Origin of the sequence: Chelatococcus sambhunathii (genome assembly GCF_001418005.1) — a bacterium.
GTDB classification, from domain to species: domain Bacteria; phylum Pseudomonadota; class Alphaproteobacteria; order Rhizobiales; family Beijerinckiaceae; genus Chelatococcus_A; species Chelatococcus_A sambhunathii.
Genome location: NZ_LIOL01000005.1, coordinates 226,958 through 282,544, shown reverse-complemented (window position 1 = coordinate 282,544; position 55,587 = coordinate 226,958). Strand labels below are relative to the sequence as shown.

At 68.0% G+C, this 55,587-nt stretch carries 54 protein-coding genes, 1 tRNA gene and 1 pseudogene (2 of these 56 only partly in view); 27 read left to right on the top strand and 29 right to left on the bottom strand.

What is annotated here, in order from left to right:
* Positions 1–392 carry the end of an MFS transporter gene (locus ASC46_RS12390; RefSeq protein ID WP_245280539.1) on the top strand. Its footprint begins 823 nt before the window's first position, so only the last 392 of its 1,215 coding nucleotides appear in the window; its start codon lies beyond the left edge, outside the window; it ends in the stop codon at positions 390–392.
* Here ASC46_RS12390 and ASC46_RS12385 read toward each other — a convergent pair whose 3' ends face one another.
* From ASC46_RS12385 to rpmH, 8 genes are all read right to left on the bottom strand, one after another.
* Positions 393–1,139, bottom strand: coding sequence for a pyrimidine 5'-nucleotidase (locus tag ASC46_RS12385; protein WP_186438013.1), 747 nt, complete (start codon positions 1,137–1,139; stop codon positions 393–395).
* Between the two features lie 79 nt (positions 1,140–1,218).
* Complete coding sequence (locus tag ASC46_RS12380) at positions 1,219–1,554, bottom strand: DMT family transporter (RefSeq protein WP_055459601.1); 336 nt, start codon at positions 1,552–1,554, stop codon at positions 1,219–1,221.
* A gap of 45 nt (positions 1,555–1,599) precedes the next feature.
* Complete coding sequence (argB, locus tag ASC46_RS12375) at positions 1,600–2,499, bottom strand: acetylglutamate kinase (protein WP_055459600.1); 900 nt, start codon at positions 2,497–2,499, stop codon at positions 1,600–1,602.
* A gap of 114 nt (positions 2,500–2,613) precedes the next feature.
* Positions 2,614–2,979, bottom strand: coding sequence for a DUF423 domain-containing protein (locus ASC46_RS12370; RefSeq protein ID WP_055459599.1), 366 nt, complete (start codon positions 2,977–2,979; stop codon positions 2,614–2,616).
* A 39-nt stretch (positions 2,980–3,018) separates the two neighbouring features.
* A complete protein-coding gene (yihA, locus tag ASC46_RS12365; RefSeq protein WP_055459598.1) occupies positions 3,019–3,693 on the bottom strand; it encodes a ribosome biogenesis GTP-binding protein YihA/YsxC in 675 nt (224 codons plus the stop codon).
* 201 nt (positions 3,694–3,894) lie between these two features.
* Positions 3,895–5,724, bottom strand: a complete 1,830-nt coding sequence (gene yidC, locus ASC46_RS12360; RefSeq protein WP_055459597.1) for a membrane protein insertase YidC — start codon at positions 5,722–5,724, stop codon at positions 3,895–3,897.
* Entirely contained in the window at positions 5,721–6,197 is a 477-nt protein-coding gene (gene rnpA / locus ASC46_RS12355; protein ID WP_055459596.1) for a ribonuclease P protein component, read from the bottom strand. Before rnpA ends, yidC begins: the two co-directional genes overlap by 4 nt.
* A 20-nt stretch (positions 6,198–6,217) precedes the next feature.
* On the bottom strand, positions 6,218–6,352 hold the full coding sequence (gene rpmH / locus ASC46_RS12350; protein ID WP_055459595.1) for a 50S ribosomal protein L34: 135 nt from the start codon (positions 6,350–6,352) through the stop codon (positions 6,218–6,220).
* A 381-nt stretch (positions 6,353–6,733) separates the two neighbouring features.
* Here rpmH and ASC46_RS12345 point away from each other — a divergent pair, with 381 nt between their 5' ends.
* From ASC46_RS12345 to ASC46_RS20870, 6 genes are all read left to right on the top strand, one after another.
* Positions 6,734–7,579 (top strand): TVP38/TMEM64 family protein, encoded by an 846-nt coding sequence (locus tag ASC46_RS12345; RefSeq protein WP_055459594.1) that lies wholly within the window; start codon positions 6,734–6,736, stop codon positions 7,577–7,579.
* A 31-nt stretch (positions 7,580–7,610) separates the two neighbouring features.
* Complete coding sequence (locus ASC46_RS12340; RefSeq protein WP_055459593.1) at positions 7,611–9,047, top strand: dihydrolipoyl dehydrogenase family protein; 1,437 nt, start codon at positions 7,611–7,613, stop codon at positions 9,045–9,047.
* Between the two features lie 44 nt (positions 9,048–9,091).
* Entirely contained in the window at positions 9,092–10,552 is a 1,461-nt protein-coding gene (locus tag ASC46_RS12335) for a sensor histidine kinase (RefSeq protein WP_082464819.1), read from the top strand.
* A gap of 203 nt (positions 10,553–10,755) precedes the next feature.
* Positions 10,756–10,832 (top strand) — tRNA-Arg (locus ASC46_RS12330).
* Between the two features lie 181 nt (positions 10,833–11,013).
* Positions 11,014–11,520, top strand: a complete 507-nt coding sequence (locus ASC46_RS20875; RefSeq protein ID WP_072249496.1) for a Panacea domain-containing protein — start codon at positions 11,014–11,016, stop codon at positions 11,518–11,520.
* Positions 11,521–11,531: 11 nt separating this feature from the next.
* Positions 11,532–12,254: a hypothetical protein gene (locus ASC46_RS20870; protein ID WP_072249495.1), complete on the top strand. Its 723-nt coding sequence runs from the start codon at positions 11,532–11,534 to the stop codon at positions 12,252–12,254.
* Positions 12,255–12,300: 46 nt separating this feature from the next.
* Here ASC46_RS20870 and ASC46_RS12325 read toward each other — a convergent pair whose 3' ends face one another.
* The 4 genes from ASC46_RS12325 to ASC46_RS12310 all read right to left on the bottom strand — a co-directional run bounded on the left by ASC46_RS12325 (position 12,301) and on the right by ASC46_RS12310 (position 15,235).
* Positions 12,301–12,990, bottom strand: a complete 690-nt coding sequence (locus ASC46_RS12325) for a GNAT family N-acetyltransferase (RefSeq protein ID WP_055459592.1) — start codon at positions 12,988–12,990, stop codon at positions 12,301–12,303.
* Positions 12,977–13,489 (bottom strand): MarR family winged helix-turn-helix transcriptional regulator, encoded by a 513-nt coding sequence (locus tag ASC46_RS12320; protein ID WP_055459591.1) that lies wholly within the window; start codon positions 13,487–13,489, stop codon positions 12,977–12,979. Before ASC46_RS12320 ends, ASC46_RS12325 begins: the two co-directional genes overlap by 14 nt.
* Before the next feature lie 131 nt (positions 13,490–13,620).
* A complete protein-coding gene (locus ASC46_RS12315) occupies positions 13,621–14,094 on the bottom strand; it encodes a low molecular weight protein-tyrosine-phosphatase (RefSeq protein WP_055459590.1) in 474 nt (157 codons plus the stop codon).
* Between the two features lie 106 nt (positions 14,095–14,200).
* Positions 14,201–15,235: an aldo/keto reductase gene (locus tag ASC46_RS12310; protein WP_055459589.1), complete on the bottom strand. Its 1,035-nt coding sequence runs from the start codon at positions 15,233–15,235 to the stop codon at positions 14,201–14,203.
* Between the two features lie 133 nt (positions 15,236–15,368).
* Between ASC46_RS12310 and ASC46_RS12305 the strand changes: the two genes are divergently transcribed.
* From ASC46_RS12305 to glpK, 3 genes are all read left to right on the top strand, one after another.
* Complete coding sequence (locus ASC46_RS12305; RefSeq protein ID WP_055459588.1) at positions 15,369–16,277, top strand: LysR family transcriptional regulator; 909 nt, start codon at positions 15,369–15,371, stop codon at positions 16,275–16,277.
* A gap of 88 nt (positions 16,278–16,365) precedes the next feature.
* A complete protein-coding gene (gene glpD / locus ASC46_RS12300; RefSeq protein ID WP_055459587.1) occupies positions 16,366–17,937 on the top strand; it encodes a glycerol-3-phosphate dehydrogenase in 1,572 nt (523 codons plus the stop codon).
* 119 nt (positions 17,938–18,056) lie between these two features.
* The gene (gene glpK / locus ASC46_RS12295) at positions 18,057–19,556 is read left to right on the top strand and encodes a glycerol kinase GlpK (RefSeq protein WP_055459586.1); all 1,500 of its coding nucleotides are present in this window, start codon (positions 18,057–18,059) and stop codon (positions 19,554–19,556) included.
* Positions 19,557–19,559: 3 nt separating this feature from the next.
* Here glpK and ASC46_RS12290 read toward each other — a convergent pair whose 3' ends face one another.
* Entirely contained in the window at positions 19,560–20,765 is a 1,206-nt protein-coding gene (locus tag ASC46_RS12290; protein WP_055459585.1) for an alpha/beta hydrolase family protein, read from the bottom strand.
* A 105-nt stretch (positions 20,766–20,870) separates the two neighbouring features.
* Between ASC46_RS12290 and ASC46_RS12285 the strand changes: the two genes are divergently transcribed.
* From ASC46_RS12285 to ASC46_RS12270, 4 genes are all read left to right on the top strand, one after another.
* Positions 20,871–21,911 carry an NAD(P)/FAD-dependent oxidoreductase gene (locus ASC46_RS12285; RefSeq protein ID WP_055459584.1) on the top strand — a complete coding sequence of 347 codons (1,041 nt, stop codon included), beginning with the start codon at positions 20,871–20,873 and terminating at the stop codon, positions 21,909–21,911.
* Between the two features lie 129 nt (positions 21,912–22,040).
* A complete protein-coding gene (locus ASC46_RS12280; protein WP_055459583.1) occupies positions 22,041–22,808 on the top strand; it encodes a glucose 1-dehydrogenase in 768 nt (255 codons plus the stop codon).
* Between the two features lie 36 nt (positions 22,809–22,844).
* Positions 22,845–23,594, top strand: a complete 750-nt coding sequence (locus ASC46_RS12275; RefSeq protein ID WP_055459582.1) for an SDR family NAD(P)-dependent oxidoreductase — start codon at positions 22,845–22,847, stop codon at positions 23,592–23,594.
* A 50-nt stretch (positions 23,595–23,644) separates the two neighbouring features.
* Positions 23,645–24,901 (top strand): allantoate amidohydrolase, encoded by a 1,257-nt coding sequence (locus ASC46_RS12270; RefSeq protein WP_055459581.1) that lies wholly within the window; start codon positions 23,645–23,647, stop codon positions 24,899–24,901.
* Positions 24,902–25,204: 303 nt separating this feature from the next.
* On the opposite strand, the gene ugpE is transcribed toward ASC46_RS12270, so the two are convergent.
* From ugpE to ugpB, 3 genes are all read right to left on the bottom strand, one after another.
* A complete protein-coding gene (gene ugpE, locus ASC46_RS12265; RefSeq protein ID WP_055459580.1) occupies positions 25,205–26,056 on the bottom strand; it encodes a sn-glycerol-3-phosphate ABC transporter permease UgpE in 852 nt (283 codons plus the stop codon).
* A gap of 12 nt (positions 26,057–26,068) precedes the next feature.
* On the bottom strand, positions 26,069–26,953 hold the full coding sequence (gene ugpA, locus ASC46_RS12260; RefSeq protein ID WP_055459579.1) for a sn-glycerol-3-phosphate ABC transporter permease UgpA: 885 nt from the start codon (positions 26,951–26,953) through the stop codon (positions 26,069–26,071).
* Positions 26,954–27,020: 67 nt separating this feature from the next.
* Positions 27,021–28,334 carry a sn-glycerol-3-phosphate ABC transporter substrate-binding protein UgpB gene (gene ugpB, locus ASC46_RS12255; RefSeq protein WP_245280538.1) on the bottom strand — a complete coding sequence of 438 codons (1,314 nt, stop codon included), beginning with the start codon at positions 28,332–28,334 and terminating at the stop codon, positions 27,021–27,023.
* 149 nt (positions 28,335–28,483) lie between these two features.
* On the opposite strand from ugpB, the gene ASC46_RS12250 reads away from it, so the two are divergent.
* From ASC46_RS12250 to ASC46_RS12240, 3 genes are all read left to right on the top strand, one after another.
* A complete protein-coding gene (locus ASC46_RS12250; protein WP_055459577.1) occupies positions 28,484–29,662 on the top strand; it encodes a fumarylacetoacetate hydrolase family protein in 1,179 nt (392 codons plus the stop codon).
* Positions 29,663–29,687: 25 nt separating this feature from the next.
* The gene (locus ASC46_RS12245; RefSeq protein WP_072249494.1) at positions 29,688–30,611 is read left to right on the top strand and encodes a sigma factor; all 924 of its coding nucleotides are present in this window, start codon (positions 29,688–29,690) and stop codon (positions 30,609–30,611) included.
* Positions 30,612–30,705: 94 nt separating this feature from the next.
* Positions 30,706–31,152, top strand: coding sequence for a carboxymuconolactone decarboxylase family protein (locus ASC46_RS12240; RefSeq protein WP_072249501.1), 447 nt, complete (start codon positions 30,706–30,708; stop codon positions 31,150–31,152).
* A gap of 6 nt (positions 31,153–31,158) precedes the next feature.
* Here ASC46_RS12240 and ASC46_RS12235 read toward each other — a convergent pair whose 3' ends face one another.
* The gene (locus ASC46_RS12235) at positions 31,159–32,388 is read right to left on the bottom strand and encodes an NAD(P)/FAD-dependent oxidoreductase (RefSeq protein ID WP_055459576.1); all 1,230 of its coding nucleotides are present in this window, start codon (positions 32,386–32,388) and stop codon (positions 31,159–31,161) included.
* Positions 32,389–32,523: 135 nt separating this feature from the next.
* Entirely contained in the window at positions 32,524–33,447 is a 924-nt protein-coding gene (locus tag ASC46_RS12230; protein WP_055459655.1) for a LysR family transcriptional regulator, read from the bottom strand.
* Positions 33,448–33,609: 162 nt separating this feature from the next.
* On the opposite strand from ASC46_RS12230, the gene amaB reads away from it, so the two are divergent.
* The 4 genes from amaB to ASC46_RS12210 all read left to right on the top strand — a co-directional run bounded on the left by amaB (position 33,610) and on the right by ASC46_RS12210 (position 39,523).
* A complete protein-coding gene (gene amaB / locus ASC46_RS12225) occupies positions 33,610–35,148 on the top strand; it encodes an L-piperidine-6-carboxylate dehydrogenase (protein WP_055459575.1) in 1,539 nt (512 codons plus the stop codon).
* 90 nt (positions 35,149–35,238) lie between these two features.
* Positions 35,239–36,432: an acyl-CoA dehydrogenase gene (locus ASC46_RS12220; RefSeq protein ID WP_055459574.1), complete on the top strand. Its 1,194-nt coding sequence runs from the start codon at positions 35,239–35,241 to the stop codon at positions 36,430–36,432.
* A 210-nt stretch (positions 36,433–36,642) separates the two neighbouring features.
* Positions 36,643–37,845, top strand: a complete 1,203-nt coding sequence (locus ASC46_RS12215; protein WP_055459573.1) for a CaiB/BaiF CoA transferase family protein — start codon at positions 36,643–36,645, stop codon at positions 37,843–37,845.
* Positions 37,846–37,849: 4 nt separating this feature from the next.
* A complete protein-coding gene (locus ASC46_RS12210; RefSeq protein ID WP_055459572.1) occupies positions 37,850–39,523 on the top strand; it encodes a thiamine pyrophosphate-binding protein in 1,674 nt (557 codons plus the stop codon).
* Here ASC46_RS12210 and ASC46_RS12205 read toward each other — a convergent pair whose 3' ends face one another.
* The 6 genes from ASC46_RS12205 to ASC46_RS12180 form a co-directional block, all read right to left on the bottom strand.
* Positions 39,524–39,814 (bottom strand): GIY-YIG nuclease family protein, encoded by a 291-nt coding sequence (locus ASC46_RS12205; protein ID WP_055459571.1) that lies wholly within the window; start codon positions 39,812–39,814, stop codon positions 39,524–39,526. It lies immediately after the preceding gene.
* Positions 39,815–40,032: 218 nt separating this feature from the next.
* Entirely contained in the window at positions 40,033–41,004 is a 972-nt protein-coding gene (gene tal / locus ASC46_RS12200) for a transaldolase (RefSeq protein ID WP_055459570.1), read from the bottom strand.
* A gap of 35 nt (positions 41,005–41,039) precedes the next feature.
* Positions 41,040–42,374 carry a TRAP transporter large permease gene (locus tag ASC46_RS12195; protein WP_425349137.1) on the bottom strand — a complete coding sequence of 445 codons (1,335 nt, stop codon included), beginning with the start codon at positions 42,372–42,374 and terminating at the stop codon, positions 41,040–41,042.
* A gap of 67 nt (positions 42,375–42,441) precedes the next feature.
* Complete coding sequence (locus tag ASC46_RS12190; protein ID WP_055459568.1) at positions 42,442–43,011, bottom strand: TRAP transporter small permease; 570 nt, start codon at positions 43,009–43,011, stop codon at positions 42,442–42,444.
* 92 nt (positions 43,012–43,103) lie between these two features.
* Entirely contained in the window at positions 43,104–44,093 is a 990-nt protein-coding gene (locus tag ASC46_RS12185; RefSeq protein WP_055459654.1) for a sialic acid TRAP transporter substrate-binding protein SiaP, read from the bottom strand.
* 140 nt (positions 44,094–44,233) lie between these two features.
* Positions 44,234–45,157, bottom strand: coding sequence for a LysR family transcriptional regulator (locus ASC46_RS12180; protein WP_055459567.1), 924 nt, complete (start codon positions 45,155–45,157; stop codon positions 44,234–44,236).
* A gap of 262 nt (positions 45,158–45,419) precedes the next feature.
* On the opposite strand from ASC46_RS12180, the gene ASC46_RS12175 reads away from it, so the two are divergent.
* The 6 genes and pseudogenes from ASC46_RS12175 to ASC46_RS12150 all read left to right on the top strand — a co-directional run bounded on the left by ASC46_RS12175 (position 45,420) and on the right by ASC46_RS12150 (position 51,093).
* Complete coding sequence (locus ASC46_RS12175) at positions 45,420–46,916, top strand: CoA-acylating methylmalonate-semialdehyde dehydrogenase (protein WP_055459566.1); 1,497 nt, start codon at positions 45,420–45,422, stop codon at positions 46,914–46,916.
* A gap of 68 nt (positions 46,917–46,984) precedes the next feature.
* The gene (locus tag ASC46_RS12170) at positions 46,985–47,221 is read left to right on the top strand and encodes a FitA-like ribbon-helix-helix domain-containing protein (protein ID WP_055459565.1); all 237 of its coding nucleotides are present in this window, start codon (positions 46,985–46,987) and stop codon (positions 47,219–47,221) included.
* Positions 47,218–47,649, top strand: coding sequence for a type II toxin-antitoxin system VapC family toxin (locus ASC46_RS12165; protein ID WP_055459564.1), 432 nt, complete (start codon positions 47,218–47,220; stop codon positions 47,647–47,649). Before ASC46_RS12170 ends, ASC46_RS12165 begins: the two co-directional genes overlap by 4 nt.
* On the top strand, positions 47,646–48,800 hold the full coding sequence (locus ASC46_RS12160) for an isobutyryl-CoA dehydrogenase (RefSeq protein ID WP_055459563.1): 1,155 nt from the start codon (positions 47,646–47,648) through the stop codon (positions 48,798–48,800). The genes ASC46_RS12165 and ASC46_RS12160 overlap by 4 nt, the downstream gene beginning before the upstream one ends.
* A 4-nt stretch (positions 48,801–48,804) precedes the next feature.
* A pseudogene (gene mmsB / locus ASC46_RS12155) lies at positions 48,805–49,740 on the top strand (3-hydroxyisobutyrate dehydrogenase); the annotation flags it as partial.
* 135 nt (positions 49,741–49,875) lie between these two features.
* Positions 49,876–51,093, top strand: coding sequence for a hypothetical protein (locus tag ASC46_RS12150; protein ID WP_055459561.1), 1,218 nt, complete (start codon positions 49,876–49,878; stop codon positions 51,091–51,093).
* Positions 51,094–51,108: 15 nt separating this feature from the next.
* On the opposite strand, the gene ASC46_RS12145 is transcribed toward ASC46_RS12150, so the two are convergent.
* The 5 genes from ASC46_RS12145 to ASC46_RS12125 all read right to left on the bottom strand — a co-directional run.
* Positions 51,109–52,104 (bottom strand): ABC transporter ATP-binding protein, encoded by a 996-nt coding sequence (locus ASC46_RS12145; RefSeq protein WP_055459560.1) that lies wholly within the window; start codon positions 52,102–52,104, stop codon positions 51,109–51,111.
* Positions 52,101–53,087 carry an ABC transporter ATP-binding protein gene (locus tag ASC46_RS12140; RefSeq protein ID WP_055459559.1) on the bottom strand — a complete coding sequence of 329 codons (987 nt, stop codon included), beginning with the start codon at positions 53,085–53,087 and terminating at the stop codon, positions 52,101–52,103. The genes ASC46_RS12145 and ASC46_RS12140 overlap by 4 nt, the downstream gene beginning before the upstream one ends.
* Complete coding sequence (locus tag ASC46_RS12135) at positions 53,084–54,055, bottom strand: ABC transporter permease (RefSeq protein WP_063186856.1); 972 nt, start codon at positions 54,053–54,055, stop codon at positions 53,084–53,086. The genes ASC46_RS12140 and ASC46_RS12135 overlap by 4 nt, the downstream gene beginning before the upstream one ends.
* An 8-nt stretch (positions 54,056–54,063) precedes the next feature.
* Positions 54,064–55,044, bottom strand: coding sequence for an ABC transporter permease (locus tag ASC46_RS12130; protein WP_055459557.1), 981 nt, complete (start codon positions 55,042–55,044; stop codon positions 54,064–54,066).
* A 193-nt stretch (positions 55,045–55,237) separates the two neighbouring features.
* A protein-coding gene (locus ASC46_RS12125) for an ABC transporter substrate-binding protein (RefSeq protein WP_055459556.1) crosses the window boundary here: on the bottom strand, positions 55,238–55,587 show its 3' end. It continues 1,246 nt past the right edge of the window; only the last 350 of its 1,596 coding nucleotides appear in the window; its start codon lies off the right edge, out of view — the gene reads right to left on this strand; the stop codon is at positions 55,238–55,240.

Here is a 55,587-nt window from a genome sequence, read left to right as displayed (position 1 = left end):
TCGCCTTCGGCTTCGGCCGACTGCGCCGCAGTTGGTCGGGCACGACAATGTTCGGGATGGGCTTCGGTCTCATGGCGGCTGGCTACGGCCTCGTGGCGATGGCCGAAAGTTACGTCGCCGTGGTCGCCGCAATCATTGTCACCGGTTTCGGCATGGGGCTGGTGATTCCCAACCTCAGCGCCACCGCGCTAACCGTGGCGCCGCCGGCCTTGCGCGGGCGGGTGGCCGGGGGGCTCACGGCCAGCATCTTCCTTGGGCAGTTCCTCTCGCCGCTCGTCAGCCAGCCCTGGATCGGCGCTGCGGGCTATGCCGGCACCTTCCGCGACATGGCCGTCGTCCTCGCCGCCATGGCCATGATCGGCCTCGTCCTCGCCCGGCGCGGGCGCTCCTGATCAGGGGCCGGCGTCGGTCCGGCCGATGCCGGTGTTGCGCACCAGGAAGCCGGAGAGGTCGCGCGTCGTATATTCGATGTGGGAGGCAATCACCTCCTCCTGCTCGTGCAGCTCGCGGAAGGGGTCGGGCGTCTTCGGCAGCACGAGCACAGTCGTCATGCCGAGCCGATGCGGCTCGGCGAGGTTCTTGGCGAGGTCCTCGAACATCGCCGCGCGCGAGGCCTCGATGCCATGGCGGTCGAGGAAGCTCGCATAGGTCGCCGGCTCCGGCTTCGGCACGAAGCCGGCATCGGCAATGTCGAAGATATCCTCGAAATGCGCGCCGATGCCGAGCCGCTCCGCCACCGCCTCGGCATGACCGCGCGAGCCGTTGGTCAGGATGAGCTTGCGCCCCGGCAGGGCACCGATGGCGGTCGCGAGCGCAGGATCGGGCGCGAGCCGCGAATAATCGATGCTGTGGGCGAAGGCGAGGAAGTCGCGGGGGTCGATGCCCTGCTCCTCCATGAGGCCGCGCAGGGTCGTGCCGTAGCGGTTGTAATAGTACTTCTGCAGGGCGCGGGCCGAGAGGCCGTCCATGCCGAAGAAGTCGCAGACGAAGAGCGTGATGCGCTCGTCGACCTGCGGCCACAGCTGCGCCTCGTGCGGATAGAGCGTGTTGTCGAGATCGAAGATCCAGGTATCGACATGCGAGAAGCCGCGGCGGGCCGTGTCCGCCCCTGCGACCGGCCCCGTGTCGATCATCTTCATCCGCGCCCTCTCGCACGTGAAAGGAGGAAGGAGATGGGGTGCCGGAGCAGCAATTGCAAGCGCTCACGGGCCGGGGGCCTCAATGCGGCACGGAGGAGGAGAAGACGTTGATGACGACGACACCGGCCAGGATGAGGCCGATGCCGAGGAGCGCCGGCACATCGAGCGTCTGCTGGAAGGCTACGAGGCCAACGAGCGAGATGAGCACGATGCCGATGCCGCTCCAGATGGCATAGGCAATGCCGACCGGGATCGTGCGCAGCGTCAGCGACAGGCAGTAGAAGGCGATGCCGTAGCCGACGACGGTGACGAGGGACGGCAACGGCCTGCTGAAGCCCTCGGACGCCTTCAGCGCCGACGTGGCGATGACCTCACCGACGATGGCGATGAGGAGATAGAGATAGCCCGTCGCCATGGTCCGCCGTGCCTTGCCCGTTTCGCCGGCCGTCGCCGCCGCCTGTCAACGGCGGATGAGCGTGCCGGCGCCGTGGTCCGTGTAGAGCTCGAGCAGCACGGAATGCGGCACCTTGCCATCAAGGATGACGACCCCCTCGACGCCCTGCTCCAGCGCATAGATGCAGGTCTCGACCTTGGGGATCATGCCGCCGGTGATGGTGCCGTCGGCGATGAGGCGGCGGCAGTCCTCCACCGTGAGCTCGGGCAGGAGGTTCTTGTCCTTGTCGAGCACGCCCGGCACGTCGGTGAGCAGGAGGAGGCGCTTGGCGCGCATGGCCCCGGCGATAGCCCCGGCGAAGGTATCAGCATTGACGTTGTAGGTCGCCCCGTCGTGGCCGACGGCGACGGGCGCGAGCACCGGGATGAGCTCGGCCTTGAGCACCGCGTCGAGCACGGTGCGGTCGACCTTCTCGGGCTCGCCGACGAAGCCAAGGTCGACGATCTTCTCGATGTTCGAATCAGGATCGACCACCGTGCGCGTCACCTTGCGGGCAACGACCATGTTGCCGTCCTTGCCGCACAGGCCGATGGCCTTGCCGCCCTCAGCCGAGATCGTGCCGACGATCTGCTTGTTGATGGCGCCGGCGAGCACCATTTCGACGATATCGACGGTGGCCTTGTCCGTGATCCTGAGGCCGGCCGCGAATTCGGACTTGATGCCGAGCTTCTCCAGCATGCGTCCGATCTGCGGGCCGCCGCCGTGCACGACGATCGGCTTGACACCGGACTGCTCGAGCAACACGACATCCTCGGCGAAATCCTCCGCTGCCGCGGCGTCGCCCATGGCATGGCCGCCGTACTTGATGACCACGATCTCCTGGTCATAGCGCTGCATATGCGGCAGCGCCTGCACCAGCGTCTCGGCCTGGGTGTGCACGTCGGGTAGATCGGGAAGGTCGGTCATGTCGTGTCGCGGCGCAGGTTGAGGAAGAGGGTGCTTCGCGAGGCCGTCTTTTAGCAGGGCGGGAGGCGGCTGTCGCCCCCGCTCCGACGCCTCATGGCAAACGGGAGCACGCCTTCACAGGCGGCTCGAGACGAGGCCCGACGTGCCGATCGCCGCCCAGCCGAGCATCACGAGGATGCCGCCGGCCGGGGCGGCCATCGGGAAAAGGCCGCTATCGACGAGAGCGCGCAGCGTCAGGTCACCGGTAAAAAGTAGGACGCCTGCGGCGAGCAGCCAGCCGCCGACGCGCATCAGCCCCCGGTGGGCCACCCAGGCGTTGAGCGCGGCCGGCAGGGCGACGAGCAGCACGGCATGGACGAGGAGGATGCTCGCCGCCGTCGCCAGCATGCCGGTGCCGGCGATATGCGCCGCGGCGGCCGCCGCGGCGACACCCCAGAAGCCGAAGAGCCCGCCGACGAAGACAAAGAACCGGTCGCTCATGCCGCCCCCTTTTTGATCCCTCGCCGCCTTTACGGCACCCTAAAGCGCGCCGCGTTCGTCCATCAGCCGCGCCACCGCCTCGCGCAATTCGGTCATGCCCTCGCCGGTGCGGCTCGACGTTGGCAGGACGACCGGGAAAGCCGCCGCGCGCTTGGCGAGCGCGGCCGCCGTCGCCGCAAGCCGTTTATCGAGCTCGGCACGCGACAGGGCGTCGGCCTTGGTGAGCACGATCTGGTAGGAGACGGCCGCCTTGTCGAGCAGATCGAGGACGCCAGCGTCGATCGGTTTGATGCCGTGGCGCGCGTCGATGAGCACATAGACGCGGGCGAGATTGGCGCGCCCGCGCAGATAGGCGTGAATGAGGTCGGTCCAGGCGGCGACCTTCTCCTTGCCGACGGCCGCATAGCCGTAGCCCGGCATGTCGACGAGCGTCAGCCGGCGCGGGGCCCCGTCCTCCGGGCCGATGCGGAAGAAGTTGAGCTCCTGCGTGCGGCCGGGCGTGTTCGAGGTGCGCGCCAGCGCCTTGCGGCCGGTCAGCGCGTTGACGAGACTCGACTTGCCGACGTTGGAGCGGCCGGCGAAGGCGATCTCGAGCCCCTCCATGGGCGGCAGGCCGCCGAGGGAGGCGGTCGCCCAGATGAAACCGGCCTCGCCCGCAAACAGCTTGCGGCCGATCTCGGCATGGTCGGTGGCGTCGTCGGTTGCCTCGTTCATCGTCCGAGGCTTAGGCCGTCAGCGCGCCCGCCGCAAGGCATCGACGTCGTTGCCGCGGATGAGAGCGAGGTTGCGTGTGATTTTTGCCGCGTCCCCGTCCCGTCAGCTGACGGTGGTCCCCCGCTCCGTCGCCGCTGCAACAAAGGACTGCGCCCGGCCAAAGCCGGGCGCGTTTCCGCAAATGAAGCCGACTCGTCCCGGTCAGGCCTTGGCGCGTCGCGAGAAGGTGTTGCGCAGGTTGCCCCACAGCTCGATCTTGACGCCGTTCTTGCGCATGATGAAGCCCTGCTGCAGCACCGAGAGCAGATTGTTCCACGACCAGTAGATGACGAGCCCGGCCGGGAACGACGCCAGCATGAAGGTGAAGATCACCGGCATCCAGGCGAACATCGTCTTCTGGATGGGGTCCGTCGGCTCCGGGTTCATCTTCATCTGCACGAACATCGTCAGGCCCATGATGATCGGCCAGATGCCCAGCATCAGGAAGTGGCCGATGACCGGCACCTGCGAGGGGTCCCACGGGATGAGGCCAAAGAGGTTGAAGACCGTCGTCGGATCCGGCGCGGCAAGGTCCCGGATCCAGCCGAAGAACGGTGCGTGGCGCATCTCGATGGTGACGAAGAGCACCTTGTAGAGCGCGAAGAAGACCGGGATCTGGATGAGGATGGGCCAGCAGCCGGCGAGCGGATTGATCTTCTCCTTCTTGTAGAGCTCCATCAGCGCCTGCTGCTGCTTCATCTTGTCGTCGGCATAGCGGTCGCGGATCGCCATCATCTCCGGCTGCACGGCCTTCATCTTCGCCATCGACACGTAGGAGCGGTTGGCGAGCGGGAAGAAGATGGCCTTGATGATGACGGTGACGAGGAGGATCGCCACGCCGAAATTGCCGAACAGCTTGAAGAAGAAGTCGATCACCCTGAACAGGGGCTTGGTGATGAAGTAGAACCAGCCCCAGTCGATGAGCAGGTCGAAGCGCTTGATGCCGAGCGCCTGCTCATAATGGTCGATGGCCGCGACTTCCTTGGCGCCGGCGAAGAGGCGGGTCGTCACCTCGGTCGTGGCACCCGGCGCGACCGTCTGCGGGCCGCCCAGCATGTCCGACTGGAAGCGTGGCCCACGCGCCCCCGGCGAGACCGAGAAGCGCCCGTCATAGGGCTGGTCCTGGTTGGGGACGACGGCCGCCGCCCAATACTTGTCCGTGATGCCGATGAAGCCGCCCGTCACGCCCTTGTAGACCTGGCCGCGCGTGTCGCCGGCAAGGACGGGATCCTTCTCCAGGCCGGAGTAGGAAACCTCCTTCAGGCCCTCGTCGCCGAGGACGCCGATGAGCCCCTCGTGCAGGATGTAGAAGCCTTGTGTCGTCGGCACGCCGTGGCGCGACACGAGACCGAAGGGATGGAGCGTGACGGGCTGCCCGCTTGTATTCTCGACACTATCCGTGACCGTGAACATCGCATTGTCGTCGACGGCGATCTGGCGCCGGAAGATCAGGCCCTCGCCGTTGTCGAAGGTGAGCGTGACAGGCTCGGACGGCGTCAGACGCTCCCGGTCCGCGCTCCAGATGGTGTTGGCGTCGGGCACCTTCACGGCCGTGCCCGCACCGGTCACCCAGCCAAACTCGGCGTAATAGGGATGGGGGCTGCCGGCCGGCGACAGCAGAACGATGTTGGGGCTGCGCGGATCTACCGTCTCGCGATAGGCCTTGAGCGAGATGTCGTCGATGCGGGCGCCGCGCAGAGACAGCGAGCCGGCGATCTTCGGCGTGTCGATAGCGACGCGGGGTGCCTGGGCCAGCGCCGCCTCGCGCGTCATGACCGCCGCAGGCGCCGCCCCCGCCGTCGGCGCGGCGGTGCCCCCGGCCCCGGAGGGTGCGGGCGCCGCAGAGCCGGCCTCGCCCTGCTGCAGGCTCTGCTGCTGCGTCTCGCGGCGCTGCTGCTCCATCTGCGGCACGCCGTAGAAATAATTCCAGCCGATCAGGACGATGACGGACAGGACGATGGCGAAGAGCAGGTTCTTGTTATCGCCGGTCATGGACGATCCGTTTCAGTTCCGGGAAAAGGTGCCGCGGCCAACGCCGACTGCGCCCGGGCACGCTTCGCGCCGAACGTTGTGGATGTGGTCTTTTCTGTCAGGGTCGCAAGGGCCCGGTCGAGATCCTCGACAAGGGCCGGAAAGGGAGCCGTCAAGGCGTCGCGCCGGGCCACCACCACGAAATCGATGTCGGCCTGCGGCCAGCGCGGAGCGAGTGCGCCGAGCGCGGCCCGCAGGCGCCGCCGGATGCGATTGCGCTCGACGGCACCTCCGGTCTTCTTCGTGACGGTGAGACCGAAACGCGGACCCGCGGGAATGATGCCTCCGCGGGGCTGCGCGCCGCGCAGCAAGGCCTGGACGCTCATGCGGCTCGTGTGAAACCGTCGGCCGCCCGCCGCCGCCTTGAACTCGGCGCGCTTGCGCAGGCGGGGCAGGCGCCCGCGCCGCCGTCCGGCTGCCGGAGCGCCCTGCATGGCATCGCCGCGGGGCGGCCTCAGGCCGACAGACGCTTGCGGCCGCGCGCGCGACGCGCCGCGATCACCTTGCGCCCGCCCTTCGTCGCCATCCGCGCGCGGAAGCCGTGGCGACGCTTGCGCACGAGCTTGCTCGGTTGGTAGGTCCTCTTCACGGCCTCATCTCCGATCGTGGACGCCGTCGATCCGGTGGGACCGCCCGGCGCCGCGTGCCGTCACGCGGCACATCTGCTGCTTGTTCTTTTGCGTTGGCTGCCGCAAGGCGACGGGAGTTGTCGCAGAACGACAAGCGGCGCCCCGACGAGCGCCGCCCAACCTGCGCGGCTTATGGCGGATGGAGGCGGGAAAGTCAATGCACGGGCACGTCGCATTGGCCGGCCCGACGGAGGTCGTCGGCGAGACATCACGAGGCGGTGACGCGTCCCATGCCGGGCTGGCCGGCCCTGCCATCTTCCGGCAAGTTGCTCCGGGGGCTGACCCGTGGTTCGCCGCGGGCCCGGCAAGGACAAGAGAAGCAGGCAGGCAAGGAACCGGCAATGAGGGCTGACGGGGATCGGGGCACGAAGCGCGGCCCCCGGCCGCGGCATCCCGCGCGGCGGTTCCTGCCGCTCGCGATCATCCTCGCCGGCACAGCGCTCGCGCTCGCGTTCGGCCTGCACCGGTACCTGTCCTTCGACCAGTTGCTCGCCCGGCGCGTCGAGCTCAAGCACTATGTCGACGGAAACCTGGCCGCCGCGCTCGTGGCCTACGTCCTCGGCTATGCACTCGTCGTGGCCCTTTCGCTGCCCGGCGGGCTTGTGCTCACCATCTTCGGCGGCTTCCTGTTCGGCTGGCTGATCGGCGGGCTCGCCGCCCTCGTCGCGGCGACGAGCGGCGCGCTCGTCATCTTCCTCGTGGCGCGCACCTCGCTCGGCGACGTACTGGCGGCAAAGGCCGGGCCCTTCTTGCAGCGGCTTGCCGCCGGCTTCCGCCGCGACGCCGTGGCCTACATGCTCTTCCTGCGGCTCGTGCCGGTCTTTCCGTTCTGGCTGGTCAATATCGCCCCCGCCCTTTTCGGCGTGCCCTTCGCCACCTATGCGCTGACGACCATCGTCGGCATCGTACCCGGCACCTTCGCCTTCGCCTTCGCCGGCGCGGGGCTCGATGGCGCGGTCGCGGCCCAGCAGGAGGCCTACGAGGCCTGCCTCGCGGCGGCGCGCGAGGCGTGCACGCTGACGCTGAACAAGAAGACGCTGATCAACAAGCACATCTTCATCGCCTTCGGCGCGCTCGGCTTCATCGCCCTCCTGCCGCCGCTGATGCGCCGGCTGTTCGCGCGCCGCCTCCAAGGGCTCGACAAAGGACTCGACAAGGGGCTCGACGACAACGGCCCGGTCCCGTAACCCTCGTTCCGAAGCAACCTGGGAGTGTGCCGTGGCGGAAACCTTGCGTCCGGACCTGTGCATCGTCGGCGCCGGCTCGGCCGGCCTGTCGGTCGCGGCGGCGGCCGCCGCCTTCGGCGTGCCGGTGGTGCTCATCGAGCGCGGGGAGATGGGCGGCGACTGCCTCAACGTCGGCTGCGTGCCGTCGAAGGCCCTGATCGCCGCGGCAAGGCGCGCCCACGACATCCGGCAGGCGGGCGCGTTCGGCCTTGGCACGCTCGACCCGCAGGTCAATTACGCCCGCGTGCGCGAGCATGTGCACTCGGTCATCGGCGCCATCGCGCCGAACGATTCGGCGGCGCGTTTCACCGCCCTCGGCGTGCGCGTGGTGCGCGCCAGCGCCCGGTTCGTGGCCCGCGACACGCTGGAAGCGGGCAACGTCATCGTGAAGCCGCGCCGCTTCGTCCTCGCCACCGGCTCGCGTCCGGCCGTGCCGGCCATCGCCGGCCTCGACAGCGTGCCCTTCCTCACCAACGAGACGGCCTTCGACCTGACGCGGCGGCCCGAGCATCTCGTCATCGTCGGCGGCGGCACCATCGGCCTCGAGCTGGCGCAGGCGCACCGGCGCCTCGGCGCGCCGGTCACCGTGATCGAGGCCGGACGCGCCCTCGGCCGGGAGGATCCCGAGCTTGCCGCCCATGTCCTCGCCGCCTTGCGCCGCGACGGCGTCGCCATCCGCGAGAACGCCACCGTCAGCGAGGTCGCGGGCGAGGATGGCGATATCCGCCTCGTCGTCGAGAACCGGGGCACCCGCACGGAGCTGAAAGCGAGCCACCTCCTCGTCGCCACCGGCCGGCGCCCCGCGACCGATGGGCTCGAGCTCGAGGCGGCCGGCATCGCCCATGACGAACGCGGCATCGCCGTGGACCAGCACCTTCGCACCAGCAACCGGCGCGTCTACGCCATCGGGGATTGCGCCGGGCCGGACGGCGGCGGCCGGCAGTTCACCCATGTCGCCAATTACCACGCGGGGCTCGTGATCCGCAGCGCCCTCTTCCGCCTCAGGCCGCGCGTCGACATGCGGGCGATGCCGCGCGTCACCTTCACCGATCCGGAACTCGCCGTGGTCGGCATGACGGAGGAGGAGGCGCGGGCGGACGGCGGACGCATCACCGTGCTGCGCTGGCCGGTGGCCGAGAACGACCGGGCCCAGGCGGAGCGGCGGACAGAGGGCGAGATCAAGGTGATCCTCGGCCGCGGCGGGCGCATCCTCGGCTGCGGCATCGCCGCGCCTGGTGCGGGCGAGCTCATCACCCCCTGGACGCTCGCCATGACCCGCAATCTCCGGATCAGGGACCTCGCCGGGCTCACCGTGCCCTACCCCACCCTCTCCGAAATCTCGCGGCGCGTCGCCATGTCATATTATACGCCGAGTGCCGCCAAGCCGATGGTGAGGCGGCTCATCGGCTTCCTGCGGCGCTTAGACTGAACGGCGCGCGAGCGGACGAGGCAGAGCGACGAAGACGGAGCGTCATGGACGCAAGGCCCGACGAGAGCATCGACAGCGAGCGCACACCGACGGGTGACCCGCGCGGGTCCGTCCGTTTCGGCCTGTCGGCGCGCCTGCTCGTGCTCACCGGCCTCTTCGTCATGCTGGCGGAAGTGCTGATCTATGTGCCCTCGGTCGCCAACTTCCGCCGCAACTGGCTGAACGACCGGCTCGCCGCCGCGCAGGTCGCGGGTGTGGTGCTGGAAGCCGTGCCACCCGGCGGCGTTCCCTCCGGCTTCGAGGAGAAGCTGCTCGCCGGCGTCGGCGCCCGGGCCGTGGCGGTGCGCGTCGGCGGTGCGCGGCGCCTGCTCGCCACCGCCGAGATGCCGCCCGAGGTCGCCCGCGTCATCGACCTGCGCGACACCCACTGGGCGACGCTGATCGCCGATGCCTTCGAGACGCTCGTCTTTCCGGCCCAGGGACCGGTGCGCGTCATCGGGGCCGGCAAGGGCGGGGCGGATTTCGTCGAGATCGTGATGGACGAGCGGCCGCTCAGGGTGGCAATGCTCACCTTCTCGCGCAACATCCTCATCCTGTCGCTCGCCATCTCCGGCATCACGGCCTTCCTCGTCTATCTCGCGCTCCACCTCATCATCGTGCGCCCGGTGCGCCGGCTCGCGGCCAATGTCACCGCCTTCGAGCACAACCCGGAGGATGCGGAGCGGGTCATCCGCCCCTCGGAGCGGCGCGACGAGATCGGCGAGGTCGAGCGCGCGCTCGCCCTGATGCAGGAGACGCTGTCGCGCGAGCTCCTGCAGAAGAAGCACCTCGCCAACCTCGGCCTCGCCGTGAGCAAGGTGAACCACGACCTGCGCAACCTGCTCGCCTCGGCCCAGCTCCTCTCCGACCGGCTGAGCCAGTTGTCGGACCCGACGGTGCGGCGCGTCGCGCCCAAGCTCATCGCGACGCTGGGGCGCGCCATCGCCTTCTGCGAGGCGACGCTCGCCTACGGCCGCGCGGCCGAGCCGCAGCCGCGCCGGCGCGTCGTCAGGCTGGCGCCGCTGGTGCGCGACCTCGCCGATTTCCTCGACCTCGCAGGCAACGGCATCACCTTCGTCGTCGACATGGACGAGGACATCACCGTCGACGCCGACCCGGACCAGCTCTCGCGCATCCTCATCAACCTCGGCCGCAACGCGGTGCAGGCCCTGGCGCAGGCGGGCGCCGGCCCCTCCGTGCCGACCCTCACCATCGCCGCCCGGCGCGACGGCCGCTCCACCGTGATCCGCGTCGCCGACAACGGCCCCGGCGTGCCGGCAAAGGCGCGCGAGCACCTGTTCGAGGCCTTCCAGGGCACGAGCCGGCGCGGCGGCGTCGGCCTCGGCCTCGCCATCACGGCCGAGCTCGTCGCCCTGCACGGCGGCCACATCGTGCTGGAGGAGGAGGGCCCCGGCGCCGCCTTCCGCATCCACCTGCCGGACCGCACGAACGGCAACGGCGCCTGAGCGGGGGGCCTGCAGGCCGCGCGGCCGCGTGCCGGACCCGCCACGTCGAGTTTCGTCCAGCTCAGCCGCGCCTTCGAACGGCCGGCCGGCCGACCGGTGGACAACGCAGAGGATTATCGCACGGCAGGGCTTGCCAAGCCGCCCGCGAGGCTTTAATTGAACGGCCTCGTCGCCGGACACTTCGCGTGAAGCCGGCACTGGTTGCGCCCGTAGCTCAGCTGGATAGAGCACCAGACTACGAATCTGGGGGTCAGAGGTTCGAATCCTTTCGGGCGCGCCATTTCTTGCTTGCGGATGTTCGCTTTCGAGAATTTAGTTATCGGCAGCGGGCTTGGGAGAAGCCGAGCCGCTGTTTACGTTATGCGAGCTGCCTTCCAGCTATTACGATTCCCTTGGATCCGCTGACCGCAACGGATTGCTCGTTGGCTCGATTGACGATAAGAACAGATGGGGAACGAGTCATGATTGACGGCTACGATGGACGCGCCATAGCGAACTTCACGCTCGACTTCTGTGAAGGGAACAGTCGACCGGTGACTAATCTCGCTCTTCAGAAGATCGTATATTTTTGCCACGTGTGGTCGCTTATTGAACTTGACCGCCCCCTAGTGCGACATGGGTTCGAAGCTTGGGAATATGGCCCTGTCCTCCCCTACCTCTATCACGAGTTTAAATCCTACGATCACCTGCCAATTGTCGGGCGCGCCACACGAATTGATCCGGCTGATGGCCAACGCCGCATTGTGCGGTATAATTTCGACATTCAGACCGAGTCGTTGCTAAGCGAGGTCGTTGGATTCTACTCTAGGCTGCCAGCAGGTGAACTAGTGACATTAAGTCACGCGAAAGGAGGTCCGTGGCATGCAGCTTGGAATCATGGGGGAATTGTGAATCCAGGCATGAAGATTGATAATTTCAAGATACAAGAGTTTTACTCGAAGGTGAGGTGTCCTTTCTCCGTTCAATAGGCAGGTGCTGCATGGCAGATTTGCGCATACCTTCGGTCCAACATCTTGCACGAAACTGGCGCGGCGATCCCAACGTTATAGCCAGAGCACTTGTTCAGCTGGCGCGCAATCCGCCTCAGTTCAATTACAAGCCGCTCTATTTAGCCACTCGAGACATGCTTCTGCTGAATGCTCCTTATGACGAGGTATTTCGAGGCATTCAGAAGCTACCGCGCGAAAGTGTTCGACAGAACCTTCTTGAAGTTCTTCCACTAATTCGCGATCATTTTTCCAATGTTTCCCCCCGCTTCTATCAAAGTGTTGATAGACGTTATTATCCGGTTGGACGCGGGTTGATGATACCCTTCGATCCACCAATGATTTACGGTGTAGGAGGTCAACTTTATTTCCCTTGGTTCAGCTTTTGGCGGCAGAACCCCCTTGCAGGTGAGCGACTTTCGCTCTTTGTAACACTTGTCGACGAAATCCTGATGCAGGATCCTGACCTTGAGGACGCGCGATTTGAAATTCTAGATTTCAGCTGCCCGGGACCAAAACAACCACGAGAGCTTCACGTTATCGACGCTAGAGATATCCCTCGCGTCGATATGCGCCGCAAGATCGAAATGCTGGAGTGTTTCGCTGAAGGCTACTTCAGAGCGCTTGAGAAATTGGCAGAGCCGTCACCACGATCATCGCCGGACTATCGCCCCGACAACCCGCCCGACCCCGATCAGCCCGGACTTTTTGATTGACGGCAGACGCATCGCGAGCCGCCTCACACACCGACAGCGCGCCGCGTCAATCATCCACGCGCTCAATCACCGCGACCTGCATCGTCGTGCGCAAGATGAAGCCGATCGATGCGTAGAGGCGGATGGCGGCGGTGTTACTGGCGAAGGCGTGCAGATAGGGCCGGTCGCCGCCGTGTGCGATCCGTCCCGCCACGTAGCGCGACAGCAGGCGGGCGAGGCCGCGGCCCCTCGCTTCGGGATGGGTGCAGACGCCGCTGAGTTCGACGTGACCCGGCTGGGCCATGCGCTCGCCGGCCATGGCGACCAGCCGGCCGTTCTCGCGCACGCCCCAGAAGCGGCCGATGTCGAGCGCGCGCAGGGTGAAGGGGCCGGGCTCGGTGAGCGCGGCGAGCGCCAGCATGTCCTCGGCATCCGCCGGCGTGAGCCGCCGCGCGATCCTGTCGTCCTCGAAGGGCGCGTGGCCGCCGTCGGCCAGCATCTGGACGCCTTCGGCGCGCCTGATCGCGCGAAGGCTCGCGGGCAGGCGGATCTCGCCGGCCTGCAGGAGGACTGCCGTGTCGCCCGGCTCCAGCAGGGTCCCGAGCGCTTCGAGGCTTTCCGGGCTGTCGTCGGCGCTTGCCGCGAACGGCACGATCGAAGGGCGATACCGCCGCGCCTTCGCATCTCCGTCGGCGAAGGCCTGGTGCCGCGAGGTCAGCGAAGCCCAGGCCGGGCGATCGAGCTCATGCGAGGTCATCCTGTCGCTCCTCCACGGCACGCGCCGTCAGCGGCTTTCGCGCGAGCCCGTCCTCGATGCTGCCGATATGCGCCAGAAGCTCGTCGCCGAATCCCGCGCAAAGATCGGCCACCGCCTTCTCGACGCGGAGCCAGACGCCCTCCCGCGCCGCAGCCACGAAGGCCACCCCGTCCGGCGAGAGGGAGACGAGCCGCCGGCGGCCGTCTTCCGCCGCGGTGGTGACCGCGACGAGGCCGATCCCGGCGAGCTGCCCGACAGCCCGGGTGATCCCCGGCTGCGCGACGCCGAGCAGCGCCGCGAGCTCGCCCACGGTCAGCGCGCCGTGCTTCGACAGCGCCGCCAGGAGCGGATGCTGGCCCGCGGCCACCGGCGGCGCCAGCTCGCTCAGGATCGGCTGCACCTCCGCCTGGAGCCGCTCGCCGAGCCGCTTCAACCGGCTGCCGAGCGTCATCAGGCCAAGAGAGCGTAGCGTGTCTTCGGAGGAGTTTTTATTTAACATGTTATATATCATGTTATATAAATAGCGGCATGTCAAGGTGGAGACCCGAGCGGCCGGGCATCATCTTGCGATCCGTGGCGCGAACGGACCGCTGACGAGTCCATCCCCCGGCACGGCCGTTTCCGCCCGCCTCACAAAACTCCCGACAGCCGCGCCACGAGCCCCCGCGCGCCCGCCGTTACATCCGCCCAGGTCGTGTCGAAGCCGGCCGCTTCGCCGTAATAGGGATCAGCCACCGCCTCGCCGGCGCGGCCGGGAACGTGGTCGAGCAGCAGGCTCACTTCGGCGCCTGCGCCTGCCGGGCGCAACGCGAGGAGCCGGGCGAGATTGTCGTGGTCGAGCGCCACGACATGGGTGAAATGCAAAAAGTCCTCGCGCACCACCTGCCGGGCGCGATAGCCGCTGATGTCGATGCCGTTGCGGGCGGCCACGGCCTGCGCCCGCCTGCCGGGCGCCTTGCCGACGTGCCAGTGCTCCGTGCCGGCCGAATCGACGAGGAGGTCGAGCCCCGCCCGCGACGCCTCGGCCCGCATGGCCGCCTCCGCCAGCGGCGAGCGGCAGATGTTGCCAAGGCAGACGAAGAGCACGGCGGGTCTATCGGGCATCGAAGCTTTCCAAGGCGGCGACGGCCGGGAGGGGGGCCGCCGCCCGTCCTTTACCACAATCGCCGGCCGCATCGCTCCTGCACAGCGGCGCGGGGCGGAACCGCCCTCACACCATCGGCGGGTTGAGCCGCGCAAAACCCTCCTGCCGGTGATAGGGGAAATGCGGATAGGGCGGCGTCACGCGGCTCGCCGCGTCGAGCTTCGCCATCTGCTCGGCGGTGAGGCGCCAGCCCAGGGCGCCGAGGTTGTCGCGCAGCTGCGCCTCGTTGCGCGCGCCGATGATGACGGAGGCCACCGTCGGGCGCGCGATGAGCCAGTTGAGGGCGATCTGCGGCACCGTGCGGCCGGTCTCGGCGGCGATCTCGTCGAGCGCGTCGACGACGCGGTAGAGCCGCTCCTCCGGCACCGGCGGGCCGAAATCGGCGGTTTCGTTGAGGCGGCTGCCAGCGGGCACGGGCGCGCCGCGGCGGATCTTGCCGGTCAGGCGGCCCCAGCCGAGCGGGCTCCAGACGAGGGCGCCGACGCCCTGGTCCTGCGCAAGCGGCATCAGGTCCCACTCGTAGTCGCGGCCGACGAGCGAATAATAGATCTGATGGGCCACGTAGCGCGGCCAGCCATGCCGCTCGGCAAGGGCAAGGGACTTCATGAGCTGCCAGCCGGCGAAGTTGGAGACACCGACATAGCGCACCTTGCCGGCGCGCACGAGCGCGTCCAGCGTCGCCAGCACTTCCTCCACGGGCGTGCCGGCGTCGAAGGCGTGCAGCTGCAGGAGGTCGATGTAGTCCGTGCCGAGGCGGCGCAGCGCATCCTCGGTCGCCGTCACGAGGCGGGCGCGCGAGGCGCCGGCGTCGTTCGGCCCCTCGCCCATGGGCAGCGCCGTCTTGGTGGAGATCAGCACCTTGTCGCGCCGGCCGCGGATCGCCTCGCCCAGCACCTCCTCCGAGGCGCCATCGGAATAGACATCGGCCGTGTCGAACAGGTTGAGCCCGGCCTCGAGGCAGATGTCGAGGAGACGGCGCGCCTCGTCGGCATCCGTGTTGCCCCAGGCGCCGAAGAGCGGCCCCTTGCCCGCAAAGGTCCCCGCGCCGAAGGACAGGACCGGCACCTTCAGCCCCGATGCTCCCAACCGCCTGAATTCCATCGTCCATCTCCTGCTCGTCTGGCCATCCGGCCGCTCGCGGTGAGAGATGGAACCGGCCGGCGGCGTGAACTAGCATGGTGGAAGGCACAGGATCTGTGACTTCAGTTCACATCGAACGGGATAGAACGGCGTCATGAGTCGTCTCGACATCAACCGCTCCGGCGAGATGGAGGTCTTCGCGCGCGTCGTCGAGCTCGGCAGCTTCTCGGCCGCGGCGCGCCGCATCGGCATGACGCCCTCGGCGGTCAGCAAGCTCGTGGCGCGGCTCGAAGGTCGGCTCGGCGCGCGGCTCGTGCACCGCTCCACGCGCCAGCTGCGGCTCACGCCCGAGGGCGAGGCGTTCTACGGCCGCTGCCGCGCCGTCCTCGCCGCGATCGCGGAAGCCGAGCGCGAGGTGGCGGCGGGCGCCGTGCCGCGCGGGCGGGTGCGCGTCAACAGCAACGTGCCCTTCGGGCTGCACTGGCTGATGCCGCTTGTGCCCGGCTTCCTCACGCTCTATCCCGAGATCACCCTCGACATCGTCGCGACCGACATGGTCATCGACCTCATCGACGAGCGCGCCGACGTCGCCATCCGCGTCGGGCCCATGCGCGCCTCGCCCCTCATCGCCCGCAAGCTCGGCGAGAGCCGCATGGCCGTCGTCGCCTCGCCGGACTATCTCGCCCGCCACGGCGCGCCGGCGACGCTCGAGGAGCTCGAAAGGCACAACCGCATCGCCTTCAACTTCACCCGCCTCGTCGCCGGCTGGCCTTTTCGCGACGCTTCAGGCGCGACCGTCACCGTGCCGCCCGTGGGCAATGTCCTCGTCGGCGACGGCGAGAGCGCGCGCCGGCTCGCGCTCGCCGGGGCGGGCCTTGCCCGTCTGTCGCATTTCCACATCGGGCCGGACCTCGCCGCCGGCCGGCTCGTCGAGGTGCTGGCCGACATGAATCCCGGCGATACCGAAACGATCCATGCCGTCTTCATCGGCCAGGGCGCACAACTGCCAGCCCGGGTGCGCGTGTTCCTCGATTATCTCGCGGACCACGCGCGGGTCGGCTGAGCGTTCCCGTCGCGATATCTTTCGTTTTCGCTTTCGTTGTGGCCGAATTGTTTTCGATAGGCATTTCGTTTATGCTGCCGCAGGTTGAATGAGCGCGGCTGGTGGCCGCGCGATCGGGGCAAGCGAGCGGAGCCAAGGCGTGCAAGAGAAGGTCTTCGACCTCGCCATCATCGGAGGGGGCGTCAACGGCTGCGGCATCGCACGCGATGCGGCCGGGCGGGGGCTTTCGACCATCCTCTTCGAGCAGAACGACCTTGCCAGCGCCACCTCCTCCGCTTCCACCAAGCTCATCCACGGCGGCCTGCGCTATCTCGAATATTACGAGTTTCGCCTGGTGCGCGAGGCGCTGATGGAGCGCGAGGTGCTGTGGAAGCTCGCGCCCCACATCATCCGGCCGCTGCGCTTCGTGCTGCCGCACCATGCCGGGCTGCGCCCCGCCTGGATGCTGCGCCTCGGCCTCTTCCTCTACGACCATATCGGCGGCCGCAAGCTGCTGCCGGCGACGCGCCGCCTCGACCTGCGCCACGATCCGGCCGGCCGGCCGCTCAAGGGCGGCTATGCCACCGCCTTCGAATATTCCGACTGCTGGGTGGAGGACGCGCGCCTCGTCGTGCTCAATGCCCGCGACGCGGCCGAGCGCGGCGCCGCCATCCACCCGCGCACGCGCGTCATCGGCGCCGAGCGGCGCACCGACCATTGGCTCGTCACCGCCGAGCGGCGCAGCGACGGCGCCCGGATGACGGTGAAGGCCCGCATGCTGGTCAATGCCGCCGGCCCCTGGGTGGCCGACGTGCTGGCCGGCATCGTGCGCGAGAAGGCCCCGGCGGGCGTACGCCTCGTGCAGGGCAGCCACATCGTCCTGCCGAAGCTCTTCGATCACGACCGCTGCTACATTTTTCAGAACAGCGACGGCCGCATCGTCTTCGCCATCCCTTACGAGCACGACTTCACGCTCATCGGTACGACGGATCGCGACTATCGCGGCGACCCCGCCGCCGTCAGGGCGAGCGAGGAGGAGATCGGCTATCTCTGTGCCGCCGCGAGCGAATATTTCGCCAAACCCGTGCGGCGCGAGGACGTGGTGTGGACCTATTCGGGCGTGCGACCGCTCTACGACGACGGCGCCTCCAAGGCTCAGGAGGCGACGCGCGACTACGTGCTCAAGCGCGAGGGCGAGGGAAACGAACCCTTCCTCCTCTCCGTCTTCGGCGGCAAGATCACCACCTACCGCCGGCTCGCCGAGGCCGTGCTCGACAAGCTTGCGCCGCAACTGCCCGAGGCGGCGCGGGCCAAGGCCGGGTGGACGGCGGGTGCGCCGCTGCCGGGCGGAGATTTCCCGCATGACGGCTACGACGCGCTGACCCGCCGCATCGCGGGCGAGCATCCCTATCTCGGCGGTGGCATCGCGGCGCGCCTTGCTCGAGCTTACGGCACGCGGGCCTTCGCCATCCTCGAGGGGGCCCGCGCCATGGCAGACCTCGGCCGCCAGTTCGGCGCCGGTCTCAGCGAGCGCGAGGTGGACTATCTCATGCGCGAGGAATGGGCGATGACAGCCGAGGACGTCCTGTGGCGCCGCTCCAAGCTCGGTCTGCGCCTGACCCGGGAGGAGGCGGCCGCGCTCGACGATTTCATGGCCGCGCGGCTCAGGCAAGCGGCCTGAGCGGCTGCAGCCCGCTCCGATCAGGATCGGAGCGGTTCTGGTGCGGGCGATGCGCATCCGCTAGCGTCGGCCACAACAGGAAGCCGAACCGCAAGAAGCCGAACCGGAGGGAACATTCCTTGGCCACCTACGTTCTCGCCATCGACCAGGGCACCACCTCCTCGCGAGCCATCCTCTTCCGGCCCGACACCTCCATCGCGGCCGTGGCGCAACGCGAGTTCCCGCAGCATTTCCCGGCCTCGGGCTGGGTGGAGCACGAGCCGGAGGACCTGTGGGAGACGACGCTCGCGACCTGCCGCGAGGCGCTCGACAAGGCCGGCGCCGCGGCGCGCGATGTCGCCGCCATCGGCATCACCAACCAGCGCGAGACGACGGTGGTCTGGGACCGGGCGAGCGGCCGGGCCATCCACCGCGCCATCGTCTGGCAGGACCGGCGCACGGCGCCGCTCTGCGCCCGGCTGAAGGACGAGGGGCACGAGTCGCTGTTCACGGCGCGCACCGGCCTCATCCTCGATCCCTATTTCTCCGGCTCCAAGATCGCCTGGATCCTCGACAACGTACCCGGCGCGCGCGCGCGGGCGGAGCGCGGCGAGCTCGCCTTCGGCACTGTCGACAGCTTCCTCCTGTGGCGCCTCACCGGCGGAAAGGTCCATGCGACTGATGCGACCAACGCAGCACGCACGCTCCTCTTCGACATCCACAAGGGGGAGTGGGACGAGGATCTCATGCGCCTTCTCGGCGTGCCCCGCTCCATGCTGCCAGAAGTGCGGGACTGCTCGGGCAGGTTCGGCGAGAGCGATGCCGCGCTCTTCGGCGCGCCGATCAGCATCTGCGGCATCGCCGGCGACCAGCAGGCGGCAACCGTCGGTCAGGCCTGTTTCACGCCCGGCATGGTGAAATCGACCTACGGCACGGGATGCTTCGCGCTCGTCAACACGGGTGATGCCCCGGTCGCTTCCAGAACCAAGCTGCTCACCACCATCGCCTATCAGCTCGACGGCCAGCGCACCTATGCGCTCGAGGGCTCCATCTTCGTCGCCGGGGCGGCGGTGCAATGGCTGCGCGACGGGCTCGGCATCATCACCGACGCCGCCGCGACCGGACAGCTCGCCGAGGATGCCGACCCGACGCAGCAGGTCTATCTCGTGCCTGCCTTCGTCGGCCTCGGCGCGCCCTACTGGAACCCGGACGTGCGCGGCGCCCTCTTCGGCCTGACGCGCGGCACCGGCCCAGCCGAACTCGCCCGCGCGGCGCTGGAGAGTGTCTGCTACCAGACCGCCGATCTCCTCGCCGCCATGCGCGCTGACTGGCCGCAGGCGGACGGCGCCGAGACGGTGCTCCGGGTCGACGGCGGCATGGTGGCGTCGGACTGGACTATGCAGCGCCTCGCCGACCTGCTCGCCGCTCCTGTCGATCGGCCGGTGGTGAAGGAGACGACGGCGCTCGGCGCCGCCTATCTCGCCGGCCTCGCCGCCGGCGTCTTTCCCGCCCCGGCACAGTTCGCGGACTTGTGGCGGGTGGAGCGGCGCTTCGCGCCCGCCATGAGCGAACCGCTGCGCAAAGCCAAGCTCGCCGGCTGGCGCGAAGCGGTGACGCGGCTCGTCATGCCGGTGGGTTAGGCCCTACAGTACCTCCTCCAGCCAGTCGTAGACGACGGCGAGGCCGAGCGGCAGGTTGCCGACTTGGCAATGCATGTCCGCCCCCTCGGCGCGGGTGAAGACGTAGCGCGTCACGCGGCCGCCGGCCCGCGAAGCGAAGACGTCGAGCTGGCGCAGCGCCTCCTCGCCCTCCCCTTCGCCGACGACGGCGAGCGTCGGGCAGGCAATGCGCTCGAGCCCCTCCTCAGCACGGAAGTCGGCGAGGCGCTTCAGCCAGGCATGCGTGCCGTCGACTCCGTAGCGGCGGCAGGCGGATTTGAAGGAGAGCTTCATCGTCACCGGCATCATCTCGTCCGGGATCTCGTCCACATAGGCGAGCGGCAGGTCCTCCATCTCCTCCGCACCGGGCGGCATGAAGCCGAGGAGATAGGCCTTGAGATCGACGATGGGCGAGTTGAGGACGAGGGCCTTGAGCCGGGGATCGTGGATGGCGGCGCGCGTCGCGAAATAGCCGCCGAAGCTCACGCCATAGAGCCCGAGCCTGTCGCCGTTGATATCCGGCCGCGCCAGCGCCGCGTCGATGACGGCGGCGAGCGGCGCCTCGTAGTCCGGCCGGAAGACGAGGTCCGGGTAGCGGCGCATGGCCGAGACCTGCCCCGGCCCCTGGGCGAGCAGCACGTTGAAGCCGCGCTCCAGGCCGGCACGGGCCGCCGAAAAGAACATTTCCTCGTTTGTGCCGTCGAAGCCAGTGATGGCGACGAGCGTGCGCCCGTCGACGGCACCGCCCGCCGGCGCACAGAAATAGCCGGGCAGCAGCACGTCGCCGAAAGGGATGTCGATGGCGATGACGTTGTCGGCGAAGAGGGGCATCGCCGCGGCGAAGCAGCGCTGGCTGGCGAGCCCGTACTGCAGCGCCTCGCCGACGAAAGGGTCGCAGAAATATTCGGCCGACCGGTAGTACATCGAGGCCCGGCCATAATGCTCGCGCGCGCTGACGCGGTGGCCACGGCCGAGCGCGACATCGGCCATGCGCTCGATGCCGGCGGCGAGATCGGCGAAACGGCGCGGCCATTCGCGCGGCGTTTCGTCGAGCCCGGCCCGGGCGGCGAAGATCTCCCCCGGCGCGCCGCCGCCATAGCTGGCGGCGCCCAGCATGCGCATCAGCTGGAAATCGAGTTCGGGATTGGCAAATCCCGTAATGCGCGTCGCCGTGCGTTCGATGGCCACCATGCGTCTCTCCCGATACGTGTTGATCCCCGCCCCCGCGAGGGGGCATTAGTGGCAAAACTGGCTGATTGCGCGAAGCCGCGCGTGGAGCGGAGGCATCTTACGTCCATGAGCGACCGTATAGAAACCGATGTCGTCATCGTCGGCGCCGGGCCCGTCGTGCTCTTCGCCGTCTTCGAGCTCGGCCTCCTCGACATCCGGGCCCATGTCATCGACATCCTGCCGAAGGTCGGCGGCCAGTGCGCGGAACTCTACCCGGAGAAGCCGATCTACGACATTCCCGGCTTCCCCATGGTCACCGGCCAGGGGCTCGTCGACAATCTTATGGCGCAGATCGAGCCCTTCCACCCGACCTTCCATCTCTCGGAGATGGTGGAGACGGTCGAGAGCCTCGGCACAGCCGAGGCGCCGCTCTTCCGCCTCAGGACCGACGCGGGCACCGAATTCGTCACGAAGGCCATCATCATCGCGGCCGGGGGCGGCTCGTTCCAGCCCAAGAAGCCGCCGATCCCCGGCATCGAGGGCTTCGAGGGCTCCAGCGTGTTCTATGCCGTGCGGCAGATGGAGCCCTTCCGCCACAAGCGCATCCTCATCGTCGGCGGCGGCGATTCGGCCCTCGACTGGACGGTGAACCTCGCACCGCTGGCGAAGCGCCTGACGCTGCTGCACCGGCGCGACGCCTTCCGCGCGGCGCCCGATACCGTCAACAAGATGCGCGCCCTCGTCGCCGCGGGAGCGATGGACTTCCACCTCGGCCAGGTGGTCAAGCTCGAGGGCAAGGCACCGGTGCTGGAGGGGGCCGTGGTGCGCCGCGACGACGGGTCGACCTTCACCATCGCCTGCGACGTGCTGCTGCCCTTCTTCGGACTCACCATGAAGCTCGGCCCCATCGCCGATTGGGGCCTCAACCTCCACGAGAACCTCGTCCCGGTCGATACCGAGAAGTTCGAGACGAGCGTGCCCGGCATCTTCGCCATCGGCGACATCAACAGCTATCCGGGCAAGCTGAAGCTCATCCTCTCCGGCTTCCACGAGGGGGCGCTCGCCGCCCAGCGCGTGTTCCACTACGTCTATCCGGACAAGCGCCTGGTCTTCCAGTACACGACCTCCTCCACCAGCCTGCAGAAGAAGCTCGGGGTCCACGCCTGAGGCCGCCCTGCGTCGCGGACATGCCAACCCGGCTCGCCCGCGGCTTGACGCTGGCCGCCCCCGCGTCGTCACATGCCCTCAACGAGCATCCGGCGCACGGCGGCGGATGCCACTGACGGGGGAGGTGGGATGACACTATCGATCTTCGATCTGTCGGGCCGGACGGCCCTCGTCACGGGCTCGGGCCAGGGCATCGGGCTCGCCATCGCCCGCGGCCTTGCCGCGGCGGGCGCGCGCGTCGTCCTCAACGGCCGTGACGCGGCCAAGCTCGACAAGGCGGCCGGGCTCATCCGCGCGGCGGGTGGCGAGGCGGTGGCGATGCCGTTCGACGTGACCGACGCCACGGCGGCGCGCGAGGGCGTCGCCCGCATCGAGCATGAGGTCGGGCCGCTCACCATCCTCGTCAACAACGCCGGCATCCAGCGCCGCGCCCCGCTGGAGGATTTCGCCGACGAGGACTGGCACCAGATCATCCACACCAATCTCGACAGCGTCTATTACGTCGGCCAGGCGGCGGCGCGGCACATGATCCCGCGCGGCTACGGCAAGATCATCAACATCTGCTCCGTCATCAGCGAGCTCGCGCGTCCGACCATCGCGCCCTATGCCGCGAGCAAGGGCGCGGTGAAGATGCTGACCAAGGGCATGGCGGCGGACTGGGGCCGCCACGGCATCCGCGTCAACGGCATCGGCCCCGGCTTTTTCGCCACCGAGATGAACAGCGCCCTCGTCGAGAACGCCGACTTCACCGCCTGGCTGACCAAGCGCACGCCGCTCGGCCGCTGGGGCGAGGTGGACGAACTCGCCGGCGCCGCCATCTATCTCTCCGCGCCGGCCTCGGACTTCGTGACTGGCCACGTGCTCTATGTCGACGGCGGCGTCACCGCCTCGCTCTGATCTCGCGCTGAAACGTGACAACCGGGAAGGAAACGCATGAATCAAATCGATTTGAAGGGGCGTGTGGCAGTCGTCACGGGCGGTGCCCAGGGCATCGGCCGAGCCGTGGCCGAGCGCTTCAAGGCCTCCGGCGCGAAACACGTCGAGTTGTGGGACCGTGACGGCGCGCTGGCCGAAGCGACAGCCAAGGAGATGGGCGCGGACGTCTCGGCCCGCGCCGTCGACATCACCGACTATGCCGCTGTCGAGGCTGCCGCCAGGGCGGCGGAGGCGGCGCATGGGGCCGTCGACATCCTCGTCAACAGCGCCGGCATCGCCGGGCCAACCTTCAAGGCCTGGGAATACCCGCTCGAGGAATGGGCGCGCGTGCAGCGGATCAATGTCGACGGCACCTTCCATTGCTGCCGCGCGCTGGTGCCCGGCATGCGCGCGCGCAACTACGGCCGCATCGTGCTGGTCGCCTCGATTGCCGGCAAGGAGGGCAATCCCAATGCCTCGGCCTATTCGGCGTCCAAGGCCGCCGTCATCGGCTTCACCAAGTCGCTCGGCAAGGAGCTCGCCGACCGCAACATCGCCGTCAACTGCATCACGCCGGCCACCGCCAAGACGCGAATCCTCGAGCAGGTGAGCGAGGAGTTCATTGAATACATGCTGTCGAAGATCCCGCGCGGACGCTTCGTCGAGGTGGAGGAAGTAGCAAGCATGGTGGCCTTCCTCGCCTCGGAGGACAACAGCTTCACCACGGGCGCCGTCTTCGATCTGTCCGGCGGGCGCGCCACCTATTGATCTATTGATGGCGCTTGAGCGGCATGGCGTGGCCCGCTAGCTTGACCCCCATGATCGCCATGCCGCCCCTGCCCACCACCGTGCTCGGCGAGCGCCTGATGACGCTCGCCGCCGATCTCAATCAATATACCGACGAGCCGGGGCGCCTGACGCGCCTCTACCTGTCGCCGGCCCATCGCGCCGCCGCCGAAGCGGTGATGCGCATGATGGAGGCGGCGGGCATGAGCGCGCATATCGACGCCGCCGGCACTGTCGTCGGCCGCTACGAGGGGATCGAGCCGGGCGCGCCCGCGCTCCTCGTCGGTTCGCACATCGACACCGTGGTCGATGCCGGCAGCTATGACGGCATGCTTGGGGTGCTGGCTGGCATCGTCGCCGTCGAGGAGCTCGCCCGGCGCGGGGAGCGCATGCCCTTTGCCATCGAAGTGCTGGCCTTCGGCGACGAGGAGAACGTCCGCTTCCCCACCAATCTCTCGACCTCGCAGGCGATCGCGGGCACCTACGACCGAGCCTGGCTCGATGGCAGGGACTACGACGGGATGAGCCTGCGCGAGGCCCTGCTCGCCTTCGGCGGCGACCCCGAGGCCGTGACGCAGCTCGGCCGCGATCCGAGCTCCGTCAAGGGCTACATCGAATTCCACATCGAGCAGGGACCGGTGCTGGAGCGCGAGAACCTGCCGGTCGGCATCGTCAGCGCGATCAACGGCATCACCCGGGCGCGCGGCGTGGTGACGGGCGAGGCCGGCCACGCCGGCACCGTGCCGATGGCGCTGCGGCGCGATGCCTTCGCCGCGCTGAGCGAGATGAACCTCGCCGTCGAACGCATCGGCGCCCGTGATCCCTCGACCGTCGCGACGATCGGCATGGCCAAGGTGGCGCCCAACGCCTCCAACGTCATTCCCGGCCGCGTCGACTTCATGCTCGACGTGCGCGCGCCGGACGATCCCGTGCGCCACGCCATTGTCGAGGAAATGGTGGCCGAGATGCGCGACATCGCCGCCCGGCGCCATGTGGCGCTCGATCTCGACCTCTATTTCGACGCCCCTGCCACCGCCATGGACGCCGGCCTGATGCGCGCGCTGGAGACGGCCGTCACGGGCCAGGGCATCGGCGCGCGGCACCTGCCGTCGGGTGCCGGCCACGACGCCATGGCCATGGCGCGCCTGTGCCCTTCGGCAATGGTCTTCGTGCGCTGCAAAGGCGGCATCAGTCACAATCCGGCTGAGTCGATCACCGTCGACGACGCGGATGTCGCCGTGCGCGTCCTTGTGGACGCCATCAAGGCTTTTGCCGCGCGCAACGGGTGAGGGCAGGGAACGGCTGGAACCTGCCGCCCTGTCCGGCTAGAAACGCATAAAGGTGCTTCGTCAGCGGTCTGTCATCGGTCCCGTCGTCATGGCCGCGCTTGTTGCGGGCATCCGCACCTTGAAAGTGCGAGCAACGCCAAACGCGTCGATGGCCGGGACAAGCCCGGCCATGACGAGCGGTGCGGATTACGCGCTCTTCGCATCCACGCAATGCACAAGCCGGCCATCCGCGTTTTCATGGCCCACGGTCGTGCGGTCGGTCGGGAGGGGCGCGTGCCGGCACCCCGCCGCCGGGGCCGCCGCCTACTTCTCCGTCTCGACCAGCCCCTTCACGAAGAGGCGCTGCATCGCAATGACCACCACGACGGGAGGCAGCATGGCGAGGATGGTCGTCGTCATGACGAGGTGCCATACGGGATCGGCCTCGGCCGCCGCGGCCGCGAGGCGCTGGATGCCCATGACGATGGTGTAATAGCTCTGATCCGTGGTGACGAGCAGCGGCCACAGATACTGGTTCCAGCCGTAGATGAAGAGGATGACGAAAAGCGCGGCAATATTGGTGCGCGACAGCGGCATCAGGATGGACCAGAAGAAGCGTAGCGGCCCCGCCCCGTCGATGCGCGCCGCTTCCGTCAATTCGTCTGGTATAGTCATGAAGACCTGACGGAACAGGAACGTCGCCGTCGCCGAGGCGATCAACGGAATGGCGAGGCCCGAATAGCTGTTGAGCATGCCGAGATTGGCCACGACCTCGAAGGTCGGCAGGATGCGCACCTCGACCGGCAACATCAGCGTGATGAAGATGAGCCAGAAAGCCGTGACCCGGAAGGGGAAGCGGAAATAGCAGATGGCGAAGGCCGACAGCAGCGAGATGGCGATCTTGCCGATGGCGATCGCCATGGCCATGACGAAGCTGTTCCACAGCATCGGCCCGACGGGCGGAAAGCCGGAGACGCTGGAGCCGGTAAACAGCGCCTCCTTGTAGTTGGCGATGAGGGCCGCACCCGGCAGAAAGCCGATGCGGCCAGTGAGGAAGTCCGTGCCGGGATGGGTGGACGCCACGAAGGCGAGCCACACCGGCAGCACCATGGCGGCAACGCCGAGGATGAGCGCCGCATGGGCGGCGAAAGTCAGCTTGCGGCCGGATTCGACCATGTCCCCGCCCCCTCAGTAATGGACCTTGCGCTCGATATGGCGGAACTGCAGCGCCGTCAGGCCGATGACGATGACGAGCAGCACCACCGACTGAGCGGCGGAAGCGCCGAGATTGAGCGATTCGAAGCCGTCTTTGAACACCTTGTACACGAGGATGGTGGTGGACTGGCCGGGCCCGCCGCCGGTCGTCGCGTGGATAATGCCGAAGGTGTCGAAGAAGGCGTAGACGATGTTGACGACAAGCAGGAAGAAGGTCGTCGGCGCGAGCAGCGGCCAGACGATCTTGCGGAAACGCAGCCAGGGGCCCGCCCCGTCGAGCGCCGCCGCCTCCACAAGCGTGCGCGGAATGGCCTGCAGTCCGGCGAGGAAGAATAGGAAGTTGTAGCTCACCTGCTTCCACGAGGCGGCGAGAATGACCATGATGAGCGCATCGGTGCCGTTGAGGTGGTGGTTCCAGTAGATGCCGATGGCCCGCAGACCACGCGCCACCACGCCGACCGACGGATCGAACATGAACCACCACAGGATGGCAGCGACCGCCGGGGCCACGGCATAGGGCCAGATGAGCAGCGTCTGGTAGACCATCGCCTTGCGCCCCACCTTGTCAGCGGCGAGCGCGAAGAGGAGCCCGAGACCGAGCGAGATGGCCGCGACGGACGCGGAGAAGACCACAGTGATGGCGAAGCTCGACCGGTAGCTCGGATCCTCGAACAGGGCGACGAAATTGGCGAGGCCGACGAACTGGCGCGACAGGCCGAAGGCGTCTTCGGCAAAGAGCGAGGTGTAGAGCGCCTGGCCAGCGGGCCACAGGAAGAAGATGATGGTGATGGCAAGCTGCGGCGCAAGCAGCAGATAAGGCACGATGCCGCCGCCGAAGGTGACCCGTTTTGCCTGCATCGGCCCCCCAGAAGGAACAGGGCGGCGCCCGATGCAGTCCGGGCGCCGCCATTCTACATTACATTATTCAGGAGTTGGACTTCTCGAACTGGCGGAGCAGCTCGTTGCCGCGCTTCGCCGCCGCGTCGAGCGCGTCCTTCGCCGACTTCTTGCCGGTTAGCGCGTTCTCCAGTTCCTCCTCGATCATGTCGCGGATCTGGACGAAGTTGCCGAGACGCAGGCCCTTGGAGTTGTCGGTCGGCGGGTTGAGGTTCATCTGCTTGATCGAGATGTCGGAACCCGGGTTCTTTTCATAGAAACCTTCTTTCTGCGACAGCTCGTAGGCGGCCTTGGTGATCGGCAGGTAGCCGGTCTGCTGGTGCCACCAGGCTTGCACCTCGGGCTTCGACAGATAGGCGAAGAACTTCGCCGCGCCCTTGTATTCCTCCTTCGGACGACCGGCGAGGACCCAGAGCGTCGCGCCGCCGATGATGGAGTTCTGCGGGGCGCCCTGCACGTCCGGCCAGTAGGGCTGCATGCCGTAGCCGACGCCGAACTTGGCATTGGCCATGATGTTGGCGCGCGCCGCCGAGGAGGCGAAGGTCATGGCGCATTCGCCGGAGAGGAACTTGGGATCCGACTTGCCCTGGCGGCCACCGTAGTCGAAGATCTTCGACTTCTGCCAGTCGACCAGCGCCGTCCAGTGCTTCTCGAGCGTCGGGTTGTTGATCTTGAGCTCGGTGCCGAGGCCGCCGAAGCCGTTGGCCTCGGTCGACAGCGGGATGTTGTGCATGGCCGAGAAGTTCTCGACATGGACCCAGGACGGCCACTGGGTGGTGAAGCCGCACGCGATGCCCGCCGCCTGCAGCTTCTTGGCGAACTCCTCCACCTCCGGCCAGGTCTTGGGCGGGGTGTTCTCGTCAAGGCCGGCCTTCTTGAAGTGATCCTTGTTGTAATAGAGGATCGGCGTCGATGAATTGAACGGGAACGACAGCATGTTGCCCTGCGTGTCGCTGTAGTAGCCCGTCACCGCCGGCAGGTAGGCCTTGGGATCGAACGGCTCGTTCTCGTCGGCCATCAGCTTGTAGACGGGATAGACGGCGCCCTTGGCCGCCATCATGGTCGCCGTGCCGACCTCGAAGACCTGCACGATCGTCGGGTGCTGCTTGGCGCGGAAGGCAGCGATGGCGCCCGTCATGGTCTCCGGATAGCTGCCCTTGAAGACCGGGACAACCTTGTACTCGCTCTGCGAGGCGTTGAAGTCGCTGGCGATCTTCTCGAGCTTCTCGCCGAGCGCGCCCGACATGGCATGCCACCACTGGATTTCAGTCTGGGCAGCAGCCGGTCCTGCCGCGGCGATGAAAGCCGCCGCACTTGCCATGGTTACAATACGAGATGCCATGATAGCCTCCCCATCTCCCGGAGCCCCCCTCGGGGACCCTTCTCTTCGTTGCTAGCGAGCATAGCATGACAATGACATGACAGTTCAATGAATAATCGACGACAAACGCAAGCGAAACGAAATTTGAGTCTTCAGCGAGGAGCGCATCCATGGGGGGCCTGACCCTTTCCACAGCCACCACCCTGCCGACCGATTTTGCGAGGGCCGCCTTGGCCGGCCGCGTCTTCCGGCCCGATGTTGCCGGCCCTTCGGTGGTGACCGTCCGCGATGGCGAGGTTTTCGATATCAGCCGCGCTTTCGCGACGATGCGCGACCTATGCGAAACTTCCGCACCTGCGGCCGCCCTGCGCGACGCCAAGGGCGAATCATTGGGTCCGCTCGAGGCCATCCTCGCCAATTCCGTGGAGGCGACGCGTGATTCCACCCGGCCCTACCTCCTCGCGCCCATTGACCTGCAGGCGGTGAAGGCGGCGGGCGTGACCTTCGCCGTCTCCATGCTGGAGCGCGTCATCGAGGAGCGCGCGCGTGGCAATGCGGACGCCGCGGCGGCCATCCGCGAGGAGATCAACCGCCTCGTCGGCGATGACCTCGCCCGCCTCAGGCCCGGCTCGCCCGCGGCCATGCGCCTCAAGGAGGTGCTCGTGGCCCAGGGCGCCTGGAGCCAGTATCTAGAGGTTGGCATCGGGCCGGATGCCGAGATCTTCACCAAGGCCCAGCCCATGTCGAGCGTCGGCACGGGAGCGGATGCCGGCATCCACGCCATCTCCACCTGGAACAATCCCGAGCCCGAGGTGGTGCTGGTCGTCGCCTCGGACGGGCGCATCGTCGGCGCCACCCTCGGCAACGATGTCAACCTGCGCGACGTCGAGGGCCGCTCGGCCCTGCTCCTCGGCAAGGCGAAGGACAACAACGCGAGCTGTGCGGTCGGCCCCTTCCTGCGCTTCTTCGACGACGGCTTCTCGCTCGACGACGTGCGCCGCATGCACGTGACGCTGACCGTCGAGGGCGAGGATGGCTTCCGCATGGAGGGCTTCTCCACCATCGAGAAGATCAGCCGAGACCCGGCCGACCTCGCGGCTCAGATGATCGGCAGGCATCACCAGTATCCGGACGGGGCGGTGCTCTTCCTCGGCACGCTTTTCGCGCCGGTCGAGGACCGCGATGCGCCGGGCAAGGGCTTTACCCACAAGGTGGGCGACGTCGTCACCATCGCCGCCCCGCAGCTTGGCAGCCTCGTCAACCGCATGCGCCACAGCCAGGACTGCGCACCGTGGACCTTCGGCACCGGGCAGCTGATGCGCAACCTCGCCAAGCGCGGCCTCCTCTGAGCCGCCCCGCGGACCGGAACCGGACGTGAACCAGCACCGCCGACCGCCAGCCTCCGGGAACGCCGCCGGCGATGCCATCGCAGACGATGGAGCGGCCGCGTTCCTCGCCGTGCGGCCGCGGCTCCTTGCCATCGCCCATCGCATGCTCGGCACGATGGGCGACGCCGAGGACGTGGTGCAGGATGCCTTCCTGCGCTTCCATGCCGCCGGCGGGGCAATCGACAATCCGGAGGCCTGGCTCATCACGGTGACGAGCCGGCTCGCCATCGACCGGCTGCGGGCCGCACGGCGCGAGCGCGCCGCCTATGACGGGCCTTGGCTGCCCGAGCCCTGGACGGGACCCGACGACGGCGACGCCTTCGCCGGCGACCTGCCCTATGCCGTCCTCGTGCTGATAGAGCGCCTCGGCCCGGTGGAGCGCTGCGCCTTCGTGCTGCGCGCGCTCATCGACATGCCCTATGCCCGCCTCGCCGAGGTGCTCGGCCGCAGCGAGGCGGCCTGCCGGCAGATCGTCGCCCGGGCGCGGCGACGACTCGGCGACGGGCAGATCCCCGCAGCGCCGGGGGATGTTCTGGCACGCCGCCGGCGGCATGAGCGCCTCATGGAGGAATTCCGCCTCGCGCTCGCCGCCGGGGATGCCGAGCGGCTCATCGGCCTGCTCGCGCCGGACGCCACCATCACGTCGGACGGCGGCGGCAAGGTGCTTGCCGCCCGCAACATCGTGCGCGGCGCCGGGCGGATCGTGCGGCTGGTGCTGGGCGTCGCCCGCAAGCTCGGCCGCGGCCGCGTCGACCGGCCGGCGCGCTTTGCCGGCGAAGCAGGGTTCGTCACTTACGAGGAGGAACGCCCGGTGCGGATCGTGATGGCGGCGAGCGACGGCGAGCGGATCACGGCCATCTATTTCGTGCTCAATCCGGACAAGCTCGTCCGCATGCCCGCGGACGGCTGAGCCGAAGTTTTTTGCGGCTTCCCTGTCACAAGGCGTCCCTGTGCAGCGTCTTCAAGGGCATGCGGCCTCGCTCGGCCGTGCACAGGAGCACATGATGACGAGAACCATCAACGCCTACGGTATCATCCCCGACGTCTTCGCCACGGCGCGCCGGCTCAACGGCGACATCGAGGGGCTCGGCCTCGACATGACGCTCGTCGAGCTGGTGAAGACGCGCGCCTCGCAGATCAACGGCTGCGCCTATTGCGTGCACATGCACGGCGGCGATGCGGTGAAGAAATACGGCGAGAAGCCGGAGCGGCTCTATCTCCTGCCGACATGGCGGGAATCGCCCGCCTTCGATGCGCGCGAGCGCGCCGCCCTCGCCTATGCGGAAGCGATGACACGCATGGACGACCATGCCGCCCTCGTCCGGGCCTCGGCCGCCCTCGACGAGCATTTCTCCGAGAAGGAGGTCGTCGCGCTGACGGCGCTCCTTGCCATGATCAACTTCTGGAACCGCATCGCGGTCGGCTTCGGCACCCAGCACGCGCCGGTCTGATCGACCTCAGATGACGTTCGCCTCGCGCAGCGGCCGCTGCGCGAGGATGCGGCCGTAGCCGAGGTCGGAGAGGTCGAGCGTCACGAAGCGCCCGTGCACGATCTCCTCGGCGATGCCGCGGCCGACGGCGGGGGCCTGCTGCAGGCCGTGGCCGGAGAAGCCGTTGGCGAGGAAGAGGTTCTCGACCTCGCCGGCACGGCCGACGATGGCGTTGTGGTCGAGGAGGTTCATGTCGTAGGGGCCGGACCAGGCCCGGCCGGGGCGGATGTGCTCGAAGGCGGGCACGCGCATGGCGAGCGCCGGCCAGATCACCTCCTCAAACAGCGACCAGTCGACGGTCTCCGCATCGCCGTCCCACTCGGGATCGGCCTCGGGCTCTGGCGAGATGCCGCAGATGAACATCTGCCCGTCGGCGCCGCGGTGCCCCTCGGGCCGCACGTAGGCGCCGGAGGTGTCGATCATCAGCGGGCAGTTGTCGACCGGCCCCTTGCAGGTGAAGCTGAAGACATAGCGCTTCCTGGCATGGACGGGGATGTCGATGCCGGCGCTCGCGGCGATGCGCCGCCCGTCCGAGCCCGCGCAATCGACCACTGCGCCGCAGGCGATGCGGCTGCCATCGGCAAGGTGCACGGCGACGACGCGGCCGCCCTGCCGCTCGAGACGGGCGACCTCGCCGGTACGATACTCGGCCCCGAGCGCCCGCGCCTTCTTGCGGAAGGCCTGCAGCAGGCCCCAACCGTCGAACCAACCCTCGCCGCTGCGCCCCCAGGCCCCTGCAAGGAGATCGTCCGTGACGAGCCACGGGAATCGGTCCTTGAGACCAGCGGCATCGAACAGGACGATGTCGGCGCCCTCGGCTTCCTGCACCGCGTGGTTGCAGGCGAGCGTCTCGGCCCCTTCGGGCGTCGCCGCAAGATAGAGATAGCCGCCCTCGGTGAAATCAATCACCGGCCGCTCGTCGCCGACGGCAAGGCGCGCGCCTATGTCGCGCAGAAAGGCGACGCCGTAGAGCGAGATGCGGATGTTGACCGGGCTCGAGAACTGCTGACGGATGGAGGCCGCCGACAGCGCCGATGCCGAGCGCGCATAGGTCGGATCCTTCTCGATCACGAGCACGCGACCGGAAAAGGCGGGATCGGACAGGAGATGGAAGGCGACGGAGGAGCCCATCGCCGCGCCGCCGACGATGACGACGTCGGCGGTCTCTGGGGTGGAACGATTGGGGGTCTGGGACATGATCCTGGCAGCGCCGAAATGAGCGGAGGCGAAGCGTTGCGGGGTGGCTGCTTCATGAGCAGCCCGCATGATTGCCGCATGCGACGTGGCTTGTCCATGGGCTGCGGCTGTCGCAGCTGCACAGGGCAATATCCCTCACTCCGTCCGTCCGGCCGTTTCCGTCCCGCACTCCGCCAGAAGCCAGTCGCGAAAGGCGGCAAGCGCCGGGCGGTCGGCCTTCTCCTCCGGATAGACGAGATAATAGGCCTCCTCGCTCGTGATCGGCCGCTCGAAGGGCACGACGAGGGCGCCGGCGCGCAATTCGTCCTCGACGAGGAAGCGCGGCACGATGGCGAGGCCGAGGCCGGCGACGGCCGCCTGCGCCACCATGGCGAACTGCTCGAAACGCGGGCCCATGACCGCCCTGTCGGCCGAGAGCCCCTGGGCTGCAAGCCACAGGCCCCAGGCACGTGGCCGCGTCGCCTGTTGCAGCAATGGAACAGTGAGAACGTCCGCCACCTCGGCGAGTTCGTGGCGGGCGACGAGCGCCGGGCTCGCCACCGGCACGATCACTTCGCCCATCAGCCGGTGCATGCGCGCGCCGGGCCATACCGCCTCGCCGAAATGGATCGCCGCGTCGAACCCTTCGCGCGCGAAGTCAAACGGCAGGATGCGCGTGGCGAAGTTGATGGTGACGCCCGGATGGCGCTGGAAAAAGCCGGGCAGCCGCGGGATCAGCCAGCGCGTGCCGAAGGTCGGCAGAATGGCGAGATCGAGGATGCCGCCCGCCCCGCGGAAGGCCATGGCATTGACCGTCGCGGCGGTGAGCCGCGCCAGCGCTTCGCGCACCTCCCCGGCATAGGCGCTGCCGGCCGCTGTCAGCACCACGCGCTGGCGCACCCGCTCGAAAAGCTTCAGGCCGAGCTGTGCCTCCACCGCCGCCACCTGTCGGCTGACGGCACCCTGCGTCAGGTTGAGCTCCTCAGCCGCCTTGGTGAAGGACAGGTGCCGCGCCGCCGCCTCGAAAGCGGCGAGCGCCGTCAGCGAAGGCAGAGCGAGGCGCTGCTGAACGTCGCGCATCATTCATTCCGTTTCTTCATGAACTCGTGAGAACATATCGTTTGAAACGCGGACATGAAACCGCCATCCTGTCGCGACGACGAGACCCGCATCCGCGATGCATCAGACGGCGGCCGCCTCACCGGATTGAGGCAGGGGCCGCACAACGCTCCGGGAAGAGACATGACCGTTCACACCGCCGCCGCTTCCGCCCGCGAGGAAGCGCTCGCCATTCTGAAGCGCCTCGGCGTGTCCGACACCGCCTTCGCTTCGACGGGCCTCGCCGCCCGCTCGCCCGTCACCGGCGAAATCATCGCCCACATCCGGGAGGCCGGCGCCGCCGAGACCCGCGCGGCCGTCGACCGCGCCGAAAAGGCCTTCGCCGAATGGCGCAGGGTTCCGGCGCCGCGGCGCGGCGAGTTCGTTCGCCTCCTCGGCGAGGAGCTGCGCGCCGCCAAGGAGGACCTAGGCCTCCTGGTGACGCTGGAAGCGGGCAAGATCGTCTCCGAAGGCCTCGGCGAGGTGCAGGAGATGATCGACATCTGCGATTTCGCCGTCGGCCTCTCGCGCCAGCTCTACGGCCTCACCATCGCCACCGAGCGGCCGCACCACCGCATGATGGAGACCTGGCATCCGCTCGGCCCCGTCGGCGTCATCACCGCCTTCAACTTCCCCGTCGCCGTCTGGTCGTGGAATGCCGCGCTCGCTTTCATCTGCGGCGACCCGGTGATCTGGAAGCCGTCCGAGAAGACACCGCTCGCCGCGCTCGCCGTGACCGCCATCACAGAACGGGCCGCCAAGCGCTTCGGCGGCGTGCCGGAGGGGCTTTTCGAACTCATCATCGGCGGCCGCGAGGCGGGTGAGGCCCTGGTCGCCGACGAGCGTGTGCCGCTCGTCTCGGCCACCGGCTCCACCGCCATGGGCCGCAAGGTCGGCCCGAAGCTCGCCGAGCGCTTCGCCCGCGCCATCCTGGAGCTCGGCGGCAACAACGCCGCCGTCGTCGCCCCCTCGGCCGACCTCGACATTGCACTGAGAGCGATCGCCTTCGCCGCCATGGGCACGGCGGGCCAGCGCTGCACGACGCTGCGCCGGCTCATCGTCCATGCCAGCGTCTATGACAAGCTGGTGCCGCGCCTCGCCAAGGTCTACGGCAACGTCGCCATCGGCGATCCGCGCGTGAAGGGCACGCTCGTCGGCCCGCTCATCGACAAGGCCGCCTTCGATGGCATGGAGAAGGCGCTCGCCGAGGCGAAGAGCCTCGGCGCCACGGTGCACGGCGGCGGGCGCGTCGCCGGCATCGGCGGCGAAGAGGCCTATTACGCCCGCCCGGCCCTCGTCGAGATGCCGGGCCAGAGCGGCCCGATGCTACGCGAAACCTTCGCGCCCATCCTCTACGTGGTGAAATACGACACGTTCGAAGAGGCGATCGCCCTGCACAACAGCGTCGGCGCCGGTCTCTCCTCCTCCATCTTCACGCTCGACATGCGCGAGGCCGAGCGCTTTGTCTCGGCGGAAGGCTCCGACTGCGGCATCGCCAACGTCAATATCGGCCCCTCCGGCGCGGAGATCGGCGGTGCCTTCGGCGGCGAGAAGGAGACGGGCGGCGGCCGCGAGGCGGGCTCCGACGCCTGGAAAGCCTACATGCGCCGCGCCACCAACACCATCAACTACGGCACGGCCCTGCCGCTGGCGCAGGGCGTGACCTTCGACGTGGACGCGTGAGCGACTGGGCGCAATCTTCTCCCTCCCGCCGGGAGGGAGCGCGAAGGGCCGCATCAGATACTGAACAGACCTGCCGAGGACGAAACGCAGATGGCCAAGGATACAATGGGCTCCTTCAACTGGGCCGATCCCTTCCTGCTCGACGACCAGCTGACTGACGACGAGCGGATGATCCGCGACACGGCCCGTGCCTATGCACAGGAGAAGCTGCAGCCGCGCGTGCTTGAGGCCTATGCCCACGAGAAGACGGACCGGGCCATCTTCAACGAGATGGGGGAGCTCGGCCTCCTCGGCGTCACCATCCCGGAGGAATTCGGCGGCGCGGGCGCGAGCTACGTGGCCTACGGCCTCGTGGCGCGCGAGGTGGAGCGCGTCGATTCCGGCTACCGCTCGATGATGAGCGTGCAGTCGTCGCTCGTCATGCATCCGATCAACGCCTACGGCAGCGAGGAGCAGAAGCGCAAGTATCTGCCGAAGCTCGCTTCGGGCGAATGGGTCGGCTGCTTCGGCCTCACGGAGCCCGACGCAGGCTCCGACCCCGGCGGCATGAAGACGCGTGCCGAGAAGATCGATGGCGGCTACCGCCTCATCGGCTCGAAGATGTGGATCTCCAACTCGCCCATCGCCGACGTCTTCGTGGTCTGGGCGAAGTCCGCCGCCCATGACAACAAGATCCGCGGCTTCGTGCTCGACAAGGGCCTCAAGGGCCTCTCGGCGCCGAAGATCGGCGGCAAGCTCTCGCTGCGCGCCTCCATCACCGGCGAGATCGTCATGGACAATGTCGAGGTCGGCGAAGAGGCGCTGCTGCCGAACGTCTCGGGCCTCGCCGGGCCCTTCGGCTGCCTCAACCGCGCGCGTTACGGCATCTCCTGGGGCGCCATGGGCGCGGCGGAGGACTGCTGGCACCGCGCCCGGCAGTACACGCTCGACCGCAAGCAGTTCGGCCGGCCGCTCGCCGCCACGCAGCTCATCCAGAAGAAGCTCGCCGACATGCAGACGGAGATCGCGCTCGGCCTGCAGGGGTCCCTGCGCGTCGGCCGCCTCTTCGACGAGGGCCGGATGGCGCCGGAGATGATCTCCATCGTCAAGCGCAACAACTGCGGCAAGGCGCTCGACATCGCCCGCATGGCGCGCGACATGCACGGCGGCAACGGCATCCAGGAAGAATACCACGTGATGCGCCACGCCCAGAACCTCGAGACGGTCAACACCTACGAGGGCACCCACGACGTGCACGCCCTCATCCTCGGCCGGGCGCAGACGGGCATCCAGGCGTTCTTCTAAGGTGGACGCCGAGCGGCAGAGGATCCCTACCCGTCTCGGTCCTGCGGGCTGATCCACCCTCCCCCGAAGGGGATCGAAGCGCGAGCGAATGGAGCTGGCCGTGGGCGGGGATGACGAGGCGGTGACCGGGAACGTTGATCCCTCCCCTCAAGGGGAGGGATCAGTGCCGCGCGCCCCCGAGAGCCGCGACGCCAGAGAAGGGTCCGACACATGACCATCCTCCCCCTTCAGGGCCTCAAGGTTCTGGAACTCGCCCGCATCCTCGCCGGGCCGTGGATCGGCCAGCAGCTCGCCGACCTCGGCGCCGATGTCGTCAAGGTCGAGCGGCCGGGCAGCGGCGACGACACGCGCGGCTGGGGGCCGCCCTTCGTGCCGGCGGCCGACGGCGGCGACCTGTCGGCGGCCTATTTCCACGCCTGCAACCGCGGCAAACGCTCCATCGCCGTCGATTTCGAGACGGAGGAGGGGCGCGGCATCGTGCGGCGCCTCGCCGCCGAGGCCGACGTCCTCATCGAGAACTTCAAGGTCGGAGGCCTCAGGAAGTACGGGCTCGACCACGAGAGCCTCAAGGCCGTCAACCCGCGCCTCATCTATTGCTCCGTCACCGGCTTCGGCCAGGACGGGCCGTACCGCGAGCGGGCCGGCTACGACTTCATGATCCAGGGCATGGGCGGGATCATGGACCTGACCGGCGCGCCCGACGGCGAGCCGCAGAAGATCGGCGTCGCCTTCGCCGATATCTTCACCGGCCTCTATTCCACCATCGGCATCCTCGCCGCCTTGCGCCGGCGCGACACGACCGGCGAGGGCGGCCATGTCGACATGGCGCTGCTCGACGTGCAGGTGGGCGTGCTCGCCAACCAGGCGATGAACTACCTCGTCTCGGGCAAGGCGCCGCGCCGGCTCGGCAATGCCCATCCCAACATCGTGCCCTACCAGGTCTTCGAGGTGGCGGACGGACACGTCATCGTCGCCGTCGGCAATGACGGGCAGTTCCGCCGCTTCTGCAACGTCATCGGCATGCCGGCGCTCGGCGAGCAGAGTGAATATGCCACCAACAAGGCGCGGGTCGAGAACCGCGGCGCCCTCGTCGCAATCCTCTCTGGCGCGCTGAGGCGCCTCAAGCGCGACGAGTTGCTTTCCCGCCTCGAAGCCGAAGGCGTGCCAGCCGGGCCGATCAACTCGGTGGCGGACGTCTTCGCCGACCCGCAGGTGATCGCCCGCGGCATGCGGGTGGACCTCCCCTGCCCCGAGGCCGAGGGCGGCACGATCCCGACCGTGCGCTCGCCCATCGTCATCGACGGGGCGCCGATGGTCGCCGGGCGGCCCTCGCCGCGGCTCGGCGCCGATACCGACGACGTGCTAAACGATCCGGCCTGGGGCGCAGAAGCGCCCCGCCAGCAACAGGGATGAAGCCATGAACGCGCGCACCGGCGGGCAGATCCTCGTCGACCAGCTTCTCGTCCACGGTGTCCGTCACGTCTTCTGCGTGCCGGGCGAAAGCTATCTTGCCGTGCTCGACGCGCTGCACGATGCGTCGATCGACATCACCGTCTGCCGGCAGGAGGGCGGGGCGGCCATGATGGCCGAGGCCCACGGCAAGCTCACCGGCCGGCCCGGCATCTGCTTCGTCACGCGCGGGCCAGGCGTCACCAACGCCTCGCCGGGCATCCACATCGCCAAGCAGGATTCGACGCCGCTCATCGTCTTCGTCGGCCAGATCGAGCGCGGCATGCGCGAACGCGAAGCCTTCCAGGAGCTCGACTATCGCGCCGTCTTCGGCAGCATGGCGAAGTGGGTGACCGAGATCGATGATGCCGCACGCATTCCGGAGATCGTCGCGCGCGCCTTCCGCGTCGCCACCGCCGGCCGGCCTGGCCCGGTCGTCATCGCGCTGCCGGAGGACATGCTGGTCGAGACGGCCGCGGTCGCCGATGCCCTGCCCTACGAGCCGGTCGAGACGCATCCCGCCCTCGCCCAGATGGCGGAGCTGCAGAAGCTCCTGTGGGCGGCGAAGGCGCCGCTCGCCATCCTCGGCGGCACGCGCTGGAGCGAGAAGGCGGTGGAGCGCTTCGTGCGCTTCGCCGAGCGCTTCGACCTGCCTGTCGCCGTCTCCTTCCGCCGGCAGATGCTGTTTCCCGCCGACCACCCGAACTACATCGGCGACATCGGCTTCGGCGCCAACCCGGCGCTCGTCGCCCGGATCAAGGCGGCCGACACCGTGCTCCTCGTCGGCGGACGGCTGTCGGAGGTGCCGAGCCAGAGCTACTCGCTCTTCGGCATCCCCGAGCCGGGCTGCACGCTCGTCCATGTGCACCCGGATTCCGGCGAGCTCGGCCGTGTCTATCGCCCGGCGCTCGCCATCAACGCCTCGCCCTCGGCCTTCTCGGCCGCGCTCGAAGGCCTGCAGCCGCCTAAGGCGATCGGCTGGGGCGGCAACCGTGAGGAGGCCCGCGCGGCCTATCTCGCCTGGAGCGATCCGGCGCCCGTGCGCACGCCCGGCACCCTGCAGATGGGCGAAGTGATGGCCTACCTCGAGGAGAAGCTGCCGGCTGACGCCATCATGTGCAACGGCGCCGGCAACTACGCCATCTGGCTGCATCGCTTCCACCGCTTCCGGCGCTTCGGCACGCAGCTCGCGCCCACCTCCGGCTCCATGGGCTATGGCGTGCCGGCGGCGGTCGGCGCCAAGCGGCTCCATCCGGAGCGCACCGTCGTCGCCTTCGCCGGCGACGGCTGCTTCCTGATGAACGGACAGGAATTCGCCACGGCCGTGCAATACGACCTTCCCATCGTGGTCATCGTCGTCGACAACGGCATCTACGGCACGATCCGCATGCACCAGGAGCGGGAATATCCCGGCCGCGTCTCGGGGACGATGCTGAAGAACCCGGATTTCGCGGCCTACGCCCGCGCCTTCGGCGGCCACGGCGAGCGCGTGGAGCGCACGGAAGAGTTCGCCCCCGCCTTCGAGCGGGCGCTCGCCTCCGGCAAGCCGGCGATCATCCACTGCCTCATCGACCCCGAGGTCATCACCCCGGCGACGACGCTCTCCGCCATCCGCGAGAAGGCGCTCAAGGCGAAGCAGTGATCAGGCGTTGAGGCGGTCGTTCAGATCGTCCCATGCCGGGTTCATCGCCTCGACGAGCGACAGCTTCCACGCCCGGCGCCAGCGCTTGAGCGAGGTTTCGCGCTGGCGCGCCTCGGCGATCGATCGGTAATGTTCATACCAGACGAGCCGGTCGACGCCGTAGCGCCGGGTGAAGCCTGGCACGGTCTTCTGTTTGTGTTCGAAGATGCGGCGGGCGAGGTTGTTGGTGAGGCCGACGTAGAGCGTGCCGTTGCGGCCGCTCGCGAGAATATAGACGGTGTAATTGTCCATGGCGAAATTCGGAGCTGCGCAATTATTTGCGCTGGACCCCGGATCGCATTCCGCTTCGCTGCATGCGTCCGGGGAACGAGCGCGCGAATATGCGCTGATCGTGCACCAGAACGTATGCAGTGCTCAACGGCAAAACACGCAAGAACAACATCGTGCCCCGGATGCTGTGCAGCGCGTAGCGGTGCACTGCTGATCCGGGGCCCAACCGTACAGAGGCGTTACGCCGCCTTCGCCTGTTCCAGGCGCTTGGCGACGAGCCCGCGCAGGGCCCGCAGGTCCTTGACGAAGAGGCGGATGCCCTCGGAGAGCTTTTCGGTGGCCATGGCGTCCTCGTTGAGGAGGAAGCGGAAGGTCTTCTCGTCCACGCTCATCTTCGCAGGGGCCTCGCTGGCCTTGGCGGGGTCGAGCCGGCGCGGCAGCGGACCCTCGTCGGCGGCGAGCTGGTCCATGAGGGCGGGGCCGATGGTCAGCCGGTCGCAGCCGGCGAGCGCCTCGATCTCGCCCGTGTTGCGGAAGGAAGCGCCCATGACAACGGTCTTGATGCCGTGGGCCTTGTAATAGGCGTAGATGGCGCGCACGGACTGGACACCGGGATCGGTCTCCGCCGTGTAGGGGCCGCCGCCGGCCTTGACGTGCCAGTCGAGGATGCGACCGACGAAGGGCGAGATGAGAAAGACGCCGGCATCGGCGCAGGCGGCCGCCTGCACGAGCGAGAACAGCAGCGTCAGGTTGCAGTCGATCCCCTCGCGTTGCAGCTCCTCCGCAGCGCGGATGCCCTCCCAGGTCGCGGCGACCTTGATGAGGATGCGGTCGCGCGAAACCCCGCGCGCCTCATAGGCGGCGATGAGCGCCCGCGCCTTGGCAATCGAACCCTCCGTATCGAAGGACAGGTCCGCGTCCACCTCCGTGGAGACGCGGCCGGGCACGATCTTCGTCAGCTCCGTGCCGAAGGAAACCGCAAGCCGGTCGCAGATCGCAGCGGTCACGGCCTCCGCGGAGCCGGCCTGCTTGCGGCCCCAGTCGATGGCTTCATCGAGCAGGTGGACATAGGCCGGAGTCTCGACGGCCTTGAGCAGCAGCGTCGGGTTCGTCGTGCAGTCCTGCGGCTTGAGGCGTCGCACGGCCTCGATGTCGCCCGTGTCGGCGACGACGACCGTCATCGCGCGCAGCTGATCGAGCTTGGAGGGCATCGGTCTTCTCCCGTCAGTTTGTCACTGCGGTTGGATCACAGATACCCATGGGCCTTCAAGACCTCAGGCAGCCACGTCGTCGTCGCAGGCACGAAGGTGATGAGGGCGAGAACGAGGAAGAGCGGGATCAGGAAGGGCGCCACCGCCTTCACGCAGTCCTCGAAGGAGATGCTGGCGACGCGCGAGAGCACGTAGAGCACCATGCCGACCGGCGGCGTCAGCAGGCCGATCATCAGGTTGAGCACCATGATAATGCCGAAGTGCACGGGGTCGATGCCGAGCGTCAGCGCCACCGGCAGCAGCACGGGCGTCAGAATGGTGATGGCCGCGATCGTCTCCATGAAGCAGCCGACGACAAGCAGGAAGACGTTGACCAGCAGCAGGAAGGTGACGGGATCGCTGGCGACGGCGAGGATCCAGGCGCCGAGCGCCTCGGTGGTGCGCGTCGTGGTCAGAACCCAGCCGAAGATGGAGGCGCCGGCGACAATGAAGAGGACGACCGCCGTCGTCTCGATGGTGTCCATCGTCACGCGCACGAACTGACGTAGCGACAGGACGGAATATTTTGCCGGCCGGCCGAAGGCGGCCATGGCAAGGTTGAGGACGCGGTGGATGACGACCGAGAGCAGCAGGGCGTAGGCACAGGCGAAGACAGCCGCTTCCGTCGGCGTGAAGATGCCGAAGCTCATGCCACCGATGATGATGGCCGGTGTCAGCAGCGGCAGGAAGGCGTCAACGAAGGTGACGCCGAGGCGCTTCACGGAAAAGCGGGCATCGGCGCCGATCTTCTTGCGATGGGCGTATATGGCCACCGTCGCCGAGAGAAAGAGCGCCATTAGCAGGCCGGGCAGGATGCCCGCGACGAAGAGCGCGTTGATCGAGGCATTGGCCACGACGCCGTAGATGACGAGCGGCAGCGACGGCGGAATGATGGGTCCGATGGTCGAGGAGGCGGCGGTGATGCCGACAGCGAGCTTGGCATCGTAACCATGGTCGCGCATCGCCTTGATCTCGATGGTGCCGAGGCCGCCGGCGTCCGCCACCGCGGTACCCGACATGCCGGCGAAGATGACCGAGCCCGCCACATTCACGTGGCCGAGGCCGCCCTTCAGCCAGCCGACGGCTGCCGTGGCGAAATCGAAGATCTGCTTGGTGATGCCGGCCGAGTTCATCAGGTTGCCGGCCATGATGAAGAAGGGCACGGCGAGCAGCGGGAAGGAATCGACGCCGTTGACCATGCGGTGGATGACCGTGATCTCGGGCGCGATGCCGGAGAGGAAGATATAGAGCAAAGACGAACCGGCCAGCGCCACGGCGATCGGCACGCCGAGGACGATCATGGCGAAGAGCGCGACGAACATGAGGGCGATCAACATACGCGCTGGCCTCCAGTGGCGGGGGTCACGGCCGGGTCATCGGTTGAAGGGGGGCGGCAGGTCAGTCGAGGACGGCGCCCGAGGTCTCGTCCTCGAGCTGTCCCCTCAGTCGCTGGACGAAGCGGATGGCGGCATGGACGGTCATGGCGGCAAGGCCGGCGGACACGACCCAGTAGATGACCGATTTCGGGATATCGACCGAGACCATGTAACCGGGCGCACGGGCGCCGAGCTCATAGCCATACCAGGCCATGGCACCGCAGAAGAGAGTGACGAGACCGTCGATGAGGACGAGCGTCCAGTGCCGTACCGCTTTCGGCGCGAGCGTGATGACGGCCTCGACAGCGATGTGCGAGCCCTTGCGCATGGCCGTCACCGAGCCGATGAAGGTGACGGCGATGAGCAGGTAGCGGGCGATCTCCTCGGTCCAGCCATAGGAATCATTGAGGACGTAGCGCGTCCAGAACTGCAGCAGGACGACGGCGAAGAGCGCCCAGTAGATCAGGAAGACGATGCCGTCCTGCGGGCGCAGGTCGTCGAGCGGCACGCGGCTTTCCTGCTCGCGCCACTGCTCGAACATGGCCTCGGTCGTGTCGACCTCCGGACTGTCCTTGTCGTTCGATTGCGTCACGCGTCGCCCCCGCATCCGGCGTTCGGGAAGCCCGGCGCCGCGCGCCGGGCCGTGCCAAGCCGGGGCGCAGCGAGCGCCCCGGCGCAGTCTCGTCAGTTCGAGGCCGCGAGGCCCTGCAGCTTGTCGTAGGTGGCCTTGTCCCAGGTCGCGTCAGGCCCATTGTGCAGCTTGACGGTCGCCTCGCGGAAGGGTGTGCGATCCACCTCGACCACGTTCTTGCCCTGTTCCTTGAACCACCCGACGAGCTCCTTCTCGGCCTTGACGATATCGTCCGTGCATTTGTCCGCCGCTTCCTTGAGGATCGCGACGAGCGTCTGGCGCTCCTCGTCGTTCAGGCGCTGCATGGTGCCGCTCGAGACGATGGTGAGCAGGGCATCGGTGATGTGGCCGGTGAGGATGATGTTCTTCTGGACCTCGTAGAACTTCTTGGCCTGGATGGTCGGCAGGGGGTTCTCCTGCGCATCGGCCACGCCCTGGGAGAGGGCGAGATAGACCTCGGCGAAGGCGATCGGCGTCGGGTTGGCGCCGACGGCGCGTGGGAACATGGTATAGAGCGGCGCGTCGGGCACGCGGATCTTGAGACCCTTCATGTCCTCCGGCTTGGTGATGTCCTTGTTCGCCGTGACATGGCGCTCGCCGTAATAGGTGAGGGTGACGACGTCGTGGCCGGTGCGCTTCTTGTAGCCCTCGCCCAGCTCCTTGAAGAGGTCGGAATTGCGGAAGGCTTTCCAGTGCGCAAAGTCGCGGAACATGTAGGGCGCGCCGCCGATGGCAAGCGGGCCATAGGCACGGCCGGCGAAGAGCTGGCCCGTATAGATGATGTCGACGGTACCGAGCGATAGGCCCTCGTTGATATCGGATTCCTTGCCCAGCGAAGAGGCCGGGAACACCTCGACGGCATATTTGCCGTTGGTGCGCTTCTTGAATTCCTCCCCGGCCCACAGGGCCCACTTGTGATAGGGCTCGCTCGCCTCGTAGACGTGGGCCCACTTGAGGGTCGTCTGGGCGGCGGCGGGGCCGGCGAGGCCGAAGGATGCGGCAAGGGCGAGCGCGCCGAGGGCGGCGCGGCGGGTCAGATCCATCATTGTCTCCTCCAGAATGCGATCCGCCGGTCTGCGCCGGCTTTCAGCTGAGCGATTTAAAGGCTCTCTGAATCGTTTAAATCGGTGTGAAGCGAAAATGCAAGCTGCTTCACACGGCATGCACAAGGGCCCCGCAACGCTCAGGCGGCGCCCGCCTCGACCTCGTCCTGCGGCATCAGGACGGCCCGCGCCGCCTTGGCCTCGCGCACGAGGAAATCGACCGTCGCCCGGACGCGCGCGACGTCGCGCAGATCGGCGTGGACGATCAGCCAGAAGGAGCGCACCAGCTCGACCTCGCGCCGCAGCACGGGGACGAGGCGCGGATCGCCCGCGGCCATGAAATCGGGCAGCACGCAGAGGCCGGCGCCGGCGATGGTCGCATGCATCTGCGCGATGAGGTTCGAGCTCTGCAGGCGCGGCCTGAGGCCCTTGGCGATGTCGTCGAGATAGTCGAGCTCGGGCGTGAAGATGAGGTCGTCGATATAGCCGATGAGCTGGTGCTCGAAGAGATCCTGCGGCGCGATGATGGCCGGGTGGGCGGCGAGATAGGCTGGCGCCGCGTAGAGGCCGAGGCGATAGTCGGCCAGCTTGCGGGCGACGATCTTGCCCTCCTTCGGCGGGTTGAGGGAGATGGCGATGTCCGCCTCACGCTTGGAGAGCGAGAGCAGCCGCGGCATGGCAACCAGCTGGATCTCCAGCTCCGGGTAGCGCTCGGCAAGCCGGCCGATGCGCGGCGCGAGGAAGAAGGTGCCGAAGCCGTCGGGAGCGCCGATGCGCACGGTGCCGGACAGGGCAAGATCCGCCCCGCCGATCTCGCTCTGCGCCGCGAGCGCCTCGCTCTCGATGGTCTCCGCCTTGGCCAGCAGGCGCTCGCCATGCTCGGTGAGGGCATAGCCCTGTGGCCGGCGCTCGAAGAGCTTGGCCTTCAGCGCATCCTCCAGTGCCGTGATGCGGCGCGACACCGTCGCATGGTCGGCCCCGAGCCGCCGCGCCGCCACTGTGAGGCGACCTGCGCGGGCCACGGCGAGGAAGAAGCGAAGGTCGTCCCAGTCGAAGCGATTCATGCCCAGCTTGCCTCCCGTTTTGGTATCTTTGCACGCACCGGATTTGAAATGTCCTATAGTCGTGCGCGAATGACAATGGTAGTGCGGAAGGACCGACGGAACGTCATCGGCACGTTGGCTTTCGCCGATTTCGCTCCCACTATCGAAGACAAGGGCCGGCGCCGGCCGATGCGAGGGAGCGCTCCGGCGCCCCGTCCCGCAAGGCATCGCGCCCAGCGCCGGCACAGCAGAACAGAACCGGCAGAGCATCGGAGAACGCAAGATGCGCACGATCGGACATTTCATCGGGGGGCGCGAGGTCGAAGGGCAATCGGGACGTTTCGGCGACGTCTTCACGCCCATGACGGGTGAGGTCGGCGCCAAGGTCGCCCTCGCCTCGGCGGCCGAGGTCCGGGCCGCCGTCGAGAATGCCAAGGCCGCCCAGCCGGCCTGGGGCGCGACGAACCCGCAGCGCCGCGCGCGCGTGATGATGAAGTTCCTCGAACTCGTCCAGCGCGACTACGACAGCCTCGCCGAGTTGCTCGCCCAAGAGCACGGCAAGACCATTCCCGACGCCAAGGGCGACATCCAGCGCGGGCTCGAGGTGGTCGAGTTCGCCTGCGGCGTGCCGCATCTGATGAAGGGCGAGTATACCGAGGGCGCCGGCACCAACATCGACGTCTATTCCATGCGTCAGCCGCTCGGGGTGGTGGCCGGCATCACGCCGTTCAACTTTCCGGCCATGATCCCGATGTGGAAGTTCGCGCCAGCCATCGCCTGCGGCAACGCCTTCATCCTGAAGCCGTCGGAGCGCGACCCGGGCGTGCCGATGCGCCTTGCCGAATTGATGATCGAGGCCGGGCTGCCGGCAGGCATCCTCAATGTCGTCAACGGCGACAAGGAGGCGGTCGACGCGATCCTGGACGATCCCGACATCATGGCGGTCGGCTTCGTCGGCTCGTCCTCGATCGCTCAGTACATCTATTCGCGCGGCTCGGCCAACGGCAAGCGCGTGCAGTGCTTCGGTGGCGCGAAGAACCACATGATCATCATGCCCGACGCCGACATGGACCAGGCGGTCGATGCACTCATCGGCGCCGGCTACGGCTCGGCCGGCGAGCGCTGCATGGCGATCTCGGTCGCCGTCCCCGTCGGTCAGGCGACGGCGGATCGGCTGGTCGAGAAGCTCATCCCGCGGGTCGAGAGCCTCAAAATCGGTCCCTCGACCGACCCGAGCGCCGACTACGGCCCGCTCGTCACGCGGGCCCATCTCGACAAGGTGAAGGCCTATGTCGAGCTTGGCGTCGCGGAGGGGGCGAAGCTCGTCGTCGATGGCCGCAACTTCACGCTGCAGGGCTACGAGAACGGCTTCTACATGGGCGGCTGCCTGTTCGACCACGTGACGCCGGACATGCGCATCTACAAGGAGGAGATCTTCGGCCCGGTCCTGTCCATCGTGCGCGCCCACAACTACGAGGAGGCGCTCAAGCTGCCGTCCGAGCACGAATACGGCAACGGCGTCGCCATCTTCACCCGCGACGGCGATGCGGCACGGGATTTCGCCGCCAAGGTCAACGTCGGCATGGTCGGCGTCAACGTGCCCATCCCGGTGCCGATCGCCTATTACACCTTCGGCGGCTGGAAGCGCTCGGGCTTCGGCGACCTCAACCAGCACGGGCCGGATTCGATCCGTTTCTACACCAAGACGAAGACCGTGACCTCGCGCTGGCCCTCCGGCGTCAAGGAGGGGGCGGAGTTCGTCATCCCGACGATGAACTGATGCGGCGGCCGGCGGCATGACCTGCCGGCGGTCACATGCTATCATTTTTGATAGCATTGGAGTCACAGATGGGACAGGTGCTCATCCGCAACCTCGACGACGAGGTGATCGAGGGATTGAAGGTCAAGGCTCGCCTGGCGGGTGTCTCCTTCGAGACCTTCATGCGTGATCTCCTCAAGACGATCGCGCCCCTGTCCGCCGACGAGAAGATCGCGCTCATCGAGGAATTCCGGCGCCAGCACGGGCCGCTCGGGATGAGGACGCCTCCCGAGGATCTCATCCGCGAGGAGCGCGAGCGGCGATGATCGTGGTCGATGCGAGCGCGGCGATCCGATGGTTCATGCCGGCCGATCCCGGCGGCGAGGTATACGGATTGCCTCGGACGGCGGCAGCCCTCGTCGCGCCCGATCTCTTCATCGCCGAAATTCGCAGTGCGGCTCTCCGCTATGTCCGCAAGAAGGAGCTTACGCGCGATGCCGCGATGGCGATGGTGGAAACGATCGACCGTCTGATGGCGGGATACGTGCCGCTACAGGAGCTGCGCGAAGGGGCGTGGGCGATGGCTCTGACCTATGATCATTCGCCCTACGGCTGCTTCTATATCGAGCTCGCCCGCAGCATGGGCTCCTGTCTCATCACGACGGACGGCCATCTCATCCGCAAATTCGCAGGCTCACCGCTGGCGGGCCATATCGTAGACCTCGCCGACTGGCGCCCCGAGCAACGGCCATGACCCAGTTCACCCTCAACGACGACCAGATCGCCATCCGCGACATGGCGCGCGACTTCGCCGCGCGTGAGCTTGCTCCCCATGCCGTGCGCTGGGACGAGGAGAAGCACTTTCCCGTCGACGTTCTCCGGGAGGCCGGCGGGCTCGGCATGGGCGGCATCTATGTGCGCGAGGATGTCGGCGGCTCCGGCATGACGCGGCTCGACGCCGCGCTCATCTTCGAGGCGCTGGCCACCGGCTGCCCCTCGGTCGCGGCCTATATCTCAATCCACAACATGGCGACCTGGATGATCGATCGCTTCGGCGGCGACGAGCAGCGCCGGCGCTTCATCCCGAAGCTCGCGACGATGGAGCATCTCGCCAGCTATTGCCTGACCGAGCCCGGCGCCGGCTCAGACGCCGCGGCGCTGAAGACGCGCGCCGTGCGCGACGGCGACCATTATGTCATGGACGGCGTCAAGCAGTTCATTTCCGGCGCCGGTACCTCGGACATCTATGTCGTCATGGTACGTACGGGCGAGGCCGGCCCCGGTGGCATCTCCACCTTCGTCGTGGAGAAGGACACGCCGGGCCTCTCCTTCGGTGCCAACGAGAAGAAGATGGGCTGGAACGCGCAGCCGACGCGGCAGGTCATCCTCGAAAACTGCCGGGTGCCAGCGGCGAACCGGCTCGGCGACGAGGGCATCGGCTTCAAGATCGCCATGGCCGGGCTCGACGGCGGGCGGCTCAACATCGGCGCCTGCTCGCTCGGCGGCGCCGGGGCCGCGCTCGACAAGAGCCTCGCCTATATGCGCGAACGCAAGGCCTTCGGCCGCAATCTCTCGGATTTCCAGGCGCTGCAGTTCAGCCTCGCCGACATGGCGACCGAGCTCGAGGCGGCCCGCACCTTCCTGTGGCGCGCGGCGGCAGCACTCGACGCGCACGATCCGGAGGCGACGCGGCTGTGCGCCATGGCCAAGCGCATCGCCACCGACCGCGGCTTCGAGATTGCCAACCAGGCGCTGCAGCTGCATGGCGGCTACGGCTATCTTGCCGACTACGGCATCGAGAAGATCGTGCGCGATCTCCGGGTCCACCAGATCCTCGAGGGCACCAACGAGATCATGCGCCTCATCGTGGCGAGAAGCCTCGTCGGACGCGGCAGCGGCAACTGAGAACAGACCCGCCGAGAGCGCGGGCAGGGAGGAACCCATGACCACCATCGCCTTCATCGGCCTCGGCCACATGGGCGGCCCCATGGCCGCCAATCTCGCCAGGGCCGGCCACAAGGTCCTCGGCTATGACCTCGTCGCATCTTTGCGCGAGGCTGCGGCGGCGGACGGCGTCACCATCACGGCGAGCGCGGCGGAGGCCGTCGCGGCGAGCGAAGCGGTCGTCACCATGCTGCCGGCGGGCAAGCACGTCATCGCCGTGTGGAAGGAGATCCTGCCGGCGGCGAAAGCCAGCACGCTCTTCATCGATTCCTCGACCATCGACGTCGAGAGCGCGCGCCGCGTCCATGCCATGGCACACGAGGCGGGAATGGACGCGATCGATGCTCCGGTGTCCGGCGGCGTCGGCGGGGCGAAGGCCGCAACGCTGACCTTCATGGCCGGCGGCACGGATGGCGCCTTCGCGCGGGCCAGGCCGATCCTCGAGGCCATGGGCAAGCGCATCGTGCATTGCGGCCCGGCCGGCAACGGCCAGGCGGCCAAGATCTGCAACAACATGATCCTCGGCATCTCGATGATCGGGGTGTGCGAGGCCTTTGCCCTCGCCGAGAAGCTCGGCCTGTCACACCAGGCGCTGTTCGACGTTGCCTCCACCTCCTCCGGCCAGTGCTGGTCCCTCACGACCTATTGCCCGGTGCCGGGCCCGGTCCCGGCATCGCCGGCCAACAACGGCTACAGGCCGGGCTTCGCGGCCGACCTCATGCTGAAGGACCTGCGGCTGTCGCAGGATGCGGCGCTGGCGAGCGGCGCGGCAACGCCGCTCGGCGCCGCCGCGGCCCAGCTCTACGCTCTCTATACCGGCGCCGGCCACGGCGGCGAGGACTTTTCCGGCATCATCCACTTCCTGCGCGGACTCGCCGGCGTCGAATCGACGAAAGCATAAGGCCAGTTGGGCCATACGGCCGCATCGCGGCGGCGAGTGTTGCATTCGCCCTACAGCATCACGGCGGCAGGCACGCTAGCGTGCCCGGAATGCGGGCGGCACGGTGCCGCCAGCCGGTTGGTTGAAGCGTAGGCCATGCGTTCGCCCACACCCGCTCTCGATCCGGCGCTCGACGCCGCCATCCTGCTGCGCCGCATCGGCTTTGCGACTCTCCTCGTCGCGGTGCCGATCACGGCACTCGTGGCGCGCCGCGCGGCCGTTGTCCTGGTGCCGATCGGGATCATCCTCATGGTCCTCGCGGCGCTGATGGACGGCGCAAACGGTGGCTTCAACCGCAGCCTCCGGCGCGCCTTCGTATCCCCGGCGGGTCTTGCTGCGCTGCTGCTCATCGGCTGGGCCGCGCTCTCGATCGCTTGGGCGCCGCAGGCGAACACTGCCTTCGACAAGTTGCTCAACGCTCTCGGCGCCGCCGCCATGGCCTTTGCCGGCATCGCCGCCCTGCCAGAGCGCATGCGCGCCTCCAACCTCTATCTCACCGGCATCGGCGCGGCCGCCGCGTCCATCTTCGCCATCCTGGTCGCTCTCGGCCTTCTCGGCCGCGACACGATCGATCCCGGCAGCCTCGAGCGCGGTCTCATCACGCTTGCAATCCTGCTGTGGCCGGCGATCGGCTGGCTCGTCTCGCGCGGGCACGGGCTCGTCGCGCTGGCGCTCGGCGCGGTCGCCGGGCTCGCCGTCGTCATCGGCGGCAGTTTGATCCCACTCCTTGCGCTCGCCGCCGGCGCGACGATGTTCTTGCTGACATCGTGGCGGCCATTCGTCGGCCGGGACGTGCTGCGCGTCGCGATCGCGGCCGTCATCCTCGCTGCCCCGCTCCTGCCCTTTCTGCTGCGCCCCCTCGCCAAGGCGCTGATGGGCACGGCGAGCCCGGCGGTGCAATCGATCCGCGTGTGGGCCGACATCGTGCGCAGCGATCCCCTGCGTCTCATCACCGGCCACGGGCTCGACGCCAGCCTGCGCGGCCGTCTCGTCGGCGTCGTGCCACGCGAGGCGCCGCTCTCACTGCCGTTCGAGATCTGGTATGACCTCGGCATCGTGGGGGCGACGACGCTGGCGGTGCTGCTCTACTTCGCCATCCGCGCTGCCGGCGGCATGACGGCCTCGCTCGTTCCGGCGGCCATCGCCACCTTCACGGTCGCCTTCGTCGTCGCCACGTCAGGCATGGCAACATCGCAGGCCTGGTGGCTGACGCTGATCGGAATCGCCGTCATCGCCTTCCTCGCCATCGAGCGCGGCCAGTTCCGTACGACGCGGCCCAAGGCGCGGCTGTTCGGCCGTCTCGGCAAGCCCTGAACGGCTGCGGCCCTGTCAGGCCGCAGCGATGCGCCCCTCGGAGACCGCATGGCAGGCGACGCCCGCCTCGAGCGGCGGCACCTCGCGCCGGCAACGGTCGAAGACGAAGGGGCAGCGCGGGTGGAAAGTGCAGCCCGACGGCGGGTTGATGGGGTTCGGGATTTCGCCCTGCACCGCCTCGCGCAGCCGGCCCGTCATGGCGATGTCGGGCACGGCGTTGAGCAGCATGCGCGTGTAGGGGTGCTGCGGTCGGACGAAGAGGTCGCGCCCGCCGCCGATCTCGACGATGCGGCCGAGATACATGACGCCGATGCGGCTCGCCATGTGGCGGACCACCGCGAGATTGTGGCTGATGAAGAGATACGTCAGGCCGAAGCGGTCCTGCAGGTCGCGCATCAGGTTGAGGATCTGCGCCTGCACCGACACGTCGAGGGCCGAGGTCGGTTCGTCGCAGACGATGAACTCGGCCTTGGAGGCAAGCGCCCGGGCGATGGCGATGCGCTGCCGCTGGCCGCCGGAGAACTCGTGCGGAAACTTGGCCCCGTCCGCCGGATGGAGGCCGACGAGCGTCAGCAGCTCGCCCACCCGCTCGTGCACCTCGCGGGCGCTGGCGCTCAGGGAAAAGGCCCGGATCGGCTCGGCGATGATGCGCTCCACGCGCCAGCGCGGATTGAGGCTGGCGTAAGGATCCTGGAAGATCATCTGGATGCGCCGGCGCAGCGCCCGCACGTCCGCCGCGCGGCGCGGATCGTTGATCGGCACGCCGTCGATGACGACCTCGCCAGCCGAGGGCGGCATCAGGCCGACGACCATGCGCGCCACCGTGGACTTGCCGGAGCCCGATTCCCCGACGAGAGCGAAGGTCTCGCCGCGCCGGATGGTGAAGCTGACGTCGTCCACCGCCGTCAGATATTGCTTCTGCCCGCCCTCCAGCATGCGGTTGAGCCAGGGCATGGAGACGTCGAAGACGCGCCTCAAATTGCGCACCGCGACGAAGGGGGTCTCGGTCATGACGCAATCTCCGCATGCGCCTCGTCATAGAGGTGGCAGGCGACCTTGCGCCGGTCACGGTCGAGCGGCTCGGGCCGGTCCACCGCGCAGCGGGCGAAGGCGCGCTCGCAGCGCGGATGGAAGGCGCAGCCTGGCGGAATGGCGGAGAGGCGCGGCATGCTGCCCCGGATCTGCACCAGCCGGTCGGCATGGGTCTCGAGCGAAGGGATGGCGCCCATCAACCCCACCGCATAGGGGTGCAGCGGATGCTTGACCACGTCGCGCACCGGGCCGATCTCGACGATACGGCCCGAATACATCACCGCCACCCGGTCGGCCGTCTCGGCGATGACGCCCATGTCGTGGGTGACGAGCATGACAGCGGTCCCGCGCTCCGCGCACAGGCGCTTGATGAGCGTGATGATTTGCGCCTGGACAGAGACGTCGAGCGCCGTGGTCGGCTCGTCGGCGATGACGAGTTCGGGCTCGGCCGAGAGCGCGAGCGCGATGACGACACGCTGGCGCATGCCGCCGGAGAACTCGTGCGGATAGCCGTCGATGCGCCGGTCGGGCGCCGGGATGCCGACCTCGGCCAGGAGATCGATGGCGCGCCGGCGCGCCTGTCCGGCCGACAGGGGCAGATGCGTCCTGATGGTCTCCACCAGCTGCTCGCCGACGGTGTAGAGCGGATTGAGGCTCGTCAGCGGATCCTGGAAGATCATGCCGATGCGCTTGCCGCGCACGCGGCGCATCGCCTCGGGCGCGAGGTTGTCGATGCGCTCGCCCTTCAGGCGGATCTCGCCCCCGGCGATCCGGCCGGGCGGCTCGATGAGGCCGATGACGGCCGAGCCCGTCACCGACTTGCCGGCACCCGACTCGCCGACGACGCCGAGAACCTCGCCCGGCGCGATATCGAAGGAGACGCCGTCGATAGCTTTCAGCACGCCGCGGCGGGTGACGAATTGGACCTTGAGGTCACGGACGGAGAGGACAGGTTCTGTCATCGGAGCTTCGGGTTCAGGGCATCGCGCAGCCAGTCGCCGAGGAGATTGACGGCGAGGACGAGGGCCGCAAGCGTGAGACCGGGGAAGGCGACGATCCACCACTCGCCGGAGAAGAGATAGTCGTTGCCGATGCGGATGAGGGTACCGAGCGAGGGCTGCGTCGGCGGCAGGCCGACGCCGAGGAAGGACAGGGTCGCCTCGGTAATGACGGCGAGGCCGAGGTTGATCGTAAGAATGACGAGCACCGGCCCGATGACATTGGGCAGCACGTGCCGCGCCATGATGACGATGGGCGAAAGGCCGACGAGCCGTGCCGCCTGGATGTAGTCCTTGTTCTTCTCCACCAGCGTCGAACCGCGGATGGTGCGCGCGTACTGCACCCAGAATGACAGGCCGATGGAGAAGACGAGCACGCCGAAGGCCGTGTCCTCCCGACTCGCTCCCTTGAGCAGCGCATGCACCACGCCGTCGACCAGGAGTGCGATGAGGATGGCCGGGAAGGTAAGCTGCACGTCGGCGATGCGCATGATCACTGCATCGACCCGTCCGCCGACATAGCCGGCGACGAGACCGAGCGTGATGCCGATGGCGGCCGCCATCAGAACGCCGAGCACGCCGATGATGAGCGACACGCGCAGGCCGTAAAGGATGGCCGAGAAGAGGTCCCGCCCCTGGTCGTCCGTACCGAGCAGGAAGCGGGCGTCGCCCGCCGGCAGCCAACGCGGCGGGTTGAGCGAATCGATGAGGAAAACCTGCGCCGGGTCGAACGGATTGTAGGGTGCGATCAGCGGCGCGAAGAGCGCGAGAACCGCGAGCGCGAGCGTGACGAGGGCGGCGAGCACCGTGACACGCGAGGCGAGGAAGCTCGCCGTGAGGTCATGGTCCATCACCCGCGCGAACCAGCCGGGGGACCGGCGCGCCGCCGCCGGCGGGGGCGACTTGGCTTCTTCCTGCGTGACAGAGGGCATCTCGTTCCTCATGCGGCGCGCACCGTGACCTTCAGGCGCGGGTCGACGACCGCGTAGAGAAGATCAACGGCGAGGTTGATGACGACGAAGAGGAAGGCGATCAGCAGCAGGTAGGCGGCCATGATGGGAATATCGACGTTCTGCACCGCCTGCAGGAAGAGCACGCCCATGCCCGGCCACTGGAACACCGTCTCGGTGATGATGGCGAAGGCAATGATGGAGCCGAGCTGCAGGCCCGTGATGGTGATGACCGGCACCAGCGTGTTCTTGAGCGCATGGCCGAAGTTTATGGCCCGGCGCGTCAGCCCACGGGCGCGGGCGAACTTGATGTAATCCGTGCGCAGCACCTCGAGCATCTCGGCACGCACCAGGCGCATGATCAGCGTCATCTGGAAGAGGCCGAGCGTGATCGACGGCAGGATGAGCGCCCTGAGGCCGGAGGTGGTGAGGAAGCCCGTCGTCCACCAGTCGCCAAGCCGCACCACCTCGCCCCGCCCGAAGGAGGGCAGCCAGCCGAGGGTGACGGCGAAGACATAGATGAGCAGGATGCCGATGAGGAAGGTCGGAAGACTGACGCCGACGAGTGAAACCGCCTGAAAGAGCTTGGCGAGCCAGCTGTCGCGCCGGAGCGCCGTGTAGACGCCCATCGGGATGCCGACGACGAGGGCGAAGACGGCGGAGACGAGCGCGAGTTCCAGGGTTGCCGGCATGCGCTCGCCGAGCAGCTTCGTGACCGGCTGGCGGAACTGGTAGGAGATGCCGAAGTCGAGCGTCGCCGCCCGGCCGACATAGCGGGCGAACTGCACGACGAAAGGGTCGTTGAGGCCGAGGCTCTCGCGGATCTGCGCCCGCTCCTCGGCCGAGGCTTCGATGCTGACGATCTGGTTCACCGGATCGCCGACGAAGCGGAACATCGCGAAGGCGATGAAGGCCACCGCCAGCAGCACGCCGATGGACTGGACGAGGCGGCGGATGATGAAGGCAAGCATGGACTGCTCTTCGTGTTGGGCGACGGCGGCCCGCAACCGAGGTGCGGGGCACCGCTCCGGCGCCGGCTCCCGCCGGCCAGATAAACCGCCGCCCTTCCCGTGCCCGGCATCAACGGGCACGGTACTTACGCGAGAGCGCGGGGGCGGTTCGCCTTCGACAAGGCTGCACGCCGGCGTGCAGCCTTTCGCCCCCTTACTCCTTGGTCACCCAGTAGAACAGGAACTGGTTGTCGGCGCGCTGCACCACCTTGGTGTTTTTGGCGACACCCCAGGCCAGCGCCTGCTGATGCAGCGGCACATAGCCCCAGTCCTCTTCCTGGCCGAGGGTATAGGCCGCTTTGATGAGCTCGTTGCGCTTCTTGGTATCCGTCTCGCCGAGGACCTGCTTGATCAATTCCTCCATCTTCGGGTTGCAGTAGTTGCCGAGGTTGTTGTTGCCGCCGTTGCCCTTCTCGTCGCGGCAGCGGTACATGTTGGCGAGGACGTTGTAGGAATCGAAGGAGCCCGGCGTCCACCCCAGCAGGTAGAACGAGGTGTCGTAGC

What these genes read in the sequence shown, in the direction of transcription:
- ASC46_RS12385 (WP_186438013.1), bottom strand. Translation starts at nt 1,139, where the DNA reads ATGAAGATGATCGACACGGGGCCGGTCGCAGGGGCGGACACGGCCCGC.
- ASC46_RS12380 (WP_055459601.1), bottom strand. Translation starts at nt 1,554, where the DNA reads ATGGCGACGGGCTATCTCTATCTCCTCATCGCCATCGTCGGTGAGGTC.
- argB (WP_055459600.1), bottom strand. Translation starts at nt 2,499, where the DNA reads ATGACCGACCTTCCCGATCTACCCGACGTGCACACCCAGGCCGAGACG.
- ASC46_RS12370 (WP_055459599.1), bottom strand. Translation starts at nt 2,979, where the DNA reads ATGAGCGACCGGTTCTTTGTCTTCGTCGGCGGGCTCTTCGGCTTCTGG.
- yihA (WP_055459598.1), bottom strand. Translation starts at nt 3,693, where the DNA reads ATGAACGAGGCAACCGACGACGCCACCGACCATGCCGAGATCGGCCGC.
- yidC (WP_055459597.1), bottom strand. Translation starts at nt 5,724, where the DNA reads ATGACCGGCGATAACAAGAACCTGCTCTTCGCCATCGTCCTGTCCGTC.
- rnpA (WP_055459596.1), bottom strand. Translation starts at nt 6,197, where the DNA reads ATGCAGGGCGCTCCGGCAGCCGGACGGCGGCGCGGGCGCCTGCCCCGC.
- ASC46_RS12345 (WP_055459594.1), top strand. Translation starts at nt 6,734, where the DNA reads ATGAGGGCTGACGGGGATCGGGGCACGAAGCGCGGCCCCCGGCCGCGG.
- ASC46_RS12335 (WP_082464819.1), top strand. Translation starts at nt 9,092, where the DNA reads ATGGACGCAAGGCCCGACGAGAGCATCGACAGCGAGCGCACACCGACG.
- ASC46_RS20875 (WP_072249496.1), top strand. Translation starts at nt 11,014, where the DNA reads ATGATTGACGGCTACGATGGACGCGCCATAGCGAACTTCACGCTCGAC.
- ASC46_RS20870 (WP_072249495.1), top strand. Translation starts at nt 11,532, where the DNA reads ATGGCAGATTTGCGCATACCTTCGGTCCAACATCTTGCACGAAACTGG.
- ASC46_RS12325 (WP_055459592.1), bottom strand. Translation starts at nt 12,990, where the DNA reads ATGACCTCGCATGAGCTCGATCGCCCGGCCTGGGCTTCGCTGACCTCG.
- ASC46_RS12320 (WP_055459591.1), bottom strand. Translation starts at nt 13,489, where the DNA reads ATGTTAAATAAAAACTCCTCCGAAGACACGCTACGCTCTCTTGGCCTG.
- ASC46_RS12315 (WP_055459590.1), bottom strand. Translation starts at nt 14,094, where the DNA reads ATGCCCGATAGACCCGCCGTGCTCTTCGTCTGCCTTGGCAACATCTGC.
- ASC46_RS12310 (WP_055459589.1), bottom strand. Translation starts at nt 15,235, where the DNA reads ATGGAATTCAGGCGGTTGGGAGCATCGGGGCTGAAGGTGCCGGTCCTG.
- ASC46_RS12305 (WP_055459588.1), top strand. Translation starts at nt 15,369, where the DNA reads ATGAGTCGTCTCGACATCAACCGCTCCGGCGAGATGGAGGTCTTCGCG.
- glpD (WP_055459587.1), top strand. Translation starts at nt 16,366, where the DNA reads ATGAGCGCGGCTGGTGGCCGCGCGATCGGGGCAAGCGAGCGGAGCCAA.
- ASC46_RS12290 (WP_055459585.1), bottom strand. Translation starts at nt 20,765, where the DNA reads ATGGTGGCCATCGAACGCACGGCGACGCGCATTACGGGATTTGCCAAT.
- ASC46_RS12285 (WP_055459584.1), top strand. Translation starts at nt 20,871, where the DNA reads ATGAGCGACCGTATAGAAACCGATGTCGTCATCGTCGGCGCCGGGCCC.
- ASC46_RS12280 (WP_055459583.1), top strand. Translation starts at nt 22,041, where the DNA reads ATGACACTATCGATCTTCGATCTGTCGGGCCGGACGGCCCTCGTCACG.
- ASC46_RS12275 (WP_055459582.1), top strand. Translation starts at nt 22,845, where the DNA reads ATGAATCAAATCGATTTGAAGGGGCGTGTGGCAGTCGTCACGGGCGGT.
- ASC46_RS12270 (WP_055459581.1), top strand. Translation starts at nt 23,645, where the DNA reads ATGATCGCCATGCCGCCCCTGCCCACCACCGTGCTCGGCGAGCGCCTG.
- ugpE (WP_055459580.1), bottom strand. Translation starts at nt 26,056, where the DNA reads ATGGTCGAATCCGGCCGCAAGCTGACTTTCGCCGCCCATGCGGCGCTC.
- ugpA (WP_055459579.1), bottom strand. Translation starts at nt 26,953, where the DNA reads ATGCAGGCAAAACGGGTCACCTTCGGCGGCGGCATCGTGCCTTATCTG.
- ugpB (WP_245280538.1), bottom strand. Translation starts at nt 28,334, where the DNA reads ATGGCATCTCGTATTGTAACCATGGCAAGTGCGGCGGCTTTCATCGCC.
- ASC46_RS12250 (WP_055459577.1), top strand. Translation starts at nt 28,484, where the DNA reads ATGGGGGGCCTGACCCTTTCCACAGCCACCACCCTGCCGACCGATTTT.
- ASC46_RS12240 (WP_072249501.1), top strand. Translation starts at nt 30,706, where the DNA reads ATGACGAGAACCATCAACGCCTACGGTATCATCCCCGACGTCTTCGCC.
- ASC46_RS12235 (WP_055459576.1), bottom strand. Translation starts at nt 32,388, where the DNA reads ATGTCCCAGACCCCCAATCGTTCCACCCCAGAGACCGCCGACGTCGTC.
- ASC46_RS12230 (WP_055459655.1), bottom strand. Translation starts at nt 33,447, where the DNA reads ATGCGCGACGTTCAGCAGCGCCTCGCTCTGCCTTCGCTGACGGCGCTC.
- amaB (WP_055459575.1), top strand. Translation starts at nt 33,610, where the DNA reads ATGACCGTTCACACCGCCGCCGCTTCCGCCCGCGAGGAAGCGCTCGCC.
- ASC46_RS12220 (WP_055459574.1), top strand. Translation starts at nt 35,239, where the DNA reads ATGGCCAAGGATACAATGGGCTCCTTCAACTGGGCCGATCCCTTCCTG.
- ASC46_RS12215 (WP_055459573.1), top strand. Translation starts at nt 36,643, where the DNA reads ATGACCATCCTCCCCCTTCAGGGCCTCAAGGTTCTGGAACTCGCCCGC.
- ASC46_RS12210 (WP_055459572.1), top strand. Translation starts at nt 37,850, where the DNA reads ATGAACGCGCGCACCGGCGGGCAGATCCTCGTCGACCAGCTTCTCGTC.
- ASC46_RS12205 (WP_055459571.1), bottom strand. Translation starts at nt 39,814, where the DNA reads ATGGACAATTACACCGTCTATATTCTCGCGAGCGGCCGCAACGGCACG.
- tal (WP_055459570.1), bottom strand. Translation starts at nt 41,004, where the DNA reads ATGCCCTCCAAGCTCGATCAGCTGCGCGCGATGACGGTCGTCGTCGCC.
- ASC46_RS12185 (WP_055459654.1), bottom strand. Translation starts at nt 44,093, where the DNA reads ATGGATCTGACCCGCCGCGCCGCCCTCGGCGCGCTCGCCCTTGCCGCA.
- ASC46_RS12180 (WP_055459567.1), bottom strand. Translation starts at nt 45,157, where the DNA reads ATGAATCGCTTCGACTGGGACGACCTTCGCTTCTTCCTCGCCGTGGCC.
- ASC46_RS12175 (WP_055459566.1), top strand. Translation starts at nt 45,420, where the DNA reads ATGCGCACGATCGGACATTTCATCGGGGGGCGCGAGGTCGAAGGGCAA.
- ASC46_RS12170 (WP_055459565.1), top strand. Translation starts at nt 46,985, where the DNA reads ATGGGACAGGTGCTCATCCGCAACCTCGACGACGAGGTGATCGAGGGA.
- ASC46_RS12165 (WP_055459564.1), top strand. Translation starts at nt 47,218, where the DNA reads ATGATCGTGGTCGATGCGAGCGCGGCGATCCGATGGTTCATGCCGGCC.
- ASC46_RS12160 (WP_055459563.1), top strand. Translation starts at nt 47,646, where the DNA reads ATGACCCAGTTCACCCTCAACGACGACCAGATCGCCATCCGCGACATG.
- ASC46_RS12150 (WP_055459561.1), top strand. Translation starts at nt 49,876, where the DNA reads ATGCGTTCGCCCACACCCGCTCTCGATCCGGCGCTCGACGCCGCCATC.
- ASC46_RS12145 (WP_055459560.1), bottom strand. Translation starts at nt 52,104, where the DNA reads ATGACCGAGACCCCCTTCGTCGCGGTGCGCAATTTGAGGCGCGTCTTC.
- ASC46_RS12140 (WP_055459559.1), bottom strand. Translation starts at nt 53,087, where the DNA reads ATGACAGAACCTGTCCTCTCCGTCCGTGACCTCAAGGTCCAATTCGTC.
- ASC46_RS12135 (WP_063186856.1), bottom strand. Translation starts at nt 54,055, where the DNA reads ATGCCCTCTGTCACGCAGGAAGAAGCCAAGTCGCCCCCGCCGGCGGCG.
- ASC46_RS12130 (WP_055459557.1), bottom strand. Translation starts at nt 55,044, where the DNA reads ATGCTTGCCTTCATCATCCGCCGCCTCGTCCAGTCCATCGGCGTGCTG.